This window comes from Nocardia sp. No.11, from assembly GCF_038752175.1.
Taxonomy (GTDB): domain Bacteria; phylum Actinomycetota; class Actinomycetes; order Mycobacteriales; family Mycobacteriaceae; genus Nocardia; species Nocardia canadensis.
This window is the reverse complement of record NZ_JBCGFB010000029.1, coordinates 1-55,488: the sequence shown is the minus strand read 5'-3', so window position 1 is coordinate 55,488 and position 55,488 is coordinate 1. Positions and strand designations below refer to the sequence as shown.

Sequence of the window (55,488 nt, the reverse complement as noted above, 5' to 3'; positions counted from 1 at the left end):
GCTGAGCACCAGCACTCTGCGGCCCTCGGCCAGTTCGGGCAGCACCGTGGGCAACGGCCGGGCAACCACGCTCACCACGGGGACCTCGGCCAGCGGCCAGCCCAGCCGGGCACACGCCAGCGACGCCGAGGACGGCTGCGGAAACACCCGCAGCGACCGCGCGCCGAAGCGGCGGGCCAGGGTGACACCGATGCCGTAGAACATGGGGTCGCCGCTGGCGAGCACGCCGATGCGCCGATCGGCGTTGCGCGCGAACAACTCCGGCAGGGCGGGCAGCAGCGGACTCGGCCACGGCACCGCTTCGGCGTCGCCCGGCGGGAGCAGGGCCAGCTGACGCGGCGAACCGAAGACGACCTCGCACGCGGCGATGGCGGTGCGCGCCGGCTCACCGAGCCCGGACCAGCCGTCGGCGCCGATGCCGAGGACGACGATCGGGGAACCCGCCCAGGCCGACTCGGTCACCGCGGCATCCGGCGCCACACGAACCGCGGCATCAACCGCATCACGAAGAACATCACCGCGAGCCTGCCGGGCACCGCCACGGAGGTCTTGCCCTTGCCCAGGGCACGCACGACGGCGTCGGCGACCTGACCGGGGGTGCTGGCCATCGGCGCGGGTTCCATGCCGGTGGTCATCCGGCCGATCACGAAGCCGGACCGGACCAGCAGCAGCTGGACGCCGGTGCCGTGCAGGGCGTCACCGAGCCCGCTCGCGAAGCCGTCGAGTCCCGCTTTGGCCGAGCCGTAGACGTAGTTGGCGCGGCGCACCCGCACTCCGGCGATGGAGCTGAACACCACGATCTGCCCGGCGTCCTGGGCCCGCAGCAGCGTCGCGAGCGTGGTCAGGATGCTGACCTGGGCGACGTAGTCGGTGTGCACGACCGCGACCGCGTGCGCCGGATCCTGTTCGGCGCGTGCCTGATCGCCGAGCACGCCGAAAGCCACCACGGCCGTGCCGATGCCGCCGTGCTCGGCGGCGATCTTCTCCAGCAGCGGGGCGTGCGTGGCGGTGTCGTCGGCGTCGAATTCCACGGTGTGCACGGCGGTCGCGCCGGCCGCGCGTACCTGCTCGATCTCGGCGTCCAGCGCGCCGGACCGGCGGGCGGCCAGGATCACCACCCGTCCGGGCGCCAGTCGGCGCGCCACCTCGACGCCGATCTCACTGCGCCCGCCCAGGACCAGCACGGGTCCCTCGTTCTGCTGCGTTCCCATGGGCTCAGTCTGTCATCCGCCGCCGAGGCGGGACATCGGGTGGCCGGAGCCCAAACCCGTGCGGCGCGACGCCGATCGCCCCGACTACCGTTTCCCCCATGCCGACCGCCACGACACAGCTCTCCCCCGCCGCCCTCGACTTCGTCACCGAGCGGCACCTGGCCACCCTGACGACCCTGCGCGCCGACGGCACCCCGCACGTGGTCGCGGTGGGCTTCACCTGGGATCCCGACAGCGGGATCGCGCGAGTGATCACCGACGGCGCGTCGGTGAAGGCGCGCAACGCCGCACGGGGCGGATACGCGGCGGTGAGTCAGGTCGAGGGGCCGCGCTGGCTCACCCTCGAAGGACCGGCGACCGTGCTCACCGAGGCCGACGACGTGGCCGAGGCCGTGCGCCGCTACACCGCCCGCTACCGGGTGCCACGGGAGAACCCGACCCGTGTCGTGGTGGCGATCCAGGTGCGCCAGGTGCTGTCGTCGAGCACCCTGAAGTAGCCCGCGCCGCCTACAGGACGGTCAGACCGTGCGGGCGGTTGTTCATCGACTCGGCGCCGTCGGCGGTGACGACCACGATGTCCTCGATCCGGGCGCCCCACTTCCCGCGGAAGTAGATGCCGGGTTCGATGCTGAACGCCATGCCCGGTTCGAGCACCAGGTCGTTGCCCGCCACGATATAGGGCTCCTCGTGCACCGACAGGCCGATGCCGTGGCCGGTGCGGTGCACGAAGGCGTCGCCCAGGCCCGCGTCGGCCAGCAGGGTGCGCGCGGCCGCGTCGATGGACTCCGCGGTCACCCCCGGGCGTACCGCGGCCACCGCGGCGGCCTGGGCGGCCTCGAGCAGCGCCATCTGCTCGGCGACCTGCTTGCTCGGCGACCCGAGCACGTAGGTGCGGGTGGAGTCGGAGAAGTAGCCGGGTTCGACGGGGCCGCCGATATCGATGACGACGACGTCCCCCGCCTCGATCACCCGGTCGGAGACGCCGTGGTGCGGGTCGGCGCCGTGCGGGCCGCTGCCGACGATGACGAACGCCGCCTCGGTATGGCCCTCCTCGACGATGGCGGCGGCGATGTCGGCGCCCACCTCGACCTCGGTCCGGCCGGGACGCAGGAATTCGCCCATCCTGGCGTGCACCCTGTCGATGGCGGCGCCCGCCCGGCGCAGCGCCTCGATCTCGGCCTCGTCCTTGATCATCCGTGACTGCCGCAGCACCGGCGTCGCCGAGGCGGGCAGGCCGGTGGTCGATTCCGCGAGCGGGATCAGGTGCAGCGCGGGCATGGCGTCGGCGACGGCGATGCGCGAGCCGGCGTGCAGGGTCGAGCGCACCAGCTGATACGGGTCGACGCCGTCGACCCAGTCCAGGATCTGCAGACCGAGCTCACCGGCGGCCGAGCCGTCGAGCGAGGCCAGCTCGAGTTTCGGGATCACCACCGACGGCGTCGAACCGTCGGCGGGAATCACCAGGCAGGTGAGCCGTTCGAAGGATTCGGCGGCCGATCCGATGAGGTACCGCAGATCGGGACCCGGGGTGATGAGCAGGGCGTCCAGATGCGCCGCGCGCATCAGTTCGACCGCCCGCTCCAGCCGCTGACCGTAGACATTCGCCGCGAACCTGGCATCCGTGTGCGCGCTCATAGGATCCGACGTTACCCGCCGCGGGCGCACGGGCCCAGGACGGCGTGATTCTCCCGGGCACCGGACGCGCGTGCCGCGCGGCGGGCGCCGGACGGAGCTTTCGGGGCACAATCGACCCCGTGACCGCTGACCAGACCTCCCGTGGGCCCCTGCTGATCCTCGACGGCGCCAGCCTGTGGTTCCGCGCCTACTACGCGATCCCCGACAAGCTCAGGGCCGACGATGGACGCTCGGTGAACGCGCTGCGCGGATTCACCGACATGGTGGCTTCGCTGATCACCAAGCACCGGCCGAGCAGGTTGGTGGTCGGGCTCGACCTGGACTGGCGGCCGCCGTTCCGGGTGGCGCTGGTGCCGTCGTACAAGGCGCACCGGCTCGACACCAGCTCCGGCGCGGCACCGGGCGCCGAGGAGGTGCCCGACACGCTCACCCCACAGGTCGAGATGATCCTCGAGGTGCTCGCGGCCGCCGGGATCGCCACCGGCGGGGCCGAGGGGCTCGAAGCCGACGACGTGCTCGGCACGCTGGCCAGCCGGGAACGCACCGATCCGGTGGTCGTCGTCAGCGGTGACCGCGATCTGCTGCAGCTGGTCCGCGACGAGCCCGCGCCGCCGGTGCGAGTCCTCTACGCGGGCCGCGGCCTGGCCAAGGCCGAACTGTTCGGCCCCGTCGAGGTGTCGGCGAAATACGGTGTGCCGGAACAGAACGCGGGACCCGCCTACGCCGACATGGCGACCCTGCGCGGCGACGCCTCCGACGGACTGCCCGGTGTCGCCGGCATCGGCGACAAATCCGCCGCGCAGCTGATCTCGAAGTTCGGTTCGCTCGACGCCCTGCTGGCCGCGGTCGACGATCCCGGATCCGACCTCGCCAAGGGGGTGCGGGCGAAACTGGTTGCGGCCCAGGACTACCTGAAGGTCGCCGCGCCGGTCGTGCAGGTGGTGCGCGATGCCGAGGTGATCCTGTCCGGGCCCGACACGCTGCCCGCGACCCCGGCCGACCCCGATCGGCTGCTCGCCCTGGCGAGCGCCTACAACGCCGAGAGCCCGATCACCCGGCTCGTCACCGCGCTGACGGCGGCCCACCGCTGACACGACGCCGGGCCGCCCGCGTACCCGCGGACGGCCCGGACATCGTTGGTGCGGCAGCCTAGTTCGGGCGACCGACCTCGTAGGTGCCGTCGTCCTTGGTGATCTTGACGGTGACCTTCTTCGCCTCACCGCTGACCTTCAGATCGCAGGTGAAGGTCGCGTCGACCTTCACCTCCTGACCCGAGGGGCACGACACGTCGGAAACGTCGGCGATGCCGTAGGAGTCCTTCAGCACGCGCGAGACGCCGTCCTGCACGGCGGCGGAGTCGAGTTCGTCGGAGGAGAACACGACCAGGAGCAGACCGACGACGGCGGCGAGCACCAGCACGCCCGCCGCGATCAGACCGATCACCAGGCCCTTGCCCTTGCCGCCGGACGACGGGGGCTGCTGGCCCCACTGCTGCTGACCGGGCTGCTGCGGCTGCTGTCCCCACTGCTGCTGCGGCTGCTGACCCCACTGCTGCCCGGCGTTGGCGCCCTGGGCGTTCCAGTCCTGCGGCGGCGGCTGGGTCTGCCCCCACTGCTGCTGCGGGCCGGTTGGCTGCTGCGGCTGCTGTCCCCACTGCGGCTGCTGGGCAGGCTGCTGCGGCTGCTGACCCCACTGCGGCTGCGGCTGCTGCGCGTTCGGGTCACCCCAGTGCTGGGTGGGCTGGGCCTGCTGCGGCTGCTGCCCACCACCCCAGTGCTGGGTGGGACCGGCGCCACCGGCCCCCTGCTGACCTCCCCAGTGCTGGGTGGGATCGTTGCTTCCCTCCCCTGGGCCATTCGGTCCGTACGGGCCGCTCATCCACTCGCCTCCACTCGCATCGTTGTACATACGGTAGCCCCCCGCGCCAGGCCAGCCGCTTTCGCACGACTCCGCCATCACGGTCGGTACGCCAAGAAATCAAATCACAGACATATCCACTACGCGGCGTCCACCGCAACGACACCCCGCCGAACGGCACGGACCGCCTTGGCGGCGGTGGCCGCGACCTCGGGGTCGTCGGCGGTGTTGTGGATCTGGTCGAGCAGGTCGATGACCTGCCTGCACCAGCGCACGAAATCGCCCGCCGACAGCGGCGTGCCCTGATCGCCACTGGCCAGCAACGCCTCGGCCAATGCGTCGCCGCGAGCCCACTTGTACACGCCGGTGACGAAACCGAGGTCGGGTTCGCGGGTCGGCGGCAGCTTGTGCCGCGCCTCGTCGGAGCGCAGCTGGGTCCACACCTCGATGGTCGCGCCGACCGCCCGGCGGATCGGTTCGGTCGGGCCGGACGCGGTGAGGAACCCGCCTTCCTGGCGCGACTCGTAGACCAGCGTGGAGACCACGGCCGCGAGTTCGGCCGGACCCAGCCCGCGCCACAGCCCCTGACGCAACACCTCGGCGACCACCAGATCGCTCTCGGCGTAGATCCGGGCCAGCCGCCTGCCGTCGGCGGTCACCTCGCCGTGCTCGACGAACCCCCGTTCCTCGAGCAGCCCGACGATCCGGTCGAAGGTGCGCGCCAGCGAATTCGTCGTCGCGGCAACCTTCTGGCGCATCGACTCGGTCTCGCGCGCCAGCCGGGCGTAGCGCTCGCCGGTGCGGCTGAGCTGTTCGCGGTCGGGCCGGTTGTGCGCCGGGTGCGAGCGCAGGCTGCGGCGCAGCGTGGACAGTTCACGGTCCTCGCCGCCGCGCGTGTGATCGTTGCGCCTGCGCCTGCCCGGCGCGGAGATCCCGGTGCTGCGCAGCGCCGAGGCCAGGTCGCGGCGGATGCGCGCGGTGCGGTGATCGACGCGCCGTGGCAACCGCATGTGCCCGAGCGCTTCGGCGGGCACGGGGAAGTCCGCCGCCGAGACCCGGCCCGCCCAGTGGTCCTCGGTGAGTACCAGCGGACGCGGGTCGCCGGGAGTCTGGTCGGGTTCCAGGATCACCGCGAGCCCGGCCCGCCTGCCCGACGGAATCGCCACCACGTCACCGCGGCGCAGTTCGATCAGGGCCTTGACGGCGGCACCGCGTCGATCGGCGCGACCCTGCTGCTGGATCTCGCGCTCGCGCTGCTTGATCCGCTCGCGCAGCGACATGTACTCCATGAACCCGCCGTCGACGCCACCGAGCTGGCTCTCCAGTTTGCGCATCGCGCCCTGGTTGCGTTCGATGCCGCGCACCAGCCCGACGACCGACCGGTCGGCCTGGAACTGGGCGAAGGACCGCTCGAGCAGCGCTCGCGCCTCTTGCGCGCCCATCCGGTCGATCAGATTGATCGACATGTTGTACCCGGGGCGGAAGGAACTGCGCAGCGGATAGGTGCGGGTGGAGGCCAGGCCCGCGACCGCGCTGGTGTCGACCTCGGGCTGCCACAGCACCACCGCGTGGCCTTCGACGTCGATGCCGCGCCTGCCCGCCCGACCGGTGAGCTGGGTGTACTCCCCCGGCGTCAGTTCGGCGTGCGATTCACCGTTGAACTTCACCAGGCGCTCGAGCACGACGGTCCGCGCGGGCATGTTGATGCCGAGCGCCAGCGTCTCGGTGGCGAACACGGCCCGCACCAGGCCCTTGACGAACAGCTCCTCGACGGTGTGCCGGAACGCGGGCAGCATGCCGGCGTGGTGGGCGGCCAGACCGCGGTGCAGCGCCTCGCGCCATTCCCAGTAGCCCAGCACCTCGAGGTCGCCCTTGGGCAGGTCGCCGGTGTGCTTCTCGATGATCTCGTCGATGTGGGCGGCGTCGTCGGGCCTGCTCAGGTCGAGGCGGGCGCGCAGGCACTGGGCCAGCGCGCCGTCGCAGCCCGCGCGACTGAAGATGAAGGTGATCGCCGGCAGCAGGCCTTCCTCGTCGAGGCGAGCCAGCACCTCCGGACGCGGCAGCGGGCGGAAGTTGCCGCGACCACCGCGCCCGCGCGGACCGCCGTAGCCCTGCATCCGGTCGGCGGCCTCGCGCTGGCGGATGAACCGCACCAGGTCCTCGTCGACCAGCACCTTCTGGTCGCTGGACTTGGTGTCGAACAGGTCGAACATCCGCCGGCCGACCATCACGTGCTGCCACAGCGGCACCGGCCTGGTCTCGTCGACCACCACGGCGGTGTCACCGCGCACGGTCTCCATCCACGCGCCGAACTCCTCGGCGTTGGACACCGTCGCCGACAGGCTCACCAGGCGCACGTCCGCCGACAGGTGCAGGATGACTTCCTCCCACACCGCGCCGCGGAACCGGTCGGCCAGGTAGTGCACCTCGTCCATCACGACATAGGACAGTCCCCGCAGCGAATCCGAGGACGCGTAGAGCATGTTGCGCAGCACCTCGGTGGTCATCACGACCACGGGCGCGTCGGGGTTGATCGACTGGTCCCCGGTGAGCAGGCCGACGCTGTCGCGGCCGTAGCGCGCGGTCAGGTCGGCGAACTTCTGGTTCGACAGCGCCTTGATCGGCGTGGTGTAGAAGCATTTGCCGCCCGAGGCCAGCGCGAGATGGACCGCGAACTCACCGACGATCGTCTTGCCCGCGCCGGTCGGGGCGCACACGAGCACGCTGTGCCCGTCCTCCAGCGCCGCGCAGGCGGTCCGCTGGAAAGGGTCGAGATCGAAAGAGATTTCGCTGGCGAACTGCGCCAACTCGTTGGCCCGCGCGGGAGAATCGGTCACCCGTCAGAGCGTATCGGAGTAGTCCGACACCGGGCGTGTGGTTTTCTCCGGGTCGGCGACCGGGTCCGCGGGCCGCACCGGATCCGGCGTGTCCAGCGGGGAGGCTTCCTCGTCCGACAGCGCGCCCCAGCCCTCGTTCACCGCGCGACGGGCCCGGCGGGCGTCGTTGAACCGGGCGAACTGCACCGCCAATTCGAACAGCACCGTCAGCGCGATCGCCAGCGCCAGCATCGAGAACGGGTCCTGCGGGGTGACGATCGCCGCGAAGACGAACAGGCCGAAGATGATGCCGCGCCGCCACGCCTTGAGCTTCACGTACGGCAGCACGCCGACCAGGTTCAGCCCGATGATGACCAGCGGCGTCTCGAAGCTGACGCCGAAGATGATCAGCAGCTGGATGATGAAGCCGAAGTACTGGGTACCACTGAGCGCGGTGATCTGGACGTTGTCACCGATGGTCAACAGGAACGACAACGCGTGCGAGACGACGACGTAGGCCAGCACGGCGCCGGTCACGAACAGCACGGTGCCCGACACCACGAACCCGACCGCGTAGCGGCGTTCCTTGGCGTAGAGGCCGGGGGTGATGAAGGCCCACAGTTGGTACAGCCAGAACGGCGCCGCCATCACGACACCGGCGGTGAAGCCGACCTTCAAGCGCAGCATGAACTGTTCGAAGGGCGCGGTCGCCAGCAGGCGGCAGGCGCCGTCGGGGCTCAGACTCGCCCTGGCCGACTCGGGCAGCGCACAGTACGGTCCGCGCAGGATCTCGCCCAGGCTGTCGATGCCGAAGAACGGGTGCGCGTACCAGAAGAAGCCGACGAGCGTGGTGACCGCGATCGCGGCCAGCGCCAGCAACAGCCGGGTGCGCAGTTCCTGCAGGTGCTCGACCAACGACATGGTGCCGTCGGGATTCGTCCTGCGCTTGCTGCGCCGTGGATCGAATGGAATGCGCATGGTGGGTGGTGGCCTCTAACCCTCGGTCCGGCGGATGCTCGACAACAGCACTCAGCCCCGGAGCGGTTGTCTCGCTCCGGGGGTGAACACCAAGGTCAGGCCGACTTCTGGCCCTGCTGCGGTTCGACGATCGGAGTCTGCGCCTGCGGGGCCGAGGCGGGCAGCTGCTGCTGCGGCGCCGGGGTGGCGGTCGGCGGGGTGGCCGGGGTGGCCGACTCCGACTGCATCTGCCCGACCTCGCTCTTGAAGATCCGCAGCGACCGGCCGAGACCGCGCGCCGCGTCCGGTAGCCGCTTCGCGCCGAAGAGCAGGACGAACAGCAACGCGATGATCAGCAGGTGCGTCCAGCTGAACGTGCCCATTATCAGATACCTCCAAAGACTGTGGTGATTACCGATGCTACCTGCACTCGGACCGTGGTGACCGGTCACCCGCAGCGGTGTTCGCCACGCGTTCAACCCTGGACGGCGGACGCCGCCCCGGTCAGCTCGGCGAACAACCGGCTGCCGGTGAACCGGCGGGTGTCCCCCGATTCGGCTCGGCGGATCAGCTCGGTGAGCCTGCGATTGACCGGTGTCGGCCGCCCGACCATCTCACCGAGGCGCACGATTTCGCCGCACAACCACGCGATTTCCGTCCGCCTGCCCAGGGCGAGGTCGTCGGCCATCGAGGAGCGAGCCAGCGGATCGATGGCCAGGACCCGGCCGAAGACCCGGCGGAAGACGACGTCGGGAACACGCAGCAGATGCACCATGAGTTCCGGCGGGATCGCCGTCAGCTGGGCGGGACGAATTCGCGCAGTGTTCATCACCGCGAGGGCTTCGGCCTGGGCGAGCGCGAGACAGCGCCGGTAGTCGCGCTCGGCGAGTTCCTCGCGCAGCGGCCGCCCGGACAGCGCGTTGATCGGGTTGTTGAGGTTCAGCAGCAGCTTGGCCCACTGCACCGGACGCAGGTCGCGATAGCGACGCAGCGGCAGGCCCGCGGCCCGGAACTGCTCGGCGAACCGGTCGACCACCGGGTCGTCCTGGATCGCGACGACGCCGTCGCTGCCCCGGTGGAAGCGCCCGTTGCCGCGGTGCACCACATTGAACGGGACCATGCCGGGCAGCACGACGCTGGTGCGCAGGATGTCCCGGATCAGGGTGTCGTTGCCGATGCCGTTCTGCAGGCTCACCACCGGCGTGCCGGGGCGCAGCCTGCCCGCGACGGTCCGGACGACCGAGGCGGTGGCGGCGGATTTCACGGTGACCAGGACGAGGTCGGCCAGTTCCGGCTCATCCGGTTCCAGGGCCAGCCCGAAGCGATCCGGCGACACGTCGATCGACCCGCCGTCGAGGTCGGTCAGGTGCAGTCCGTGCTCGGCGATGTCGTCGAGCACGCGCTGGCGGCCGACGAAGATCACGTCCAGCCCGGCCGCGGCCAGATGTCCGCCGATGAAGACCCCGATGCTGCCCGCGCCGAGGACCAGTACTCGCTGGTTCACTCGGTTTCGGTCTCCCCGGGCAGTCCGGCGGCCGCGTAGGCGGCCAGGGCGGCGTCGGCGCGGTCACGCACCGCCGCCACCAGGTCCGGCGGGCCGAGCACGCTGACGCCGGTGCCGAAGCCGAGCAGCAGACGGGCCATCCAGTCGGCGGAGGCGAAGCGCATGCCCGCCTCGATGCTGCCGTCGGGGCGCGACTCGATGCGGTGCATCGGGTACTGGTCGAGCACCCAGGCGTAGTCGGCGCGGATGCGCAGCCGGGCCAGCGGCACGTCGGGGTCGTCCTGGAACAGGTCGAGGGCGGCCGCGTCGGCGGCGGCGTGGCTGGGCGGACGGGCCGGTTCGTCGAGTTCGGTGGCGTCCTCGATCCGGTCGAACCGGAACAGGCGCACGCCCTCGGCCTGCCTGCACCACGCCTGCAGGTAGCTGTTGTTGTCGACGAGCACCACGCGGATCGGGTCGACGATTCGTTCGGAGACCTCGTCGCGGCTGGCCGAGTAGTACACCAGGCGCAGGGCGCGGGCGTCGGCGAGCGCGGCGCGCACGGTGGCGACGACCGGCTGCTCGACGGGCACGGCGGCCGGGGTGCCGGTGACGACGGCGTCGGTGCTGGCGATGGCCGATTCGATCTTGGCGATCGCGGCGTGCGCGGCGGTCGGGTCGACCATGCCCGGCATCTCCACGATCGAGCGCAGCGCGACCAGCAGCGCGGTCGCCTCGGTGGAGGTCAGCCGCAGCGGCCGGTCGATGCCCGCGGAGAAGGTGACCTCGATGCTCTCCTCGGAGAACGACAGGTCGATCAGGTCGCCGGGCCCGTACCCGGGCAGCCCGCACATCCACAACTGATTGAGGTCGCTCATCAGCTGTTTGGTGCTCACCCCGAGCTCGGCGGCGGCCTCGGCGGCGCTGATGCCGGGGTGCGCGAGCAGGTACGGCACCATGTTCAGCAGGCGCGAAAGGCGTAGGGACAGGCGCGAACTCACGACGCCACCTCCGTGTGGTCGAGTACCGACCGTAGCCGGTTCATCACGTCGGCGCGCAGTTCCGGCGGATCCAGCACGAGGACATCGGGACCGAGTCCGGTGATCAGCCGGGCCACCCAGTCGCGGGAGCGGACCGGCACTTCGACGACCGAACCGTCGCGGCCGCCGAGCTCACGGTCACCGAGTTCGGTACCGATGCGACGCAGCTCGCGACCGCGGCCCTTGGCGACCCAGACGGTGGCCGAGCCGGTGACCGGCGCGTCGCCGGTGACCCGGTCGACGATGGCGCGCAAGTCGGCGTCGGCGGGCTTGCGGACCGCGTTGAGCGGTCCGTACGGCGTGACCTCGCCACCGATGCGCGACAACCGGAAGGTGCGCACGGCGTCTCGCTCGCGGTCGTGCCCGACCAGATACCAGCGACCGTGCCGGGTCACCACACCCCAGGGCTCCACATCGCGGGTGACGAACGGATCGGTGATGGCGCTGTGGTGTCCGAACCGCACCGCCTGCCCGGCGTCGATCGCCGCGAGCAACTCGCGCAGCACCGGTTCCGAGCCGCGAGTGCGGGCGGGCACCGCCGGTACCGACACCCCGACGTTGTCCGTCTCGACGGTGACGCCGGCCGCGCGCAGCTTCAACAGCGCGCCCTCGGCGGCGCTCGCCAGCTCGGGCGAGGCCCACATCTGCACGGCGACGGCCACCGCGGCGGCCTCCTCGCTGGACAGGTCGATGTCGGGCAGTTCGTAGGCGTCGCGGTTGATCCGGTAGCCCTCGAGTGTCGAGAACCGCCCCACGGGGCCCACTTCCAGCGGAATGCCCAGATCGCGCAGTTCGTTCTTGTCGCGCTCGAACATCCGGCTGAACGCCTCGTCGGTCGCGGAGTCCTCGTAACCGGCCACGCTGGCGCGAATGCGCTCGGCGCTCAGGAACTGCCGGGTCGACAGCAGCGCGATGACCAGATTCATCAGCCGCTCGACCTTGGATATCGCCACCCGATAGAGGGTAATGGTCGGCCGACCGTCACGGCGCGTCGGCGCACGGTTGCCGACCCCGCGGGCGGGGAGAATGGTCCGGATACCCGGAGCGAAAGGACCATCATGCTTGTTGCGTTCTCCGTGGCGCCCAGCGGCGCCGCCCACGCCGACGGGTCGGTCGGCGAGGCCGTGGCGGCGGCCGTCCGCGTGGTGCGCGCCTCGGGGCTGCCGCACCGGACCGACGCCATGTTCACCACCATCGAGGGCGACTGGGACGAGGTGATGGCGGTGGTGAAGTCGGCCTGTGACGCGATCCTCGCCGTCGCGCCGCGATGCAGCCTGGTACTCAAGGCCGATCTGCGGCCCGGCGTCACCGACGCGCTGACCACGAAGGTCGAGACGATCGAGCGCTATCTGGCCGAGGGCGACGGCTACTAGACCGCCGCCCCGGACGATTCAGCTCAGATAGCGGGCGATGGCGTCGGCCACGCAGGCGGGCCGCTCGGCGCCCTCCAGTTCCACGGTGACGCGCCGGTGCGCCTGCACGCCGCCGGGCACCTCGGTGACCTCGGTGAGCGCCACGCGGCCGCGGATACGGCTGCCCACGGGGACCGGGGTGAGGAATCGGACCCGGTCGAGGCCGTAGTTGATCGCCGCGCTCGCGGCGCTGACCGTCATCACCTGCTGGGTGATCGGCACGATCAGCGACAGGGTGAGGAAGCCGTGCGCGATGGTCGTGCCGTACGGGCCCGTGGCGGCCCGCACCGGATCGACGTGGATCCACTGGTGGTCGCCGGTCGCCTCGGCGAACCGGTCGATCCGGTCCTGGTCGATCGTGATCCAGTCGCTGGGGCCGAGTTCGGTGCCCGCGGCCGCGCGCAGGGCGTCGAAATCGGCGAAATCCGTGGTCATGCCGCTCCTCCGAAGCGTCGGCGCAGTTCGCGCTTGAGCACCTTGTGGGTGGGCCCGAGCGGCAGCTCGGTGACGAACTCCACCCGGCGCGGGTACTTGTATCGGGCCACCTGTTGCTTACCGAACTCGATCACGTCCTCGGCGGTCAGCTCGCCGTCGGCCACCACGACGGCCACGATCTCCTCACCGTAGTGCTCGTCGGGCACCCCGATCACCGCGACCTGCGCGATCCGCGGATGCCGTACCAGCGCGGCCTCGACCTCCGTCGGATACACGTTGAATCCGCCGCGCAGGATCATCTCCTTGATCCGGTCGACGATCCGGATCCGGCCGGTCTCGTCGCGGGTGCCCAGATCGCCGGTGCGGAACCAGCCGTCGACGACGGCGGCCGCGGTGGCCTCGGGTCTGCCGGTGTAGCCGTTGAACACGTTGTGCCCGCGCACCACCACCTCACCGGTCTCGCCGACCGGCAGCAGCGCGATCCGGTCACTGATCGCGGGGTCGGCGATCTCCACATCGACGCCCCAGACCGGATGCCCGACGGTGCCCGCCTCCGCGCCGTAGATCGGCTGGTTGACCGCGGCGGTCGGCGAGGTCTCCGACAGTCCGTAGCCCTCGAGCACCGGCGCGCGGAAGATCCGTTCGAAGTCCTCCAGGATCGCGACCGGCAGCGCCGCACCGCCGCTGACGCACAGTTTCAGTGCGGGCAGTTCCGGCGCCCGCGCCGCCGCCTCGATGAGCGCGATGTACATCGTGGGCACCCCGTGGAAGAGGTTGACCTTCTCCGCCGCCATCAGCGCGATCGCCTGGGCCGCGTCGAATCTCGGCAGCAGCACCAGCGTCCCGCCGACGCGCCAGTGCGAGTTCATCGACACGGTCTGTCCGAAGACATGGAACAGCGGCAGCGCGCCGAGCGCGATGTCGTCGCGGTGGACCTCGTTGGCGTCGAAGGTGTTCACCGTCGCGCACATCACCATGTTGAGGTGATTGAGCTCGGCGCCCTTGGGCGTGCCGGTGGTCCCGCTGGTGTAGAAGACGACGGCGGTGTCGAGCGGACCGCGCGAGACGAACGCCGCAATCGCCTCGCCGACGAGCTCCGCGGGGGCGACGACGTCGATGCCCGCGCCGGCGGCCGCCGCGGCGCCGGTCTCGGCCACCATCGGATGACAGATCAGCAGCGCCGCCGCGCTGTCGCGCAGCACGTATTCCATCTCGGGCGCGGTGAGCAGCAGGTGCACCGGCACCACCGTCGCGCCCGCGGCGAGGATCGCGAAATACGCCCGCGGGAAGTCGGCGGTGTTCGGGCACAGCAGGGCCACCCGGTCACCGGGACGGATCCCGCGCGCGATCAGGGCGCCGGCCTGCTCGCGTGCCTGTCGCCAGAGATCGGCGAAGGTGATGCGATGCTCGCCTTCGATCAACGCGAGATGATCGGGGCGGCGGCGAGCCGGTTCGGCGAGGATGCTCGCCAGGGAGAGTGTGGCATTCATGAGGATTCCTGGAGTCGACAGCTTCGGCGAGGGAGCGCGCACCCACGGTGTCGCGCGGTAGACGACCGGATCGGTCGGAGTTCGGGGGCCTCGGCCCGTACCGGTTGCGCGCTCGGTGCGGCACGCAGACTTCGGCCCGGTCGGGTCGAGGCCCGGCGCTGATCGGCCGTGGCCGGTCAGCGATGGAGATGGACCGCCAGGCCCTGCCCGACACCGACGCACAGCGTGGCGACGGCGTGCCGGGCGTCGCGATCGGCCAGCTCGATCGCGGCGGTGAGCGCCAGGCGAGCACCGCTGGCACCGAGCGGATGCCCGAGGGCGATGGCGCCGCCGTTCGGGTTCACGTGCTCGGCGTCGTCGGGCAGCCCGAGTCCACGCAGCACCGCCAGCGCCTGGGCGGCGAAGGCCTCGTTGAGTTCGACGACATCGATGTCGGCGATCCCCAGACCCGTTCGCGCGAGCAGCTTCTCGACCGCGAGCACCGGGCCGATACCCATCACGCGCGGTGGCACACCCGCGGCCGTCACCGCACCGATCTCGGCCAGCGGCGTCAGCCTGTAGCGGTCCACCGCGACCTCGGAGGCGATCAGCACCGCGGCGGCACCGTCATTGATACCGGAGGAGTTGCCCGCGGTGATCGAGCCGCCGGGCACCACGGCACGCAACCCGCCGAGTGCCTCGATGCTGGTCTGCCGCGGATGTTCGTCCCGCTCGACGACAACCGGTTCGCCGTGCCGCTGCGGGACCGGCACCTGCGCGATCTCGCGGGCCAGCCTGCCCCGCGCGATCGCCGCCGCCGCCCGCTGCTGCGACCGCAGCGCGAAGGCGTCCTGATCGGCACGGGCGATGCCGTGCTCGTCGGCGACGTGCTGGGCGGTCTCGGGCATCGAATCGATGCCGTATTCCGCCCGCATCCGCGGGTTGACCAGCCGCCAGCCCAGCGTGGTGTCGGCCAGCTGCGCCGAACGGTCCCACGGCGCACCGGCTTTCGGCATCACGTACGGCGCCCGGGTCATCGACTCGACACCCCCGGCGATGACGAGATCGGCGTCACCGGCCTTGATCGCCCTGGCCGCGTAGCCGATCGCGTCCAGTCCCGACGCGCACAGCCGGTTGACCGTCACGCCGGGAACCTCCACCGGTAGTCCGGCCAGCAGCGCCGCCATCCGGGCGACATTGCGATTGTCCTCGCCCGCCTGGTTCGCGCAGCCCAGCACCACGTCGTCGACGCCGGCCCAATCGACGGCCGGGAGCCGTCGGGTGAGCGCGGCGATCGCGCAGGCGGCCAGATCGTCGGGGCGCACCTCGGCCAGCGCGCCGCCGTAGCGGCCGAACGGCGTGCGGACGCCGTCGACCAGATACGCGCGGCCGGTCACAGGCCCATGTCCTTGGCGATGATCATCTTCATCACCTCGCTGGTGCCGCCGTAGATCCGGTTCACCCGGTTGTCGGCGTACAGGCGGGCCACGGGATATTCGGTGATGTAGCCGTATCCGCCGTGCAGCTGCAGGCAACGGTCGATCACCCGGGAGGCGACCTCGGTGCAGAACAGCTTCGCGGAGGCGGCGTCGGCCGGGCTGAGTTCGCCCCGGTCGAGCGCGTCGAGCGCGCGGTCGACCACGGCTTCGGCGGCGTCCACCTCCGCCCGGCAGGCGGCCAGCTCGAACTTGGTGTTCTGGAAGTGCGCCACCGGCTGACCGAAAACGGTCCGGCCCCTGGTGTATTCGAGGGCGAACCGGATCGCCGACTTGGCTTGGGCGTAGGCGCCGACCGCGATGGACAGGCGCTCCTGCGGCAGGTTCTGGCCGAGGTAGGCGAAGCCCTGGTGCGCCTCGCCGAGCAGGTCGGCCACCGGCACCCGCACATCGGTGAAGGACAGTTCGGCGGTGTCGGACACCTTCAGCCCGAGCTTGTCGAGCTTGCGGCCGACCGCGTACCCGGGCGAGGTGGTGTCGACGACGAACAGCGAGATCCCGTGGCGGCGATCGGTCTCCGACGGCGGGGCGGTCCGCGCGCACACGATCACCCGGTCGGCGTGCACGCCACCGGTGATGAAGGTCTTCGCCCCGTTGAGCACGTAGTGGGTGCCGTCCTCGGACAGCTGCGCGGTCGTGCGCATCCCGGCCAGGTCGGACCCCGTGCCGGGCTCGGTCATCGCGATGGCGAACATGATCTCGCCCGAGACGAATCCGGGCAGCCAGCGCTGCTTCTGTTCGTCGGTCGCGAGGTTCTTCAGGTACGGCAGGCACAGGCCCACGTGCACGCCGGACCCGCCGAAAGACACACCGGCCCTGGCGGTTTCCTCCATGAGGATCGCCTGGAACTTGAACGAGTCGATCCCCGCGCCGCCGTACTCCTCGGGCACCTCGATCCCGAAAACCCCCAGCTCGGCCAGCGAGCGGTAGAACTCGCGCGGCACGATGCCCGCCTCGTACCACTGGTCGTAGACCGGCACGACCTGCGATTCGATGAACGCGCGCGCGGTCTTGCGAAACGCCTCGTGCTCATCGGTGAAAACTGTGCGCTGCATTGAAACTGGTCTCCCGCGATTCAGAGACGGCGTCCGCCGTCGACGTACAGGGTTTGGCCGGTGACGAATCCGGCCTCGTCGGAGGCGAGGAACGCGACCACGTTGGCGATGTCGTCGGGGGTCCCGACCCGGCGCAGCGGCGTGATCTCGGCGGTCTTGGCCTGCAGTTCCTCGGCGCTGACGCCGATCCGGGCCGCGGTGGCCGCGGTCATCTCGGTGGCGATGAAGCCGGGCGCGACGGCGTTGACGCGGATGCCGAACGGGCCGAGTTCCATGGCCAGCGTGCGGGTCAGCCCCTGGATGCCCGCCTTGGCCGCGGCGTAGTTGGCCTGTCCTCGATTGCCCAGCGCCGACACGCTCGAGGTGTTGACGATCGCGCCGCCGCCGCGCTCGACCATGTGCTGCTGGGCGGCCTTGCTGCACAGGAACGCCCCGCGCAGGTGTACGGCCATGACGGTGTCCCAGTCGTCCACCGACATCTTGAACAGCAGATTGTCGCGCAGCACGCCGGCGTTGTTCACCAGCACGTCGAGCGAGCCGAGCTCGGCGACCGTGCGCGCCACCGCCGCGGCCACCGAATCCTCGTCGGCGACATCGCAACCGAGCCCGATCGCGGTGCCGCCTGCGGCGTTGATCTTGCCCGCGGTCAGCACGGCCGCGGCGGCGTCGAGGTCGACGACGGCGACGGCGTGCCCGGCGGCCGACAGCCGGGCGGCCGTGGCCGCGCCGATGCCGCGGGCCGCCCCGGTGACGAAAGCGGTTCTGTGGGTCATGGTTCGTACTCCTCTGTCAGACGATGGCGTTCACGCCGGTGAGGGCGCGGCCGATGAGCAGTTTCTGGATCTGGGTGGTGCCCTCGTAGAGGGTCAGTACGCGGGCGTCGCGCAGGTACTTGGCGACCGGGTACTCGTCGATGTAGCCGTAGCCGCCGAAGACCTGGATCGCGTTGTTGGCCGCCTTGACCGCGGCCTCGGAGGCGAACAGCTTCGCCATCGAGGCGGCGGTGCCGAACGGCTCGCCCCGGTCGACGAGATCGGCGGCGCGCCAGGCCAGCAGTCGGGCGGCCTCGGTCTCCACCGCGATGTCGGCGAGCAGTTCCTGGACCAGCTGGTAGCCCGCGATCGGCTTGCCGAACTGTTCGCGCTCGCCCGCGTAGCGCACCGCGGCCTCGAGGCAGGCGCGGGCCAGGCCGACACAGCCGGCAGCCACCCCCATCCGGCCCTTGTCCAGCGCCGCCATCGCGATGCGGAAGCCCTGACCCTCCTCGCCCAGGCGCAGCGCGTCGGGCACGCGGACACCGTCGAGGACCAATTCGGCGGTGGCCTGCCCGCGCAGGCCGAGCTTGCCCTTGATCTCGGTCCGGCCGAAGCCGGGCGCGTCGGTCGGGACGAGGAAGGCGGTCACCCCCTTGGGCCCCGGTCCCCCGGTGCGCGCGAAGACCAGCGCGACATCGGCCCAGGTGCCGTTGGTGATGAAGATCTTGGTGCCGTCGATGACCCAGTCCGACCCGTCCCTGGTGGCGCGGGTGATCAGGTTCGCCGCGTCGGACCCGGTCCCCGGCTCGGTCAGCGCGAAGCATCCGAGCTGCTCGCCCGCGCACAGCGGCGGCAGGAAGCGGCGCTTCTGCTCCTCGGTGCCGTAGGTCGCGATCGACTTGCCGACCAGACCCAGCGAGACCGACACGATGCCGCGGACCGCGCTGTCGCCCCGGCCGAGCTCCTCCAGCAGCACGCAGTAGGCCAGCGCGTCACCGCCGGAGCCGCCGTACTCCTCGTCGATCCCGATGCCGAGAAAGCCCAACGCGCCGAGTTTGCCGACGATGGCCGGGTCGACCGATTCCTGCCGATCCCAGTGCGCGGCGTGCGGCACGACTTCCTTGTCCACCCATGTGCGGGCGAGCTCGCGCAGGTCGCTGTGCGCTTGCGTGAGTGCGAGATCCATCGGACCACTCCTGAACCAAACGGTGTTAGGTTTACTCGGGCACCGTATCCTAACGCCGTTCGGTTAATCAAGGGCCGAATCGGCGATCGGTGATACCGTTCGAAGCCCTGTCGGACCCGAGCAGACGAGGAGTGGCGCATGGCGAGGCCGCGCGTACCGCTGTTGAGCCGCGAACGCATTCGCGACACCGCGCTGGCCATGGTCGACCGCGACGGCCTCGCCGAGGTCTCCATGCGCAAGCTGGCCGCCGAACTCGGCGTGCAGGCCGCCTCGCTCTACGGCCACTACCCGAACAAGGACGACCTGTTCGACGACATCGCGACGGGCATCATGAGCCACGTCGACACCTCGGCCTTCGACACCATGGCCTGGGACGACGGCCTGGCCGCCTGGGCCCGCAGCTACCGCTCGGCGCTGGTCGCGCACCCGAATTTCGTGCCCTACCTCGCGGCGGGCCCCGGCCGCCGGGCGGAGAACCTGCGCGCGGCCGACGCCGTGCACGGTGGGCTGGTCGGCGCGGGCTGGCCACCGCGCTACGCGACCATGATCGGCGCGGCCACCCGCTACCTGGTGATGGGCTCGACGGTCGGTTCGTTCGCGGGCGGATTCGCCGACGACGTACAGGTCTACCGGGACCGCTACCCGCACCTGAACCAGGCGCACCTGCTGCGCGCGATCGCCGACGAGATCGATGACGACAGCTTCGAACTGGCCCTGACCTCGTTCATCGCCGGCCTGCGCGGCACCTACGCGAGCGTCGTCGGCCCCGATTGAGCCCGGACGCGACGACGGGACCGGTGGCGTCTACGCAATCGCTCCCTTGCGCCACCGGTCCCGTCGCCGAGCCCCCCGTCTCGGGGGTTCGCCTACATCGAGGCGATCAGCCGATCGACGCGCTCGTCGACCGACCGGAACGGATCCTTGCACAACACGGTGCGCTGCGCTTGATCGTTCAACTTCAAATGCACCCAGTCGACCGTGAAATCGCGCCCGGCTTCCTGCGCGGCGGTGATGAAGTCACCGCGCAGCTTGGCGCGCGTGGTCTGCGGCGGGGTCTCCACCGCGGCGTCGACGGCCTCGTCCTCGGTGATCCGCTTGGCCAGCCCCTTGCGCTGCAGCAGATCGAAGACGCCGCGACCCCGCTTGATGTCGTGGTAGGCCAGGTCGAGCTGGGCGATCTTCGGATCCGACAGCTCCATGCTGTAGCGGTCCTGGTAGCGCTGGAACAGCTTGCGCTTGATCACCCAGTCGATCTCGGTGTCGACCTTGGCGAAGTCCTGCGCCTCGACGGCGTCGAGAGTGCGGCCCCACAGATCCACCACCGCGTCGACCTGCGGGTCGCGGTCGCGGTTGCGCAGGTGCTCGACGGCGCGGGCGTAGTACTCGCGCTGGATCTCGAGCGCGCTGGCCTGCCTGCCACCGGCCAGCCGCACCGGACGGCGGCCGGTCAGATCGTGGCTGACCTCGCGGATCGCCCGGATCGGGTTGTCGAGGGCGAAGTCGCGGAACGAGACGCCCGCCTCGATCATCTCCAGCACCAGCGACGCGGTGCCCACCTTGAGCATCGTCGTCGGCTCGGCCATGTTGGAGTCGCCCACGATCACGTGCAGACGCCGGTACTTCTCGGCGTCGGCGTGCGGCTCGTCGCGGGTGTTGATGATCGGGCGCGAGCGGGTGGTCGCCGAGGAGACGCCCTCCCAGATGTGCTCGGCGCGCTGGGACAGGCAGAACGTGGCCGCCTTGGGCGTCTGCAGGACCTTGCCCGCACCGCAGATGAGCTGGCGGGTGACCAGGAACGGCAGCAACACGTCCGAGATCCGGGAGAACTCACCCGCGCGGACCACGAGAAAGTTCTCGTGGCAGCCGTAGGAGTTGCCCGCGGAGTCGGTGTTGTTCTTGAACAGGTAGATGTCGCCGCCGATGCCTTCCTCGGCGAGGCGCTGTTCGGCGTCTATCAGCAGGTCCTCCAGCACCCGCTCACCGGCCCGGTCGTGGGTGACCAACTGCACCAGGCTGTCGCATTCTGCGGTGGCGTACTCGGGATGCGATCCGACGTCGAGGTACAACCTGGCACCGTTTCGAAGGAAGACATTAGAGCTACGGCCCCAGGACACCACCCGGCGGAACAGGTACCGGGCCACCTCGTCGGGGGACAGCCGACGGTGACCGTGGAAGGTGCATGTCACACCGAACTCGGTCTCGATCCCCATGATTCGTCGCTGCACACTATCGACACTACAGCCATGACCAGGGCCCGCGCGGCGCTCCGGACATCCCATTCGCATACGTGTTCACAACGATTCGGACAGCGAACGACCCAGCGAGCACGACGAGAACGGGCCCGTGGACCGGAGCGGTCCGCGGGCCCGTTCATGATCGTGACGGCGGGGTCTACTCCCCCGCGCCGTCCTCGGGCTCGGGCAGCTTCGCCTCGGTCACGGCTGTCGCCTTCGGCGTACCGAGCGCCTTCTGCAGGGCGGGACCCTGCAGCCGGCGGAACGCCCGGCGCGGCCGGGACTGCTCGAGGGTGGCCACCTCGAGCGAGGACTCACCGAGGGCGCGCTTGTCCTTGTCGGCCTCGGGCTGACCCGCCTGCAGCGCCCCGATGGCCACCTTCAGCGCGTCGTCCAGGGACAGACCGGGCTTGTAGGCGGCCTTGAGCGCGGTCAGGATGGGCTCGGTGGTGCCGCCCATGACGACGTACTCGCGTTCGTCGACGATCGACCCGTCGAAGGTGATCCGGTACAGCACCGAGGTCGGCGACTGCTCCGGATACCCGACCTCGGCGACGCACAGCTCCACCTCGTAGGGCTTGAGCTGATCGGTGAAGATCGAGCCCAGGCTCTGCGCGTAGAGGTTGGCCAGGCCACGGCCGGTGACATCGCGCCGGTCGTACTGATAGCCCTTGAGGTCGGCCTGCAGGATGCCACCGCGGCGCAGGGCCTCGAACTCGTTGTACTTGCCGACCGCGGCGAAGCCGATGCGGTCGTAGAGTTCGCTGACCTTGTGCAACGTCGCCGAGGGGTTCTCGGCGACGAACAGCACGCCCTTGTCGTACACGAGCACCACCACGCTGCGGCCACGACCGATGCCCTTGCGGGCGAGCTCGGTCTTGTCGCGCATGATCTGCTCGGCCGAGGCGTAATACGGCAGCGTCATAGGACGGCGCCCCCTTCTTCCGCGGCTTCCCGGTCGGCGATCACACCGCGGGCGATCTCGGCCAAGCGGTCCTCGGCCACCTCGGCCGCGCCCTCGGCGTCGATCACCACCGCTGTCGGGTAGATCCCGCGCAGCATGTCCGGACCACCGGTGGCGGTGTCGTCGTCGGCGGCGTCGAACAGCGATTCCACCGCGACCCGCAGCGCCCGGTCCTGATCGATGCCACGCTGGTAGAGCTTCTTCAGCGAGGACTTCGCGAACATCGAACCGGAGCCGACAGCGGTGTAGCCGAACCGCTCCTCGCTGCGTCCGCCGACCACGTCGTAGGACACGATGCGACCCGAACGGTCCTGGTCGGTGATCTGGTCGTCGAACCCGACCAGGATCGGCACGACAGCCAGCCCCTGCATGGCGGCGGGCAGGTTGTCGCGGACCATCTTCGACAGCTTGTTGGCTTTACCGTCGAAGGTCAGCGGCACGCCTTCGATCTTCTCGTAGTACTCGAGCTCCACCGCGAACAGCCGGATCATCTCGATCGCGATGCCCGCGGTGCCCGCGATACCGGCCGCCGAGAAGGTGTCGGTGATATAGACCTTCTCGGTGTCGCGGCTGGCCAGCAGGTTGCCCATGGTGGCCCTGCGGTCGCCCGCGATGAGCACGCCACCCCGGTAGGTGACCGCGACAATGGTGGTGCCGTGCGGCGCCAGATCCTTGGCCGCGGTCAGATCCGAGGCACCGAACCTGTTGCCGGGCAACAGGTCCGGTGCGTGCATGCGGAGATGTTCGGTGAACGAGGAGAGAGCCTGCCCCGCGTGGAGGCGCAACGGGTCACCTGAGGTCACTGGCCGCCCTTCTGCACATACGCCCGCACGAAGTCCTCGGCGTTCTCCTCGAGCACGTCATCGATCTCGTCGAGCAGGTCGTCGGTTTCCTCCGCGAGCTTCTCGCGGCGCTCCTGACCCGCCGCGTCTACACCCTCGGGACCCTCGTCCTCGTCGCCACCCCCGGCGCGCTTGGTCTGCTCTTGTGCCATGGCAGCCGACCTCCTCTTTCCTCATCATGACCGCGACCTTTCGGATGAGCACGGCCGGCGATCATGAGCGATGTTCGTGCTCGTCCCACAACCCTACCGAGCCGATCGGACAAGGTGGTCTATTAGCGATCGGATTGTCGCTCTGTCGTGCCGGAAAACGCCTCAGTGGGTGAGCTGGTCGACCAGCTCCGCGGCCGTCTGGGCGGCGTCGAGCAGCTTCCCGACGTGCGCTTTCGTGCCGCGCCGCGGCTCCAGGGTCGGGATCCGCACCAGTGAATCACCACCCAGGTCGAAGATCACCGAATCCCAACTGGCGGCGGCGATATCGGCGCCGAATCGGCGTAGGCACTCGCCGCGGAAGTACGCGCGGGTGTCGGTCGGCGGCTTGGTCATCGCGTCGAGCACCTGCTGCTCGCTGACGAGGCGCTTCATCGAGCCGCGCGCCACCAACCGGTTGTAGAGACCCTTGTCCAGGCGCACATCGGAGTACTGCAGGTCCATCAGGTGCAGCTTGGGGGCGGCCCAGCCGAGGCCCTCCCGGCTGCGCATGCCCTCGAGCAGGCGCAGCTTGGCGGGCCAGTCGAGCAGGTTGGCGCATTCCATCGGGTCGCGCTCCAGCAGGTCGAGCACCATCGCCCAGTTGTCGATGATGTCGAGCACCCGGGGGTCGTCGTTGCCCTCGCGGTGCACGAACTTGGCGACGCGCTCGTGGTAGAGCCGTTGCAGCGCAAGGCCGGTCAGCTCGCGGCCGTCGGCCAGCGCCACGGTGGCGCGCAGCGTCGGGTCGTGGCTGATCTGGTGCACGGCGGTCACCGGCCGGGCCAGCTGGAACTCCGAGAGGTCCTCGCCCGCCTCGATCAGATCGAGCACCAGCGCGGTGGTGCCGACCTTGAGGTAGGTCGACATCTCGGCCAGGTTGGCGTCGCCGATGATCACGTGCAGGCGCCGGTACTTGTCGGCGTCGGCGTGCGGCTCGTCGCGGGTGTTGATGATGCCGCGCTTGAGCGTGGTCTCCAGCCCGACCTCGACCTCGATGTAGTCCGCGCGCTGGGACAGCTGGAAGCCCGCGTGGTCGCCGGACTGGCCGATGCCGACCCGGCCGGACCCGCAGATCACCTGGCGGGAGACGAAGAACGGCGTCAGCCCCGCGATGATGTGGCTGAATGGGGTGTCGCGGTTCATCAGGTAGTTCTCGTGGGTGCCGTAGGAGGCGCCCTTGCCGTCGACGTTGTTCTTGTACAGCTGCAGGCGCGGGGCACCGGGGACGCTGGAGGCGTGCCGGGCGGCGGCCTCCATCACCCGCTCGCCCGCCTTGTCCCAGATCACCGCGTCGAGCGGGTCGACCACCTCGGGTGCGGAGTACTCCGGGTGCGCGTGGTCGACGTAGAGCCGGGCGCCGTTGGTGAGGATCATGTTGGCCGCGCCGACCTCGTCGGCGTCGATCACGGGAGCGGGGCCGCTCATCCGGCTCAGGTCGAAACCACGCGCGTCACGCAGCGGGGATTCCACCTCGTAGTCCCAGCGCGTGCGCTTGGCCCGCGGTACGCCCTCGGCGGCGGCGTAGGCGAGAACGGCCTGGGTGGAGGTGAGGATCGGGTTGGCCGTCGGCTCCGTGGGGGTCGAGATGCCGTACTCGACCTCGATTCCGATGATGCGCTGCATGCTGTCGAGCCTAGGCGACGCGTCCGACCCGCACCGGCATCTCGGCCCAGCGGCCCGCGGCGCCCCAGCTCACCCGGGTGCGCGCAGGCCGGTCAGCGGCCGGGCGAGGGCACCCGCGGCCTGACCCGGGCGCGGTGCACGATGTTCCACCTGCGGCCGGTACCCGACGAGCCCGAACGGCTGGTCGGTCGCCCGATACGGGTCGATGTCCGCGGCCGGCTCACCCCGGTCGATCCCGTGCGCGAGGATCACCACGACCACCGCCCGGCGGGTGCCGACCCGGTGCCGACGCGCCTCGCGACATCCGGATCGAGCTGCGCCTCGGCCGTCGTGCCGCGCAAAGCCGCTGCGCGACCAGGGAATTCGGTGACGCGACTGAGCTCGGTGACGAACGCGACGAGGTCGTCTTCGACCGCGCCGGGTGTCGGGTTCGGGCATCCGGCGGGCGACGGCCTCGGCGTGGGCCTCCCTCATCGGCTCGGCCAGGGAGCGCCACCCTCGGGCGATGGCGCTCTCGGCGACGCCCGCGCAGGTGGCCATGCCTCGATCGTCGACCGGCCGTAGCCGCACTCCTCCAGGATCTCGGCGTCGGCCCGCAGACCCTCGCCGCGCACCCGGCCCCCGGTCCGCGAACCCCCGGTGTTACCCATGTCACCTCCGCGACGACTTCGTCCTCGCGGCCCACACCGTGGCGCGCCACCTTCGCGGCGGTGACCGCGTCCGACACCGTGCTTATCGGCCACAGCATCGGCAGTGTCGAGGTGGCGCGCATGCGCATGCGGTACGAGAGCAGGCTGTTCGCGGCGGCGTTCAGCTCGGCGCGCGCCCCGACGGCCACATCGAACTGCCGAAGGCCGTCACCGCGGTGGAAGAGGCGCTGGCACAGCGCGACCGAGGCACCTCCGCCGGGTCCCCCGCTCGGCGGACCCGAAGTGGTCCTCGCGGGCGATCCGGCGGCCGGATCGCGCCGAGATACTCGATGCCATGAGCGAATCCGTGCACCAGCTCACCCCCGAGGTGACCGACCGGCCGACCAGGTTGCTCGCGCTCGATGTCCTGCGGGGCATCGCGATCCTGGGCACCCTCGGCACCAATATCTGGATCTTCACCGACCCGGCCGGGCTGATCGGCTACATCGGCAGTCTGGGCGACACGGCCACGGACGGCTGGATGTGGACCGAGCGGGTGCTCCAGCAGCTGGCCCAGGGCAAGTTCCTCGGGCTGCTGACGGTGATGTTCGGGATCGGGCTGGCGATCCAGCAGGACTCGGCCCGGCGGGGCGGGCGCCGCTGGCCGGGCCGCTATCCCGTGCGGGCGGGGCTGCTGTTCCTGGACGGCCTGGTGAACTTCCTGTTCGTCGCCGAGTTCGACGTGCTGATGGGCTACGCGGTCACCGGCCTCGTCGTCGCGTATCTCCTGGCGACCAGCGAACGGGCCCGACGCCGCTGGCTCATCGTCGCGGCCTCGGTCCACGTGACGATGCTGACCGCGATCGCGGCCGCCCTGGCCTTCGCGCCCGCCACGGAACCGTCGGCCCCCGAGCCGCTGGAGCCGAATCCCTACGCGGACGGCTCTTTCTGGGATCTGGTGCTGTTCCGGCTCGACCATGCCGGGACCTTCCGGGTGGAGGCGATTTTCGTCTTCCCGATGTCGGTGGCGCTGTTCCTGCTCGGCGCCCGGCTGTATCGCGCCGGGGTCTTCCAGCCCGCCGGGGCGCGGATCCGCCGATGGCTGCTGGTGCTCGGCTTCGGCGTCGCGGCGCCGCTGGACTTCACGGTCGGCGTCTTCGGCGGCGGCGACCTGGTGCTGCTCACCCGCTACGGCACCGCGCCGTTCGTGGCACTGGGCATCCTCGCCGCGGTCGCGGAGTTCTACCTGCGCCGCTCGCGGGTCGGTTATGTGGGCGCCCGGCTCGGCGAGGTCGGCCGCACCGCGCTCAGCTGCTACATCCTGCAGAACCTGATCGCCGGAATACTCTGCTACGGCTGGGGTTTCGGGCTCGCGGCGCGAGTCTCGGCGTCGGCGCGGGTGCCGTTCACGATCGGGATCTACCTGCTGGTGGTCGTCCTGATCACGGCCTTCGCCCACCTCTGGTTGCGCCGGTTCGAGCGCGGCCCGGTCGAATGGCTGTGGCACCGCACCTATCGGCTGCTCACGCCGGCGGAGTGAGTCAGCGCAGCCGCTCCGCCGGTGGCGGGGCGGCATCGGGGGCGACCAGCAGGTCGGCCACCAGCGAATCCCGTTGCAGCGGAACGCCGAGACTGCGGGCGTTGCCCTCGAACAGCGACAGCACCGATTCGGTCAGGATGCCCTGCACCTGTTCGGTCGAGAGCACCGGTTCCGGATCGGCGCGCCAGCTGGCCACCACGCCGTCGACGAGGCCGACCATGCCGAAGGCCATCGGCCGAGCGCGGGCCGGGTCGATCCCGAAGCGGGCCAGGGTGGCGGCGAACATGTCGGCCAGCTGCCCGCCCACCTCGCGCCCGGCACCGGCCAGGGTGGCGGCGCCGGCGCCGTCGGGCGCGGCGTCACCGAGGAAGCGGTGCAGGTTGGGGTGGCGTTCGATCCAGCCGAGGTAGGTGCCGATGGCGCCGCGCACCGCGTCCTTGAGCGTCCCGTCCGGCTCCAGCGCGGGCAGCAGCTCCGCGAGCAGCAGCTCCAGGATGCGCTGGCGGGCGAGCGCGTCGAGTTCGGCGCGGCCGCCGACGTGGCGGTACACCACCGGGCGGGGCAGGCCCAGATGCTCGGCGATCAGCTGCACCGAGATCTCGAGCCCGTGCTCGTCGATCACCTCGATGGCGGCATCGATCATCTCCGCGCGGCGGCGGGCCTTGTGGCCGTGCCAACGAGTGGCGCGCCCGTCACCGACGGGCTGCGCGTCCTGAGCGGAGGGTGCAGTCACAGTGCCAACGATACCCGGACCAGCGATGACCGTGACACAGCGTTCCACCAACCACGGGTAGCCGATCGGTATGCTCGGCGGCATGTGGTCCCGGGCAGTGCTGTTGGCGTACGCGGTGCTCGCGTGCGTGCTGCCCGCCTTCGTGCTCCTGACGACACCGGGCGGCGACGCCGCCCGCATGCTCGCCGTCGGCGCGGTCGCCGCGGCCATGGTGTGCGCGCTGGTCGCGATCACCACCCACCGGCAGCTGCCGATCCGGGTCGCGGCCGCCGGGCCGCCGCGCTCGGCCCAGCGCCGCCTGCGCGGTTCCTTTCTGCGACAGAGCAATCCGGACGCCGCGGGTCGTCCACGCCCGCGAGCACCGGGGATCGATCACCACTGACCGGTAGCGCCGTACGCGCCTCCGGTCGGCCGCCGTGATCCCACTCCCCCTTTCGTGCGCTCACGCGCACGCTGTCCGGACAGGTCGTTCCGTCATGCTCGATGTCGTGTACTTTCCGGTGTCCGCCGCGCTCTGGTGCTGGCACCGCCTCCTCGCCCTCCCCCTCGGACCCGCCGACGGCCTCGCCTGGCTACTGGCCGTGGTCGCCCTCGTCGTCACCGTTCGCGCCCTGCTGATCGTCCCGGCGCTGCGGCAGGCCCGGTCCCAGGCCACGCTGCGGGCCCTGCAACCGCAGCTCGACAAGATTCGCGCCCAGCACCCCGACGACCAGCGCGCCCAGGCCGAGAAGATCCGGGCGCTGCACCGCGAGCACGGTGTCCGCCTGTTCGGCGGGTTCGTTCCGATGATCGCCCAGGCCCTGGTGTTCCTCGGCCTGTTCCATGTCCTGCGCTCGTTCGACCGGACCGGCGCCGCCGCGGTCGGCCCGTTCGCCTCGACCGACTCCCCGCTCTCGCCCGCGGTCAATCGCGCGACCCCGAACTACCTGTTCGGCGTCCCCGACGTCCACGCCTTCCTGGACGCGAGGCTGTTCGGCGCGCCTCTGTCGGCGACGCTGACCGGGGCGGGCGAACTGATCGGCGCGGTCGCCGCGCTCGCGATTCCGCTGGTGCTGATCACCGCGCTCGCCACCCACCTGACGGCTCGGCTGACGCCGCCCGCCCAGGACGGGACGGCCGCGATCCTGCGCCGGCTGTCGCTGTGGGTGTTCCCGGCGGGCGCGCTGGTGAGCGGGGCGATCCTGCCCGTCGCCGTGCTCACCTACTTCGCCACGAACGCGGCGTGGACCTGCGGGCAGCAGTATCTTTTCCGCCGCNTGAGCGGGGCGATCCTGCCCGTCGCCGTGCTCACCTACTTCGCCACGAACGCGGCGTGGACCTGCGGGCAGCAGTATCTTTTCCGCCGCACGCTCGACGCCGAGGCCGCCGCCGTGGCGGCTCGGTCGGCCGCGCGGGCCCGGGCGGCGGCGCCGCGACCGGGGGTGAAGCCGAGGCGGCAGCGCCGCTGAGACGGGTTACTCTCGGGCCGTGGCTGTGAACCCGGAGTCGGAACTGCTCGCCGTGTACGACGCCGCCGGTGCGGTGATCGGCGCGGCCGAGCGGGGCACCGTCTATCGCGAGGGCCTCTGGCACGCCAGCGCGGGCGTGCTGGTGCGCTCCGGCGACGGCCGCCGGATCTACGTCCATCGGCGCACCGACAGCAAACTCGTCTTCGCCGGCCTGCACGACTGTCTGGCCGGTGGCGTGGTCGACGCGGGCGAGGATCCGGCCGACACCGCACGACGCGAACTCCACGAGGAACTCGGCATCGCCACCGGCACCGCACTCCCTGTGCGCGCCACCGCGTCCTGGGACGGCAGCTGGGCGGGCAGACCGCTGCGCTGCCATCTGTTCGGCTACGAGGTCCGCTACGACGGTCCGGTCCGCCACCAGCCGTCCGAGATCGCGGACGGCTGGTGGTGGACCGACGCCGAACACCGTGCGCACCTGGACGATCCGGCGTGGCCCTTCGTCCCCGACACCAGGCTGCTGCTCGGCGACCTGCTGACTCAGTAGACGACCACCTGCCAAGTCTGCATGCTGAACGGCAGGTCACAAGCAGTTTCGGAGTGGAAGCCGCCGAAGGCGGGCTGCCCGTACCGTTCGTAGCTGCTGAACCAGTTCCACCACGCCCAGCAGGTGACCCGCACCTGGTGCCAGACCGGGTCGCCGCACTGGGAGAAGGCGCCGGTGCCGGCGATGGGGTTCACCGAACAGTGCCCCGGCGGTTGCGCCTGGACGGGTCCGGCGAGCAGGGTCGAGGCACCGATCAGACCGGCGGCCGTGGCTCCTACAGCGATCTTGCGAAGCGATTTCATGACAACCTCCCACCGCGTGGAGTTCCCGCTGTCGAACCCGCCGGCGATCCACGTTCGGTTCGATATCCGCCTCGGGACACCGTGTCCCGATGATGTGAGCTACATCAGGCAAATCGCGTTCACCGTTACGGCCGTGCCCGAATAGTTATCCGTTGGCTATCGCCGGATCAGTCGAGGGAGCGCAGCGATTCCTCGTCGCGGGCCACCACCGCGCCGCCGTCGGCGGTGAGCACGATGGGTCGCTGGATCAGCTTGGGGTGCTCGGCGAGTGCGGTCAGCCACCGGTCGACATCGGCGTCGGTGCGTCCCCAGTCCGCCATGCCGAGGTCCTTGGCGATCTGCTCGCCGGTGCGCGTGATGTCCCACGGCTGCGCGCCGAGCCGGGCCAGCACCGCGCGCAGTTCGGCGACCGTCGGCGGATCCTCGAGGTAGCGCCGCACCGTGTACTCGACTCCGGCGGCGTCCAGGTGCGCGGTGGCGTTGCGACTCTTCGTGCAGCGGGGGTTGTGCCAGATCTCGGTCATCCCCGCAGCGTAGTAGGCGGGTGCGGACGCGGACTGCGGGTGCGGGCGCACCGGCCGATACTGGAGCCATGACCGATACCGCGCCCTCCGAAAACCCCTACGGCACACCGACAACCACCGGTCCCGAACCGATCCGCCCCTCCCAGGGCCGGGTCAACACGATCGTCCGCGCCCTGCTGAAGGTGCCAGTGCTGTCCGGCATCGTGGGCAAGCGGCTGGCCACCTTGCAGGTCACCGGCCGCAAGTCCGGCAAGGTCTACGAGGTCCCGGTCGCCTACACCGTCCACGACGGCACCCTGCTGATCGGCACCGCGCTGCGCCCGTGGGTGAAGAACCTGCTCGGCGGCGCCGAGGTGCGCCTGTCCCGTGGCCGGGCTCCCGAATCCTTCACCGCCACGGTGCATTCCGACGAGCAGGGCGTGCTGGAGCTGTACACGATCATCGCCCGCGACAACAAGCAGAACGCCAAGTTCAACGGCATCGGCTTCACCGCCGACGGCGAGCCGTCCCAGGCCGACATCTACCAGACCTGGCAGCAGGGCGGCGTGGTCGTCGAACTCACTCCGCGCTGACCGCGCGCACGGCGACGGCCCGGCGCAACCGCTCCGCCGGGCCGTCGGCGCGTCCGGCTACTTGCCGCCCTCGGTCGGCGTCACCTGCGCGGGCTGGAATCCCGTCCCGGTGACGTCGATCCCGGCGGCCCGCAGTTGATCGAGAGCCCTGGTGACGTACTCGGTGGTGTAGGCGTCGGCGCCGGGGTCCTTCGTCAGCACCGTCGCGCCCTCGGCGTTCTTGGTCTCCTTGGCGATGGTCACCGTGCGATCCCAGGCCGCCTTGTCGACGGTGCCGATCCCGGCGGGCGAGGGCCAGATCAGCTTGTTCACCTCGTTGATCTGCCACTGCTGATGCCCGGCGCCCAGCGTCGCGCCCGCCGCGACGGTGATGTCACGGCACTTGTCGAGATTGTCCCGGCAGAATGCCCAGCCCTTCAGGGAAGCGACCAGGAACTTCACGGTCTGCTCCTGGTACTTCGCATCCTTCAGCTTCTCGGTGTTGGCCCACAGCGCGTCCTGCAGCATCGCCACGCCTTCGGCGTTCCAGTCGATGGCGTTGAAGTCGTCGGCGGTGTAGAGCTTTCCGGTGGCGGGGTTCTTCGTCTCGAGCAACTGGGCGTACTCGTTGTAGGACATGGCCTGGGCGGCCGCGATGTCCTTGGCGAGGAAGGCGTTCATGTCGAACTGCTGCTGGACCAGTTTCACGTCCTCGGCCGGGTCGATGCCGGCTTTGGTCATCCCCGCGAAGAGCTCGAACTCGTTGCCGTAGCCCCAGTTTCCGACGGTCTTGCCGCGCAGCGCGGCGGGTCCGGTGATGTTGTCGGCCTTGAACGAGACCTGCTTGGTGCCCGAGCGCTGGAACACCTGCGCGATCTCGGTGATGCCCGCACCCGCCTCCCGCGAAGCCAGCGCCTTGGGCACCCAGGCCACGGCGTAGTCGGCCTGTCCCTGGGCGAGCACGGTCTGCGGGACGATGTCGGTGCCGCCGTCGAGGATCTCCACCGACAGCCCCTGCTCCCGGTAGAACCCCTGGTCGACGGCGGCCAGATAGCCGGCGAACTGGCCCTGCTTGAACCACTGCAACTGCAGTTTCACCTTGGTGAGACCGTCGGCGGTGGTCTCCGAAGCGGTGTCGGTGGTGCTGCAGCCGGTCAGCGCGGCGGCGGCGAGCGCGGCCAGCGCCAGACAACGGCGCAGCCGGAGTGCGGTCGTGCTCATGGATGGATCTCCCTCATCGGATGGTGGACAGCAGGGGTGTTCTGGGCCGGCGGGTGAGCTGTTCGAGCAGCAGAACGGCGAGCAGGAACACCAGCCCGACCGCCATCGCGCCCACGACGTACGCCCAGGCCCTGGGGTAGGCGGTATTGGCGGCGGCGGAGGTGATCCGGCTCCCCAGCCCGTTCTGCAGGCCGCCGAAGTACTCGGCGACGACGGCCGCGATGACCGCGCCGGGCGCGGCGATCCGCAGGCCGGTGAACAGGTGCGGCAGCGCGGCGGGCAGCCGCACGGCGCGGGTGAGCTGCCAGCCGGTCGCGGCGTAGGAGCTCATCAGGTCGGCCTGCACCTTCGGCACCTCGCGCAGCCCGCGCGCGGTGCTGACGAATACCGGAAAGAACACGACGATGGTGACGACGAGGCGACGCGGTGTCTCCGTCGTGGTCGAGTACATCGTGTTCAGCAGCGGCGCGAGCGCCACGATGGGCACGGCGGCCGCGGCGGCGGCCAGCGGGGTGAGCAGACCGTCGACGATCCGGAACCGCACCGCGAGGACGGCGGCGGCGATGCCGAGCACGGTCCCGAGCACGAACCCGACCAGCGCGTTGGCCCCGGTCGCCAGCGCGGCGTCCAGGATCCGGCCCGCGTTGGCGACGAACTGTTCGGCGATCGCGCTCGGTGCGGGCAGCAGGAACGACGGCACCCCCGCCACCACGGTGAGCACCTGCCACAGCACCAGCACGACGACACCCACCACGATCGGCGGCAGCCAGGTCCTCATGGCAGGTCCCGTCCGGCCACGGCATGCTCCGCGGGCTCCCCGCGCAGCGCCGCGCGCACGGCGGCCACGGCGGCGAAGAACTCCGCCGAGGACCGCACATCGGCACCGGTGTCGCGCCCCCACCCGCCGGTGGGCACGATGTCGCTGATCCGGCCGGGTCGCGCCGACAGCACCACCACCCGATCCGACAGGTACACCGCTTCGGGAATCGAGTGCGTCACGAACACCACCGCGGCCCCGGTCTCGCCCGCGATCCGCAGCAGTTCGCCCTGCATACGTTCCCTGGTCATCTCGTCGAGCGCGCCGAAGGGCTCGTCCATCAGCAGCAGCGCCGGGGTGCGCGCCAGCGCCCGCGCGATCGCGACCCGCTGCTGCATGCCCCCGGACAGTTCGGCCGGATAGCGATCGGCGAACTCGGTGAGCCCCGCCATCGCCAGCAGTTCGGCACTGCGGGCCCGGCGCTGCGCCTTGGGCACCCGGTGCAGTTCCAGCGGCAGTTCGACGTTGGCGGCGACGGTGCGCCAGTCGAGCAGCCCCGCCTGCTGGAAGGCGATGCCGTAGTCCTGGTCGATCCTGGCCTGCCGGGCGGACTTGCCGTGCACGGTGACGGTGCCGCCGCTCGGTGTCTCCAGATCGGCGATGATCCGCAACAAGGTGGACTTGCCGCAGCCGGAAGGGCCGATGAGCGAGACGAATTCGCCCGGAGCGACGGTGAGCGAGACATCGGTGAGCGCGGTCACGGCACCGGCGGCGAAGGTCTTGCCGAGGTGGGTGAGCTCGACCGCCGGTGGCGCCGGGGCGCCGGCTGAGGTGGTCATGGGTACTTCTTCCTGGAAAGCGAGGTCTACGAGGAGGTGTCGCCGGTGCCCGGCGGATGGTTGTAGCGGCGCACGGCCAGCTCGACGAGTCCGACCAGCCCGGTCAGCACCACCCCGAGCAGGGCCGCGGCGATCACCGCCGCGTAGAGCCGGGCGGCGTCGCCGGTGGCCTGCTGGGAGAACACGATGATCTGGCGGCCGATCCCACCTGTGGTGCCGGTGGAGATCTCGGCGACCACCGCGCCGATCACGGACGCGGCGGCGGCCAATCGCAAGGCCGGCATCAGCGACGGCACCGCGGCGGGAAAACGCAAGCGCGTCAGGGTCGCCCACCACCCGGCCGAGCAACTGCGCAGCAGTTCCACCGAAGCCGCCGACGGCGCGTGCAGGCCGCGCAGCATGCCGATCGCGACGGGGAAGAACGCCAGATAGGCGGCGATCACCACGATGCTCATCCACGGCCGCCACGGTTGGCCGCCGATGGCGAGCCTGCCGCCCCACGCGGCCACCAACGGGGCCAGCGCGATCAGCGGAACGGTCTGCGAGAGCACGACATAGGGCAGGATGCCGCGTTCGAGCCAGCCGAACCGCTGCATCGCCACCGCGAGCCCGATCCCGACCACCGTGCCCAGCAGCAGCGCGAGCAGGGCCAGTATCAGGGTGAAGCCGGCGGTGCGCACCAGCGTCGTGCCGACGGTGCCGGTGCCGTCCGTCTCGCCGAGCACGGTCACCACCGCCCACACATGCGGCAGGGCGCCGTCACCGGTGCGCGGCAGCACCCGAACACCACCGATGCCGACGCCGTCGGCGGGCACGAGCAGCTTCACCAGCTCCCAGATCACGACGACCGAAGCGAACGCGGCGACCGCGTAGGCGACGCGCGCCACCCGCGCGCGCCGCACCGCGGTGGCCCGGCCTGCCGCGGGCAGCACCGCCGTGGCATCGATCATGTTCGCGCTCATCGTCATTCGCGGTGCTCCCGCACCCGCACCGGCACCCGCTTGCGCGCGTACCGCTGCGCCGTCAGCGCCGAGGACAGCGCCACCGCTACGATCCCGGCCGAAGACGCGCCCCGGATCAGGGCGATGCCGACCGCGTTCATCCGACGTCCTTGGTCGCCGTGACGGGCCGGTGCAGGCGAGGCAGCACCTGCTCGCCGTAGGCCTCGAGAGTGGCCGTCTTCGCATCGTGTTGCAGGTACACGGCGAACTGGTCGACGCCGAGCTTGCCCAGTTCCCAGAGGCGGGCGAGCTGTTCGTCCGGCGGGCCGAGCAGACAGAACCGGTCGACGACCTCGTCGGGGACGAAGTCGGCGTGCGGATTGCCCGCTCGCCCGTGCTCGTTGTAGTCGTAGCCGTGCCTGCCCGCGACATAGTCGGTGAGCGAGGCCGGGATGTCGCCGTCCGCACCGTATTTCGCGACGAGGGCGGCCACATGATTGCCGACCATTCCACCGAACCAGCGGCACTGCTCCCTGGCGTGCGCCAGCGCGGCGGCGGACCCGTCGGTGACGTAGGCGGGCGCGGCGACGCAGATCTGCACCGAACGCGGGTCACGGCCGGCGGCCTCGGCGGCACGACGCACCTTGGCGACGGTCCACGCGACGATGTCGGGGTCGGCCAGTTGCAGAATGAACCCGTCGGCGACCTGGCCGGTGAGCTCGAGCGCCTTGGGCCCGTACCCGGCCACCCACACGTCGAGCCGGGATTCGGCCGCCCACGGGAACCGCACCTCGGTGTCGCCGATCCGGGCGCTGCGCCCGTTGCCGAGCTCCCGGATCACCTCCACCGATTCGCGCAGCGCCGCCAGGGAGGTCGGCCTGCCGCCGATCGCGCGCACCGCCGAGTCGCCGCGGCCGATGCCGCAGATGGTGCGGTTGCCGAACATCTCGTTGAGCGTGGCGAAGGTCGACGCGGTCACCGTCTGGTCCCGGGTGGCCGGATTGGTGACCATCGGACCCACCATCACCTTGCGGGTGGCCGCGAGAATCTGGCTGTAGATCACGTACGGCTCCTGCCACAGCAGGTGCGAGTCGAACGTCCACACATGCGAGAACCCGTGTGTCTCGGCCAGTCTGGCCAACTCGACCACCCGCGACGCGGGTGGGGTGCACTGCAGGACGACACCGATGTCCATGGCACTCTCCGTTTCCGATAGGGGTTCTTACAGGAGGTTCTGCGACAGCCCGCGCCGCACGAAACGTCCGTGCCCGGCGCGGCCGTGATAGGCGCCGTCGTCGACGATCACCCGGCCACGCGACAGGACGGTGTCGACGTGCCCGTCGATCTCGAAGCCCTCCCAGGCGGAGTGGTCCATGTTCATGTGGTGGGTCTTGCCGAGGCCGATGCTGGTGTGCCCGTTCGGGTCGTAGATCACCACGTCGGCGTCGGCGCCCGGGCTGATGACACCCTTGCGCGGATACATCCCGAACATCCGGGCCGGCGCGGTGCAGCAGACCTCCACCCAGCGCTCCAGCGACAGGCGCCCGTCCTTGACACCCTGGAACAGCAGATCCATCCGATGCTCGACGCCGCCGATGCCGTTGGGGATCTTGCTGAAATCGCCGAGCCCGAGCTCCTTCTGGTCCTTCATGCAGAACGGACAGTGATCGGTGCTGACCGCGGTGACGTCGCCGGTGCGCAGATAGCGCCACAACTCGTCCTGATGCCCTTCCGCCCGCGACCGCAGCGGGGTCGAGCACACCCATTTCGCGCCCTCGAAACCCGGTGCCCCCAGCTGTTCTTCGAGCGAGAGGTACAGGTACTGCGGACACGTTTCGGCGAAGACGTTGTGCCCCGCGTCGCGTGCGGTGACGATCTGTTCCATCGCTTGCTTGGCCGAGACGTGCACCACGTACAGCGGCGCGCCGGTCAGCTGCGCCAGCATGATCGCGCGGTGGGTCGCCTCCTCCTCCATCTGCCACGGCCTGCTGGTGCCGTGGAAGTAGGGGGCGGTGTCGCCGCGGGCCAGCGCCTGCTCCACCAGCACGTCGATGGCGATGCCGTTCTCGGCGTGCATCATCAGCAGCGCGCCGAGGTCGCCCGCGGTCTGCATGGCCCGCAGGATCTGCCCGTCGGTGGAGTAGAAGACACCCGGATAGGCCATGAACAACTTGAAGCTGGTGACTCCTTCGGCGACGAGTTCGCTCATCCCCTCGAGGGATTCGTCGTTGACATCACCGACGATCTGATGGAACCCGTAGTCGATCGCGCAGTTGCCCGCCGCCTTCTCGTGCCACTCGGCCAGGGTGTCCTGCACCCGCTGCCCCGGCTTCTGCACCGCGAAATCGACGATCGTGGTGGTGCCGCCCCAGGCCGCGGCCCTGGTCCCGGTCTCGAAGGTGTCGCTGGCCTCGGTGCCGCCGAACGGCAGCTGCATATGGGTGTGGCCGTCGACGCCGCCGGGGATCACGTACTTGCCGGTCGCGTCGATGACGGTCTCGGCCGACGCGGCCAGGTCGGCCCCGAACACGGTCGAACCCGGGTGCAGGACAGCGACGATCGTCTCGTCCTCGATCAGCACGTCGAGGGGCTGGGACCCGGTAGCGCTCACCACCGTTCCGCCGTGGATGAAGGTGCGCATCACGGCTCCACCAGCGCGCCGTAGGCGTCGGGTCGGCGGTCTCGATAGAAGGCCCACCGATCGCGCACCACCTTGATCAAGTCCATGTCCAGGTCACGGACGACCAATTCCGGTGCGGTATCGGAGGCGACCTCGCCGACGAATTTCCCCTCGGGGTCGACGAAATAGCTCGTGCCGTAGAAATCGTCGTCGCCGTATTCGGCTTCGATACCGACCCGGTTGATCGCGCCGATGTAATACTCGTTGGCCACCGCGGAAGCCGGCTGTTCGAGCTTCCACAGATAACTCGACAGTCCGCGCGAGGTCGCCGACGGGTTGAACACGATTTCCGCGCCCGCCAGTCCGAGGGCACGCCACCCCTCCGGGAAATGGCGGTCGTAACAGATGTAGACCCCCACCTTGCCGACCGCGGTGTCGAATACCGGCCAGCCCAGATTGCCCGGCCGGAAGTAGAACTTCTCCCAGAAGCCGTGCACCTGCGGTATGTGGTGTTTGCGGTATTTGCCCAGGTAGCTACCGTCGGCGTCGATCACCGCCGCGGTGTTGTAGAGCACGCCCGGTTGCTCCTGCTCGTACACCGGCAGCACCATCACCATGTTCAGTTCGGCGGCCAGCGCGGCGAACCGCTCGGTCGTGGGGCCCGGCACCGATTCGGCGTAGTCGTAGAACTTCGGGTCCTGCTGCTGGCAGAAATACGGTCCGTAGAACAACTCCTGGAAGCAGATCACCTGCGCGCCCTGCGCCGCCGCCTCCCGGGCGTAGTCCTCGTGGGCTTTGATCATGGATTCTTTGTCGCCGGTCCAGGTGGTCTGGACCAGGGCCGCTCTGACGATTCCCATGCTTTGTTATATTGCCCCCTCCGACGATCGCATTGTGTTACAACTGCGCGGAAACAGTTTCGTTGTCGTAAAACATGGCGGTGTACCGGGGATAGGGTCTGTTACGGCCGCAGAATGGGGCCATGACCGACGCCTCGCCGACCGTGCTGCCCGCGGACTTCGCCGGGGACCTCGACGAGCGCAGCGCCGCCGGGATCGCGGCCGCCGTCGGCCGCCGGATCCGTTCCGGCGCACTCGCTCCCGGCACCCGGCTGCCGACTGTGCGCGAGGTCGCGCGCGAACTGCGAGTCTCCCCCGCCACCGTCAATCAGGCGTGGCGGGCGCTGGCGGCCACCGGCGCGATCGTCGCCCGGGGCCGGGCGGGCACCTTCGTCGGGGAGCTGCCCGCCCCGCCCGCCGGGCGCTATCAGCGGCTGCATTCGCCCTCCGACAACGCTTTTCGTGTCGACCTGTCCCGGGGCACCCCCGATCCGGCACTGCTGCCCGATCTGGCCGCCGCCCTGCACGCCCTGTCCCGCGACACCGCGCCGGGCGATCTGTCCGCGCATTATCTCGGCGAAGCGGTCCTGCCCGCGCTTGCGGCGACGCTGCGGGCCGACTGGCCGTGGCCGTGCGAGCGGCTGGCCGTGCTCGACGGCGCACTCGACGCCGTCGACCGGCTGCTCGCCGCGCATGTCCGATTCGGCGATCCGGTCATCGTCGAGGACCCCTGTTTCCCGCCGTTCCTGGACCTGCTGGCCCGGCTGGGTGCCCGGCCGATCCCCGTGCGCCTCGACGAATCCGGGTTCCGCCCCGAGGAATTCGCGCGCGCCTTGACCGGCCCCGCACCCCGCGCGGTGATCCTGCAGCCCCGCGCGCACAACCCCACCGGCGCCTCCCTCGACACTGCTCGGATCCGCGCGCTCGCCGCGCTGCTGGCGCCACACCCGGCCCTGATCATCGAGGACGACCATTCCGCGGGCATCGCGACCAGCCCACTGCGCTCACTCGCCGCCCGTTTCCCCGACCGCGGCGTCTACATCCGCTCGTACTCCAAATCCCACGGCGCCGACCTGCGTCTGGCCGTCGCCGGCGGCCCCGCGGCCCTGCTCGACCCGGTGGTCGAGCGCCGCATGCTCGGCCCCGGCTGGTCCAGCCGGCTGCTCCAGCGCGTTCTGCTCACGATGCTGTGCGACGCGGACGCCCGCGCCACCGTCGCCCGCGCCCGCCTGGAGTACCGCCGCCGCGCCACCGCCCTGCGCCGCGCCTTGGCCGCCCACGGCGTCACCGTGTCCCCGGGCGACGGCATCAATCTCTGGCTCCCCGTCCACGACGAGAACGCCGCCATGATCAGCCTCGCCGCGGCCGGCATCAAGGCCGCCCCGGGTGGCCCCTTCGAGGTGGGCCCCCACCCGCCCGCCGACCACCTCCGCCTCACACTGGGCGCTCTGACCCCCGACACCGACCTCCCCTGGCTGGCCGCCGAGCTCGCCACCGCCACCACCGCGACACCCACTTACCGCCGCATCCGCCGCCCCTGAGCGGTCGCGAGCGCACCCACCGACGGCGGTGACCACCCTGTCCGGGCACGACCCGGCCGGGCACGCGCGGTGCCGATACGGCAGAATGGAGCTTTCCTCCCCCTCGAAAGGCAGCAGTGGTGACGCTCGGCATGGTCCTCGGCGACGCAGACCCGCGCATTTCGGCGCGGTAGCGATCGAGGCTGTCCGTTTCACCCGCTCGCACCCCGGCGTCGAAGTGCTCGTCGTGTCACCAGCACCATCGACCACCGGGAGACTCCCGTGTCCACCATCGTTTGGACCGAAGACCGCATCCAGCACACCGCGCCGTGGCATTCCGAGAACGGCGCACCCGCGCCGACCGCCGTGGCGACCGCCGGCGATCGCCTGCCCGCCGATCAGGCGTTCCGGCGGATCCAAGCCGGCGAATCTCTGCTCTGGCAGGGCGATTACCACAACGGCCGTCAGCTCCTGCAGGCGCTGGCCCGTCGCGCCGACCGTGCGCGCACCGTGGCGCCGACCGGTGACCTGACCTCACGCTACGACCACGAGCGGGCCAGGAAGCGCCGCCGCGCGGGCATTCTCGGCGCCGTCCTGGTCCAGCTCGACGACACCAACGACCTCGACCTGCGCCGCGCCCCCGATGTGCGGGCGGCCTGCACCGCCGCTTACGGGCCCGCCACCGCGGGCCGGGTCGTCACCTTTTCGGAACTGCTCGGGGTGCTCAGCTCCTATCGCTGGCACCAGCAGGGGGTCGAGGTGCCCGCGCTCGGCGCGCGCATCCATCCCGGCTACGGGGTCTTCTCCCCCACCCGGGGCGAATACGTCGACCTGGTCGCGGACGCGCCGCTGAATCCCGAGGTGCGCACCGCCTTCGATCTGGGCACCGGCACCGGCGTGCTCGCCGCGCTGCTCGCCCAGCGCGGCGTCTCCCGGATCGTCGCCACCGACATCAACCCGCGCGCGGTGCGCTGCGCGACCGACAATCTCACCCGGCTCGGCTACGCCGACCGGATCACCGTCACCGGTCCCACGCTGTATCCGCAGGGCCGCGCCGATCTCGTCGTCTGCAATCCGCCCTGGTTACCCGGCACCCCGACCTCCGATCTGGAACGGGGTGTCTACGACCAGGATCAGTCGATGCTCACCGACTTCGCGTACGGTCTGCGCGCGCATCTGACGCCGCGCGGTGAAGGCTGGCTGGTGCTGTCCGACCTGGCCGAGCTGCTCGGTCTGCGCTCGGCCCGCCACCTCCCCCGCCTGCTCGACGACGCCGGACTACAGGTGCTGGCCCGCTCGACCACCCGGCCGCGGCATCCGCGGGCGAGCGATCGCGACGATCCGCTGGCCGCGGCCCGCACCGCGGAGACCACCTCGCTGTGGCGATTGCGAGCACGCTAGCCCGGCCACCGAGTTCGGCCGGTCCCTCCCCGTCCGGCGGCCGCGGCTGGCAGGATGCGCGGTACATCGTCCGGCAGCACCCATTCCGAGGAGACACCGTCCAGGTGAGCAGTCATTCGCAGGACCGTTCCATCGTCGGCACCACCCGGCGGGCCGCGCTCGGCCTCGCCGCCGCCGCCACGGCGCTGGTGGCGATCGCCCCCGCCGCCCAGTCCGTCCCCGCCCACCAGGCGGTCGTCCCGGGCTGCGCCCCGGCCGTCGCCGGGGTGCCGAACGGCAAGCAGTGGGCCGCCGAGCCCGCCCTCACCATCGACCCCGCCGCGTCCTACACCGCGACGCTCGACACCACCTGCGGCGTCGTGTCGATCGAACTCGACGCCGCCGCCGCGCCGCGCACGGTGAACTCCTTCGCGTTCCTGGCGAACGAGGGCTACTTCGACCACACCCGCTGTCACCGGCTCACCACCCAGGGCATCTACGTCCTGCAGTGCGGCGATCCCACCGCGACCGGCATGGGCGGCCCGGGCTACAAGTTCGGCGATGAGAACCTGGCCGGCGCGGTCTACCCCGCGGGCACCGTGGCGATGGCCAACGCGGGCCCCGGCACCAACGGCAGCCAGTTCTTCCTGGTCTACCGCGACACCCAGCTGCCGCCGAACTACACCCCGTTCGGCCGGGTCACCGCGGGCATGGACGCGCTCACCACCATCGCGAACGCCGGTGTCGCCGGTGGCGGGGCCGACGGCACGCCGGTGGCCGATGTGGTGTTCAACGCGGTGACCACCGCACAGGCCTGATCAACGACCGAGGGCCGCGTCTCCGGGAGTGGGAGACGCGGCCCTCGTCGGACGGCTGGTGATCAGCCGGCGCTGATCGAGCTGAACAGGTTCTGAATGGTCTGCAGGATGATCTCGGTCAGCAGATCAGCGGCGGAACCGGCCATGACAACACTCCTCGTTTACGGGTCCTCATCAGGTGCGACGAACATGTGAAGCGTGCCCTATCCACTCTGTGTCGCGTGGCGTTTTCGGGAAAAAAATCACACATTCCCGGTACGCGAGAAGGCCGCGTCCCCGGGGGAACGCGGCCTTCCGTCGTAGGGCTTACAGGTACTGACCCGTATTGGACTCGGTGTCGATCGCCCGGCTCGCCGAGGCGTTCTTGCCGGTGACCAGCGTGCGGATGTAGACGATCCGCTCGCCCTTCTTGCCCGAGATCCGAGCCCAGTCGTCCGGGTTGGTCGTGTTGGGCAGGTCCTCGTTCTCGGCGAACTCGTCGACGATCGAGTCGAAGAGGTGCTGTATCCGCAGACCCGGATTCCCGGTGTCGAGCACGGACTTGATCGCGTACTTCTTCGCCCGGTCGACGATGTTCTGGATCATCGCGCCGGAGTTGAAGTCCTTGAAGTACAGGACCTCCTTGTCACCGTTGGCGTAGGTGACCTCCAGGAACCGGTTGTCGTCGCTCTCGGCGTACATCCGCTCGACGACCTTCTCGATCATCGCGTCCACGCACGCGGCCTTGTCGCCGTCGAACTCGCGAAGATCGCTCTCGTGCAGCGGCAGCGTCTCGGTGAGGTACTTGGAGAAGATGTCCTGCGCCGATTCCGCGTCCGGCCGCTCGATCTTGATCTTGACGTCCAGGCGGCCGGGCCGCAGGATCGCGGGGTCGATCATGTCCTCGCGGTTGGACGCGCCGATCACGATGACGTTCTCGAGACCCTCGACACCGTCGATCTCCGAGAGCAGCTGCGGCACCACGGTGGTCTCCACATCGGAGGAGACACCCGAACCACGGGTCCGGAAGATCGAGTCCATCTCGTCGAAGAACACGATCACCGGGGTGCCCTCGGAGGCCTTCTCGCGGGCCCGCTGGAAGATGATCCGGATGTGGCGCTCGGTCTCACCGACGAACTTGTTGAGCAGCTCGGGGCCCTTGATGTTGAGGAAGAAGGACTTGGCCTCCTTGGCGTCCTCACCACGGGCTTCGGCGATCTTCTTGGCCAGCGAGTTGGCGACGGCCTTGGCGATCAGCGTCTTACCGCAGCCGGGCGGACCGTAGAGCAGCACGCCCTTGGGCGGACGCAGCGCGTACTCCCGGAACAGATCCTTGTGCAGGAACGGCAGTTCCACCGCGTCCCGGATCTGCTCGATCTGCCTGCCGAGGCCGCCGATGTCGGTGTAGTCGACGTCGGGAACCTCTTCCAGCACAAGGTCTTCGACCTCGGCCTTGGGCACCCGCTCGAAGGCGAAGCCCGCCTTGGTGTCGACCAGCAGCGAATCACCGGGCCGCAGTTTGCGAATCGGGGAGTCGGGGTCGTCGATGTCGTCGTACTCGGCGATCTTGGACAGCGGCCCGGACAGCCAGACCACGCGCTCCTCGTCGGCGTGACCGACCACCAGGGCCCGCCTGCCGTCGTCGAGAATCTCGCGCAGCGTGCCGATTTCGCCGATGGCGTCGAAGTTCCCGGCCTCCACGACCGTGAGCGCTTCGTTGAGGCGCACGGTCTGGCCGTACTCGAGCGTCGCGACGTCGATGTTGGGCGAGCAGGTGAGGCGCATCTTGCGACCGGAGGTGAAGACGTCGACCGTCTGATCCTCGTAGGTGTGGATGACGATGCCGTAGCCGCTGGGCGGCTGACCCAGGCGATCGACTTCCTCACGCAGGGCGATCAGCTGCTGGCGCGCTTCCTTGAGCGTGTCCATCAACTTGCCGTTGCGGATGGTCAGCGAATCGATCCGTGCTTCCAATTCGCGTGCGCGATCCGGCGAGTCGGCGAGTTGTCTGCGAAGAGCAGCCGCCTCGGCGCGTACCGCCTCGAGCTCTCGCCAGGCCGCCGAATCCGAATTCTCGTTGGGGCTCATGATGCTGCTCCTCCCAGTCCCGGTCTTTCAACGCTACCGGGCGCGGTCCGTTCTCGCTTTCCGACATGGTTTCGTCGTGATCACATCTTGTACGGCAGGTACGACATCGGCCGCCGAATTACGCGTGTTAGGCTCCCCTAACACCCCGATCCGGGGCAGCAGGCGAGAGCACTCGCCCATCGAGCCGAAAGGTTGCCGAGCATGCTCCTTCCTACCCGCACGATCCGTGTCACCGTCGCTACCGCCGCTGCGGCGCTCGCCGTTACCGTCGGACTGACCGGTTGCGGCGGCTCCGACGATTCCTCGACGAAGGCCACCAGCAGCAGTACCAGTATCGCGGCCGCTCCGTCCAGCATTTCGGCAACTCCGTCCGGTGACAACGCCGCCGCCCCCACCGCCGATTCCCTGAAGGCGACACTGATCGCGTTCGCGGACCCGGCGCTGTCCACCGACGACAAGGCCGAGCTCATCGTCAACGGCGACGCGCGCAAGTCCAACATCGACCAGATGAACGGCATGCTCGCCGGCTACACCCTCACCTTCGCCGTCGACAACGTCGTGACCAGCGGGAACACCGCTACCGCCGATGTCACCATCACCTCGCCGCACGGCACGGCGCCCGCCTTCCCGGTCACCTGGGAGCAGGTCGCCGGCACCTGGAAGCTCTCCGACGCCAGCGGCTGCCTCCTGCTGGGCTTCGCGCAGGCCCCCTGCACGCCCGCCTGACGCCCGCTACAGCCTCGGCTACCCGTCGGGGTCCAGCCGGGGCCGTTCGCCCGCTGTGCACCGCACAGGGAAGCCGCGGCGGCCGGTTCCTACGGTCGGTCCGGCAGCCGCCGGACGTAGAGTTGCTGGGCCGCGCGGGCGACGAGGGCGCCGCTCGCGTCGACGATCTCGGCGCGGTGTTCGGTGATCGACTTCGCGCCCGTCGCAGTCGCCGCGCGGATGCCGGCGACCTGGTCGAGCGACAGGCCCATGGTGGCGGTGACGGTGCCCCGCCCCGGCCGGAGGAATTCGATGGAACCGGTGATGTTCCAGATCCGGTAGCCGCGCCCGAGCTGTCCGTAGGCCATGATCGCGAAGAACGGGTCGGTCATCGAGTACAGGGTGCCGCCGAACGCGGCCCGGTTCGGGCTGTTGCGGTTCCACGGACGCACCCGGTAGGCGACGCTGACCGAGGTCCAATCGGCGGCGATGTGTTTCACCCGAACCCCGCCGAACAGGTATGGCGGGAAGACGTTGAACACCGCGCGATACAGGCGCGGGGAGTCGCCGGGATACAGCATCCCGGCGGACGGATCCTTCGTCGCGGACGATTCGGTTTCCGGCATGCTGCCCCCTCCGAGCGCGACCCGCCGGGTCGCGATCCACGCCGCTCGACCGCGAGCGGCTCCCGCATCGCACCTTAGTGGCGCGCCGCGCGAGCCGCCACGGGTCCGGGTATCAGCCCTTCGACGGCCGACGCTGCGGCTTGGGGGTGACCGTGCCCTCGGCGAGGCGACGCGCGCTCACCAGGAAGGCGGTGTGGCCCTGCATGCGATGTTCGGGCCGCACGGCCAGGCCGACGACGTGCCAGCCGCGCACCATCGACTCCCACGAGCGGGGTTCGGTCCAGCATTCCTGCTCGCGCAGCGCTTCGACGACCTTCGACAGCTGGGTCACCGTCGCCACGTAGACGATCAGCACACCGCCGGGGACCAGCGCCTTGGACACCGCGGGCAGCGCGTCCCAGGGGGCGAGCATGTCCAGGACGACCCGGTCGACCTGCTCGCCCTCGTACTGGGCGACATCGGCGACGGTCAGCGACCAGTTGGCCGGGCGCTCGCCGAAGAACGTCTCGACATTGCGGATGGCGTGCTCGGCGTGGTCGTCGCGGATCTCGTAGGAGATCACCTCGCCCTCGGGGCCGACCGCGCGCAGCAGCGAACAGGTCAGCGCGCCGGAACCGGCGCCCGCCTCGAGCACCCGGGCACCGGGGAACACATCGCCCTCGTGGACGATCTGCGCCGCGTCCTTCGGGTAGATGACGGCCGCGCCCCGCGGCATCGACAGCACGTAGTCGACGAGCAGGGGGCGCAACGCCAGGTAGGGGGTGCCGTTGGTGGACTTCACGACGGTGCCCTCGTCGGTGCCGATGAGGTCGTCGTGCTTGATGCCGCCGCGGTGGGTGTGGAATTCCTTCCCTTCCTCCAGCACCACCGTGTAGAGGCGCCCCTTGGCATCGGTCAGCTGCACCCGGTCCCCGATGGCGAATGGACCGGTCCGTCTGGCCGTCATGTATCTCCGTTCTTCGAGTGGACCTCTCAGCCTGCCAGGTCGGGGTGCCGTCGCCGGAACGGGGTGAGGCGGAGGTGAGGTGCGGCACGCGTGTCGGTGGGTGCCGATACTCTGCGAACCATGTCAGTGCCCGTGTCCGCGTCCCTTGCCGACGACACCGCCGACGGTCCGGCCCCGCGGTCGCGACCGGCGCTGTCACCTTCGCGGGCAAGCGATTTCAAGCAGTGTCCGCTCAAGTACCGGTTGCGGGCGATCGATCGGGTGCCGGAGCCGCCGACGCGAGCCGCGGTGCGGGGCACGGTGGTCCACGCCGTGCTCGAGGATCTGTTCGGGCTGCCCGCCGCCGAGCGACACCCGGCCAGGGCGGCGGAGTTGGTGCCCGGGGCGTGGGATCGGGTGCGCGCCGATCGGGCCGGGATCGACGAGCTGGTCGCCGAGGGCGGTCCCGAGGCACTGTTCGACGAGGTGCGCGGGCTCGTCGAGAGCTACTACGAGCTCGAGGATCCGACCCGGTTCGAGGCACACGCGCGCGAGGAGCGGGTGGAGGTCGAGCTGGCCGGCGACATCCCGTTGCGCGGGTTCGTCGACCGCATCGATGTCGCCGCGAACGGCCTGCTGCGGGTGGTCGACTACAAGACCGGCCGCGCCCCCGGCCCGACGCACGAGGCGCGTGCGCTGTTCCAGCTCAAGTTCTACGCGCTGATGATCCTGCGCACCCGCGATATCGTGCCCGCCCAGCTGCGGCTGATCTACCTGGCCGACAAGGTGCTGCTCACCTACTCCCCCGACCGCGACGAGCTGGAACGCTTCGAACGGATCCTGACGGCGCTGTGGCAGGCGATCCTGGAGGCGGGCCGCACGGGTGATTTCCCGCCCAACCGCAACACGATGTGCCGGTTCTGCGATTTCCAGCACCTGTGCCCGGAGTTCGGTGGCGCCCCGCCGCCGTATCCGGGCTGGCCACAACAGGCGCCGGTGGAGCTGGGGCTGCCGGAAGCACGGCCCGCCGAAGACGTCTGAGCCCCCGGTGCGCGGCCGCCGCCCTGCGGCGACGGCCGCGCACCCTCACACGGTGAAGTCGCGGAACAGCAGCACCGAAAGCCCGAGGCCGACAGCCAGATTCACCACGACCGCTGACCCGAAGACCGCGATCGGCCGCCAGCCCGCCTCCCGCAGCCCGCGCAACGAGAACTCCAGGCCGATCGAGACGAAGGCCAGGATCAGGAACCAGGTGCGCAGGTCGTTGATGATCGCGATGTGCGCCGCCCCGGTCTTCTTGTCGACCGACTGCAGGTACAGGGTGCCGATGATCGAGGCGGCGAGGAAGCCGAGCACGAACTTCGGGAATCGGGACCAGAATTCGCCGAGGCTGGGTCTGGCCGCGCCCGGCGTGCGGTCCACCCGGAAGGCGAACCAGGCGGTCAGCGCGATGGCCACGAGCCCGATCAGCGCGTTCTGCGTGGTCTTGACGATCGTCGCGATCTTCAGCGCGTCCTCACCGGCCAGCGCGCCCGCCGCGGCCACCGCGGCGGTGGTGTCGATGTTGCCGCCGATCCAGGCGCCCGCCACCGCGTCCGACAGGCCGAACGCGTCGGCGAGCCAGGGCAGCAGGAAGATCGAGGGCAGCGCGAAGATGATCACCAGCGAGGCCGCGTAGGCGATCTGCTCGCGCCGCGCCTGCACGGCACCGGCCGCCGCGATCGCCGCGCTCACCCCGCAGATCGACACCGCCGAGGACAGCAGCGCCCGCAGCTTGTCGTCGAGCCCGAGCTTGCCGCCGAACCACCAGGTGAAACCGAAGACGATGGTGATCAGCGCCAGCGCCTGGATGATCGACGGCCCGGCCGCCGTCACCAGGATCTTCAGATTGATCGACGCGCCGAGCAGCACCACACCGGTCTTGATGAAGAACTCGGTCCGAAATCCGGCCGAAAGCCGTTCCCGCAGGCCGAGTTTGCTCAGGATCACGTTGCCGATCAGGCCGATCGCGATCGCGTACACCGGGTACTCGACCGACTTGGCGATCCGCTGGAACGGTGTGTCGGCCGCCCACTGCGGCACCTGGGTGTCGAAGAATCGGGTCAGCGCGCCCAGGGCCAGCACGAGCAGGATCCCGGCGACGATGTCGGTGACCGTCGGCCGCGGATTCGCCTGTAGCGCCGCTGTTTCCGTGGTGGCCTTCGCCTCGCTCATCACGGCACCAGCCAATCCGGGATCGCCCCGGCCAGCACCAGACCGATCAGCGCGAGCCCGACGATCGTCGCCAGCCAGTCCTCATTCCAGGTGAATACGCTGCCCGGCCGCGGCTCGGGCTGTGTCTGCGACACGGTGACTCCTCGGGTTCCTCATCGAGAGTCCGCAAGGTAGCAACGCCGTCGCCTCCCGCACACCGATTGCGCTCACCCTGAACCGATCTCGCGCACCCCGTCGACCACCGCCTACCGACGACAAAGCCCGCCGGGTTCACCGAACCCGGCGGGCTGCTCATCACCCGCTACCGCAGGCGACGTTCCTCTTCTTCCTCCAGCCGACGCCGCTCTTCCTCGCGCTCGACCTGTTCCTTCTCGATCTTCTCTTCGTGCTCGTTCTTGTTCGACATGGTCGCCCCGATCATCGATCGCCCGGACAAATCCGCCGTCCATCCTACCCGCGAGCGCGGACGGTGAGTCGCGTCCGCGCTCGGGGGCGGGCGCTCAGAACGCGCGGCAGGAGCGGATGTCGGTGGCGAGGATGGCCTTGGCGCCGAGGTCGGCGAGGCGGTCCATCAGGTCGTTGCCCTGCTTGCGCGGGACCAGGGCGCGCACCGCGACCCAGTCGGGGTCGGTGAGCGGGGAGACCGTCGGCGACTCCAGGCCCGGCGTGATGGCGACGGCCTCGTCGAGCAGCGACTTGGGGCAGTCGTAGTCCAGCATCAGGTACTGCTGGGCGAACACGACACCCTGGATGCGCGCGATGAGCTGGTTACGCGCCCGGTCGCCCTGGTCGGAGCCGGTGCGCTCGATCAGCACGCCTTCGGAATCGCACAGCGAGTCGCCGAAGGCGACCAGGTTGTGCTGACGCAGGGTCCGGCCGGAGCCGACGACATCGGCGATCGCGTCGGCCACGCCGAGCTGGATCGAGATCTCGACCGCGCCGTCGAGGCGGATGACCTCGGCCTCGATGCCGAAGCGCGCGAGGTCGGCACGGACCAGGTTCGGGTAGGAGGTGGCGATGCGCTTGCCCGCCAGATCCTCGACCTTCCAGTCCTCGCCGGCCGGGGCGGCATAGCGGAAGGAGGAGCGGCCGAACCCGAGCGAGAGCCGCTCGCTGACCGGTGAACCGGAATCCAGGGCCAGATCGCGGCCGGTGATGCCGAGGTCGAGCTCACCGGAGCCGACGTAGATGGCGATGTCCTTGGGCCGCAGGAAGAAGAATTCGACCTGGTTGGCGGGATCGAGGACGGTCAGCTCGCGGGAATCGGTGCGTTTGCGGTAACCGGCCTCGCTCAGGATCGAGACGGCGGATTCCGACAGCGAGCCCTTGTTGGGAACTGCGACGCGCAACATGGGGGGACCTTTCGGGAGAAGACGAACGGAGGTGTCGACCGGGACGGATCAGCCGTCACAGATGTCGGTACACGTCCTCGAGCTTCAGCCCGCGACCCACCATCATCACCTGGACCCAGTACAGCAGCTGGGAGATCTCCTCGGCGAGGGCTTCGTCGCTCTCGTGCTCGGCGGCCAGCCAGATCTCACCGGCTTCCTCGAGCACCTTCTTACCCTGGAAATGAACGCCCGCGTCCAGCGCGGCCACGGTGCCCGACCCCTCGGGACGGGTCTGGGCACGCTCGGTCAGCTCGGCGAACAGGGATTCGAAGTTCTTCACGAGGAAAGATTGTTTCACACGCCCGCCACCACATTTCCCACACTGCACCCACGCGCGTGGGAAGCGCCCGTGCCCGCATCCCCAGCCCCGTACCCGCGACCCCGAGGAGCAGCGGCCACGCAGTGGCCGGTTCGCGGCCGTCCCGCCGGTCAGGCGCCGTTGCGTAGGCGACGAAGGAGCAAGCAACGGTGCCTGACCGGCGGGACACAAGGGGCCGCGAACTCGAGCGCGCCAGCGCTCCAACGAACACCGCGAACCCGCGGCGCCCGCGCTGTCGACTACCCAGCCAGCAGCACGCGCAGGTCGGCGACCGCGGTGCGCAGGTGGTCGGCGAAGGCGTACATCTGGTCGGCCACCGACTTGGGGGTGGCCAGGTAGATGTTCCAGCGATCCGGCAACAGCACGTAGGCGATACCGATGCAGGTGGGGCTGGTGGAGCCGAAACCGAAGTAGCGGATGTGCACCGACGGCGCCGAGCTGGTGCTCAGGTAATCGTCGCGCATGATCGTCCAGCCGGGGCTGTCGAACAGCGCGATCTGCTCGTCGGCGACGCCCAGTTCCGCGCCGCGGCGGCGCTGGATCCACTGCAGTTCCCACAGGTGCTGCTCGGGCGCCTGACCCGCCTGGCACTCCTTGGCCCGGCCGACGTGCGCGGCGGCCGCCGTGCGGGCCGCGGCCAGCTTGTCCTCGCGCGCGACGGTGTCGTCGACCATCGCGTCGACGAAGGCCACCATCTCCGGGGTCACCACGCGCATGGCCTCGGTGCGACCGTTGCGGAACTGCCTGGTCGCGATGGACTCGTAGGTGGCGCCGGTCAGGCCCTTGCTGCGCCGGTGGGCGAGCTGGTAGGCCAGCTGGGCGAACGCGTCGGGCGAGATGCCGAGCTTCTTCGCCGCGCCGGTGCCGAAGTCGTCGAAGGAGACCAGGGCGGTCGCGGTGTCGGCGGCGAAGCGGGCGAAGTCCGCGCCCGCCGCGGCGATGTCGGCGCGGGCGGCCGAGTCGAGGACGAATTCGACCGGCTCGACCTGCGGCAGCCCCTGGGCCCTGGCACCGCTGGTGGCGGCGTGGTCCTGGGCGGTCCGCTCGAGCAGCGCGTCCACGAACGAGAGCACGGTGGTGCCGTCGAGGCCGCAGTGCTCGATGTTGATGCCGGCTTGGCCGTCGGCGAAGACGATGAACGACACCGACTTGTCGAAGTACCGGTTGGCGCTGTCACCGTGCAGCAGCTGATCGCAGGCGTGCAGTTCGTCGCGCGGGGCGAAGTCCTCCAGGCAGACCGCGAACAGCGCCGTCTCGATCTCGTCGAAGGCCGCGACGTTGGCCGCCTCGGCGCGCAGGGTGGCCCGGCTGCGCGCCCACTCCGCCCGCGCCTTGGTGGTCAGGTGTCCGACCGAGGTATCGGTGGCCGCGGGCTTGGTGCCGCCCTTGATGACCGCGCGCAGCCCGTCGACGACATCGGAGAACGCGTACGGCACGCCGTCGGGGCCGATCACGTCCATCCGGAAGATGTTGCCGCGGTAGAAGACCACGATGTGGCGCGCGTCCGAGGGACCCGGCCATTCCGGGCTGTAGGGCTTGCGCACGGTGTCCTGCACCTCGCCCGGGATGCGGGTCTCGGAGAACAGGTACTTGTTCTGCCACATCGACAGCTGCTGCCCGCGCTGGGTGACCGGCGGGATCCGCTCGGCGTCCAGCGCCAGCTTGTAGTCCACGGCGGCGCCGATGATCGCGGCGGCCCGCTCGGCCTGGCCCGCCACGGTGGAGGCGGCCAGCGGGGTGTCGTCGCGGAACAGGAAGACGAAGTTGGCGTTCAACGCGATCCGGTCGCGGCGGCCCAGGTACCGCGAGGGCCAGAACTCGTCGAGCCAGCTGCCGACCCCCGGAGTGGCGTCGTACTCGGCGAGCGCGGCGTGCAGGGTCCGGCCTGCCCCACCGGGCCGCAGCAGCTCGGCTACTGCGGCCTCGGTGGCGGCGAGTTCCTCGGCGCCGAGCAACGGCTGACACCACTGCAGGAACCGTGCGCAGCTGTCGTCCAGTGTCGGCAGCGGAACCCGGGGCAGGCTGTCTTCGGCGGCGAACGTCGGTTGGTTCAATCCAGATCCTCAGGTCTCGATGGGATGCGGGCGGGACACGAACAGGTTGGCGTAGAGCCAGCCTTCGGCTTCGTGGTCGGTGGTGTCGATTCCCTTGGCCGCCAACGCTTCCAGCACCTGTGCACGTTCCTGGGCCGAAGCGAAGCGCCGCTGCTGGAACATACCGGGACGCTGCTCGCTGCGATAGCCGAGCGCGGCGAGTTCGGCGGCGATCGGGCCGAAATCGAACATCCGCAACACGAAATGCGCCATCCACGGTCGCTTGCGGGGATCCGCCTGGGCGACCCTGGAGAGGGTTTTCTCGGTGATGTAGCCGACGCACCCGGTGGAGATCACCAGATCGGCGGAGGCGAGCACACGACGCTGGGCCTCGGTCGGCTCGGTGGCCTCGAGGTCGGCGTGCACGTAGTCGTGCAGGAATCCGGCGGCATGGGCGTAGGTCAGCGCCGGGCGTGCGGCGTCCATCCCGACGAAGCGTACGTCGGGCATCAGGTCGGCGCGTAACCGCTCCCGATCCGCCGCGATCAGCCCGACCTTGTCGGTCTCGGCGTGGTCGCGATAGTGCCCGGCCAGTTCCTCGACCGTGGTACCGGTCCGCAGCAGCGCCGCGTTCACCCCGTAGGAGCAGCCCAGGTCGAGCACCGTGGGGATCCGGTCCGGACGTGCCGCCCGCAACTGGCGCAACTGCTCCTGGAAGTGCGGCTTGGCCAGCTCCGGGATCCGGTAGTCCAGCTCGTTCATCCGCGCGAAGTAGGCACGCGGATCGGGACTTTCGTAGATGTCGTCGAAGGATGCTTTGCCGGTGGTGTGCAACGGAACGGACATGGGCGGTTCCTCTCAGTCGAGCAGTCGGTCACCTCGGACGGCGTCGGCCGCGGCGGCCACATGGTCGGGCAGGACACGGCCGAACAGCTGCCTGGTGCGTTCGACAGTGCCGATCACCCCGGGCCGGTCCGTGTAGGCGAAGATCGCCGAATGTCGTTGTCCCGCACCGGCCACCTCGGTGACCCGGTGCAGCGAGAAGCGGCCCTTGAACAGCTGCAGGTCGCCGGGACGCAGTTCCAGGGCGCGGATGAACCGCTCACCCTCGCCGGTGAGCACGGCACGCACGTCGTCGAGGTGCTCGGCGTGCGGGTCGCGGATGTTGGGGCAGTATTCGAAGACACCGCCGGCGTCGGGGCGCCGCGTCAGCATGCTGACGGTGAACTCGTTGGTGTCGAAATGCCACGGGTGCGACATGCCCGGCTCGACCACGTTCAGGCACAGACCGGCCAGCGGGTCGGCGAATTCGTGCAGTTCGTCGAGTTCGAAACAGTCGGCCACGAACCGCTGGAAGACGGGGTCGGTGTAGAGGCGCTGGATCAGCGCGTCGACGGGGATGCGGTCGCGGGCGACGAAGGCGTTGCCGCGATCGAGCACGATCCGGGCCGGGTGGTTGGCGGGCAGATCGGCGTCGAGCGGGATGTTGTAGGCGTTGACCCGCTCCACCTGGTAATGGGCGTGCGGGGCGATCTGCTCCCCCTCGACCCGCAGCGTCTCCCACAGCTCCGGGCGGATGAATTCGCGCAGAACCGTGCAGCCGTCCTCGGCCAGTTCCGCGCGGGCGGCCTCGACCGCGGCGCGCCGGCCCGGGCCACCGAGATCGGTGAGCGGATACCGTGCGATGTCGACGATTTCGTCAAGCCCCCGCGTCCCTGTCATGAGTTCAGTTTGCGGGAACTTTCGCCGACACGCCCAGGGTTTCGGCAAATCCGGCCTATCCCGGGCAGATCACAGCGTCATGAAATCAACTGTGCGGCAACAGTTTTCGTACATTCCCTGTCGATAGCGGAATTATCACGGTAGGCTATTCGCCCTATCTCGCTGCGCTGCCGAAATGTTCGTCGCGCACCACGAGCGCGGCCCCCAGATCGTTGGCCGACAAACCCACCAGTGACTCCCGGAATACCCGCCCCGGCGCCTCGGGAACCGCGATTTCGCACGGAATCACGATCAGGCCGCAGCCGGCGCCCTGTGCCGCGAGTGCGCCGGTGGGCGAATCCTCGATCGCCACACAGTCGGCCGGGTGGAGTTCGAGCAGGTCGGCGGCCTTGCGGTAGATGGCCGGATCGGGTTTGCCGTGCGGCACTTCGTCACCGCAGACCGAGATGTCGAAGAAGTCGCGGCCCAGCGTGTCGAGCCCGTATTCGGTGAGCGAGCGCTTGGTGTTGGTGACCAGCGCGCAGCGCAGACCCGCCGCGCGCACCATGGCGAGCGCGTCCTTGGCCCCGGGTCGCCACGGGATCGGACCCAGCATCAGCTCGGTGACCCGGCGTTCGAGGAAATCCCCCGCCTCGGTGATCACCCGCGGCGTCGCCTCGACCCCGATCCCCTCGAACAGCATGCGCAGCGCGTTCGGCCCGGAGGCGCCGATCAGCGCGTGGCGAATCTCGTCGGTGAGCTCACTGCCGTGTTCGCGGGCCAGTTCGCGTACCGCGATGTCCCACAGCTTCTCCGAGTCGAGCAGCGTGCCGTCCATGTCCCACAGCACCGCGGCCGGTCGCGCCCTCACCTGTTACTCGCCTCGTTCTCTCCCCCGCCGGGTCGGCCCGGCGGACGCCGGGCCGCGTTCAGGGTAGCCGGTAGGTGTCAGACCCCGGACCCGGCGATCTGCAGGTTCGCGCCGGTCCCGCTGACCTGGATCCAGCGGTTCTCCGAGGTCACCGTGCCGTTGGTGAGCTGGTAGGTGAGCGAGACGACCGCCCGGTTCTCCCCGCTCGGGGTGATCGAGCCGACAGTCACCGACCGCACCGTCGACCAGAACGAGGAGTACTGCCCGTAGCCACCGGTCTGGGCCTGATAGCCGGGCGCCAGCTGCGCCCAGGCACCGCCGATATTGCCGGGCAGCATGCCGTAGTACCCGGCGATGAACTGGCTGATGCGGTCCGGGCTGGGCGGGCCGAACGGGGTGGTGGTGATCGTGGTGCTGGTCGGGCTGGGGGTGGCGGTCGGCTTGCCCGAGGTGCTCGTCGCGGGCGCCGACGAGCTCGCGCCCGGGGTCGTCGGCCCGGTCGGCGTGGAGCTCGGCGGCGCGGAGACGGTGACCGTCTCCTGCTCCGGCACGATCACCACGGTGCTGACCTTGCCATCGACCACCGTGGTGACGGTGACCGGATCCAGCGCCTGCTGCGTGGGGTCCGTGCCCCGCTCGCGCGTGACGACCAGCACGATCAGCATCACCGTGAACGCGGCCACGGCGGCCGCGAGCAGCAGGATGGCCCGGCTGTTGTTCGACCCACCGGTGCGGGCGGGCGGCCGCGGGCCGGCCGGCGGCGGGC

General features: G+C 70.1%; 58 protein-coding genes and 1 pseudogene (1 of these 59 only partly in view). 14 read left to right on the top strand and 45 right to left on the bottom strand.

Annotation, left to right across the window (positions count from 1 at the left end; translation table 11 throughout):
* Positions 1 to 480: the start of a precorrin-6y C5,15-methyltransferase (decarboxylating) subunit CbiE gene (gene cbiE, locus V8688_RS12115; protein WP_342800815.1), read on the bottom strand. 774 nt of this gene lie to the left of the window's left edge; the window shows 480 of its 1,254 coding nt (coding positions 1-480); the start codon lies at positions 478 to 480; its stop codon lies off the left edge, out of view.
* Positions 459 to 1,211: an SDR family NAD(P)-dependent oxidoreductase gene (locus V8688_RS12110; RefSeq protein WP_218718297.1), complete on the bottom strand. Its 753-nt coding sequence runs from the start codon at positions 1,209 to 1,211 to the stop codon at positions 459 to 461. Before V8688_RS12110 ends, cbiE begins: the two co-directional genes overlap by 22 nt.
* A gap of 98 nt (positions 1,212 to 1,309) precedes the next feature.
* Here V8688_RS12110 and V8688_RS12105 point away from each other — a divergent pair, with 98 nt between their 5' ends.
* On the top strand, positions 1,310 to 1,708 hold the full coding sequence (locus tag V8688_RS12105) for a TIGR03618 family F420-dependent PPOX class oxidoreductase (RefSeq protein WP_342800814.1): 399 nt from the start codon (positions 1,310 to 1,312) through the stop codon (positions 1,706 to 1,708).
* Positions 1,709 to 1,718: 10 nt separating this feature from the next.
* On the opposite strand, the gene V8688_RS12100 is transcribed toward V8688_RS12105, so the two are convergent.
* A complete protein-coding gene (locus V8688_RS12100) occupies positions 1,719 to 2,846 on the bottom strand; it encodes a Xaa-Pro peptidase family protein (RefSeq protein ID WP_218718299.1) in 1,128 nt (375 codons plus the stop codon).
* A gap of 119 nt (positions 2,847 to 2,965) precedes the next feature.
* Between V8688_RS12100 and V8688_RS12095 the strand changes: the two genes are divergently transcribed.
* Positions 2,966 to 3,937, top strand: coding sequence for a 5'-3' exonuclease (locus tag V8688_RS12095; protein WP_316575160.1), 972 nt, complete (start codon positions 2,966 to 2,968; stop codon positions 3,935 to 3,937).
* Positions 3,938 to 3,995: 58 nt separating this feature from the next.
* On the opposite strand, the gene V8688_RS12090 is transcribed toward V8688_RS12095, so the two are convergent.
* The 7 genes from V8688_RS12090 to V8688_RS12060 form a co-directional block, all read right to left on the bottom strand.
* Positions 3,996 to 4,724: a DUF4333 domain-containing protein gene (locus V8688_RS12090; RefSeq protein WP_218718301.1), complete on the bottom strand. Its 729-nt coding sequence runs from the start codon at positions 4,722 to 4,724 to the stop codon at positions 3,996 to 3,998.
* Between the two features lie 119 nt (positions 4,725 to 4,843).
* Positions 4,844 to 7,540 (bottom strand): RNA helicase, encoded by a 2,697-nt coding sequence (locus tag V8688_RS12085; protein WP_218718302.1) that lies wholly within the window; start codon positions 7,538 to 7,540, stop codon positions 4,844 to 4,846.
* A gap of 3 nt (positions 7,541 to 7,543) precedes the next feature.
* Positions 7,544 to 8,497, bottom strand: a complete 954-nt coding sequence (gene tatC / locus V8688_RS12080; protein WP_218718303.1) for a twin-arginine translocase subunit TatC — start codon at positions 8,495 to 8,497, stop codon at positions 7,544 to 7,546.
* 95 nt (positions 8,498 to 8,592) lie between these two features.
* A complete protein-coding gene (tatA, locus tag V8688_RS12075; RefSeq protein ID WP_218718304.1) occupies positions 8,593 to 8,859 on the bottom strand; it encodes a Sec-independent protein translocase subunit TatA in 267 nt (88 codons plus the stop codon).
* Between the two features lie 92 nt (positions 8,860 to 8,951).
* Entirely contained in the window at positions 8,952 to 9,980 is a 1,029-nt protein-coding gene (locus tag V8688_RS12070; RefSeq protein WP_342800813.1) for a 2-dehydropantoate 2-reductase, read from the bottom strand.
* Entirely contained in the window at positions 9,977 to 10,960 is a 984-nt protein-coding gene (locus V8688_RS12065) for a YafY family protein (protein ID WP_342800812.1), read from the bottom strand. The genes V8688_RS12070 and V8688_RS12065 overlap by 4 nt, the downstream gene beginning before the upstream one ends.
* Positions 10,957 to 11,952, bottom strand: coding sequence for a YafY family protein (locus V8688_RS12060; protein WP_218718307.1), 996 nt, complete (start codon positions 11,950 to 11,952; stop codon positions 10,957 to 10,959). The genes V8688_RS12065 and V8688_RS12060 overlap by 4 nt, the downstream gene beginning before the upstream one ends.
* 105 nt (positions 11,953 to 12,057) lie before the next feature.
* Here V8688_RS12060 and V8688_RS12055 point away from each other — a divergent pair, with 105 nt between their 5' ends.
* On the top strand, positions 12,058 to 12,372 hold the full coding sequence (locus tag V8688_RS12055; RefSeq protein ID WP_342800811.1) for a thiamine-binding protein: 315 nt from the start codon (positions 12,058 to 12,060) through the stop codon (positions 12,370 to 12,372).
* An 18-nt stretch (positions 12,373 to 12,390) separates the two neighbouring features.
* On the opposite strand, the gene V8688_RS12050 is transcribed toward V8688_RS12055, so the two are convergent.
* From V8688_RS12050 to V8688_RS12025, 6 genes are all read right to left on the bottom strand, one after another.
* On the bottom strand, positions 12,391 to 12,846 hold the full coding sequence (locus V8688_RS12050; RefSeq protein ID WP_342800810.1) for a MaoC family dehydratase: 456 nt from the start codon (positions 12,844 to 12,846) through the stop codon (positions 12,391 to 12,393).
* Positions 12,843 to 14,336: a long-chain fatty acid--CoA ligase gene (locus V8688_RS12045; RefSeq protein WP_218718310.1), complete on the bottom strand. Its 1,494-nt coding sequence runs from the start codon at positions 14,334 to 14,336 to the stop codon at positions 12,843 to 12,845. The genes V8688_RS12050 and V8688_RS12045 overlap by 4 nt, the downstream gene beginning before the upstream one ends.
* 176 nt (positions 14,337 to 14,512) lie before the next feature.
* The gene (gene pcaF / locus V8688_RS12040; RefSeq protein ID WP_342800809.1) at positions 14,513 to 15,712 is read right to left on the bottom strand and encodes a 3-oxoadipyl-CoA thiolase; all 1,200 of its coding nucleotides are present in this window, start codon (positions 15,710 to 15,712) and stop codon (positions 14,513 to 14,515) included.
* Complete coding sequence (locus V8688_RS12035; RefSeq protein ID WP_218718312.1) at positions 15,709 to 16,866, bottom strand: acyl-CoA dehydrogenase family protein; 1,158 nt, start codon at positions 16,864 to 16,866, stop codon at positions 15,709 to 15,711. Before V8688_RS12035 ends, pcaF begins: the two co-directional genes overlap by 4 nt.
* A gap of 20 nt (positions 16,867 to 16,886) precedes the next feature.
* Entirely contained in the window at positions 16,887 to 17,639 is a 753-nt protein-coding gene (gene fabG / locus V8688_RS12030) for a 3-oxoacyl-ACP reductase FabG (RefSeq protein WP_218718313.1), read from the bottom strand.
* A gap of 16 nt (positions 17,640 to 17,655) precedes the next feature.
* Complete coding sequence (locus V8688_RS12025) at positions 17,656 to 18,807, bottom strand: acyl-CoA dehydrogenase family protein (RefSeq protein ID WP_218718314.1); 1,152 nt, start codon at positions 18,805 to 18,807, stop codon at positions 17,656 to 17,658.
* Positions 18,808 to 18,945: 138 nt separating this feature from the next.
* Between V8688_RS12025 and V8688_RS12020 the strand changes: the two genes are divergently transcribed.
* A complete protein-coding gene (locus V8688_RS12020; RefSeq protein ID WP_218718315.1) occupies positions 18,946 to 19,581 on the top strand; it encodes a TetR family transcriptional regulator in 636 nt (211 codons plus the stop codon).
* 92 nt (positions 19,582 to 19,673) lie between these two features.
* Here V8688_RS12020 and pafA read toward each other — a convergent pair whose 3' ends face one another.
* From pafA to V8688_RS11990, 6 genes are all read right to left on the bottom strand, one after another.
* On the bottom strand, positions 19,674 to 21,032 hold the full coding sequence (gene pafA / locus V8688_RS12015; protein WP_186817494.1) for a Pup--protein ligase: 1,359 nt from the start codon (positions 21,030 to 21,032) through the stop codon (positions 19,674 to 19,676).
* Positions 21,033 to 21,198: 166 nt separating this feature from the next.
* A complete protein-coding gene (gene prcA, locus V8688_RS12010; protein WP_218718316.1) occupies positions 21,199 to 21,966 on the bottom strand; it encodes a proteasome subunit alpha in 768 nt (255 codons plus the stop codon).
* Positions 21,963 to 22,739: a proteasome subunit beta gene (gene prcB / locus V8688_RS12005; RefSeq protein ID WP_255587681.1), complete on the bottom strand. Its 777-nt coding sequence runs from the start codon at positions 22,737 to 22,739 to the stop codon at positions 21,963 to 21,965. The genes prcA and prcB overlap by 4 nt, the downstream gene beginning before the upstream one ends.
* Before the next feature lie 65 nt (positions 22,740 to 22,804).
* Complete coding sequence (locus V8688_RS12000) at positions 22,805 to 22,999, bottom strand: ubiquitin-like protein Pup (RefSeq protein WP_019047503.1); 195 nt, start codon at positions 22,997 to 22,999, stop codon at positions 22,805 to 22,807.
* Between the two features lie 162 nt (positions 23,000 to 23,161).
* Positions 23,162 to 24,661, bottom strand: a complete 1,500-nt coding sequence (gene dop / locus V8688_RS11995) for a depupylase/deamidase Dop (RefSeq protein ID WP_218718318.1) — start codon at positions 24,659 to 24,661, stop codon at positions 23,162 to 23,164.
* 69 nt (positions 24,662 to 24,730) lie between these two features.
* Positions 24,731 to 25,099 (bottom strand): hypothetical protein, encoded by a 369-nt coding sequence (locus V8688_RS11990; protein ID WP_342800818.1) that lies wholly within the window; start codon positions 25,097 to 25,099, stop codon positions 24,731 to 24,733.
* A gap of 546 nt (positions 25,100 to 25,645) precedes the next feature.
* Between V8688_RS11990 and V8688_RS11985 the strand changes: the two genes are divergently transcribed.
* Positions 25,646 to 26,830: a DUF418 domain-containing protein gene (locus V8688_RS11985; RefSeq protein WP_342800808.1), complete on the top strand. Its 1,185-nt coding sequence runs from the start codon at positions 25,646 to 25,648 to the stop codon at positions 26,828 to 26,830.
* Position 26,831: 1 nt separating this feature from the next.
* Here the strand turns inward: V8688_RS11985 and V8688_RS11980 are convergent, their stop codons facing one another.
* Positions 26,832 to 27,563 carry a TetR/AcrR family transcriptional regulator gene (locus V8688_RS11980; RefSeq protein ID WP_308248468.1) on the bottom strand — a complete coding sequence of 244 codons (732 nt, stop codon included), beginning with the start codon at positions 27,561 to 27,563 and terminating at the stop codon, positions 26,832 to 26,834.
* Between the two features lie 82 nt (positions 27,564 to 27,645).
* Here V8688_RS11980 and V8688_RS11975 point away from each other — a divergent pair, with 82 nt between their 5' ends.
* The 3 genes from V8688_RS11975 (at position 27,646) to V8688_RS11965 (ending at position 29,558) form a co-directional block, all read left to right on the top strand.
* A complete protein-coding gene (locus V8688_RS11975) occupies positions 27,646 to 27,945 on the top strand; it encodes a DUF6412 domain-containing protein (RefSeq protein WP_316575167.1) in 300 nt (99 codons plus the stop codon).
* Positions 27,946 to 28,039: 94 nt separating this feature from the next.
* A complete protein-coding gene (gene yidC / locus V8688_RS11970) occupies positions 28,040 to 29,011 on the top strand; it encodes a membrane protein insertase YidC (RefSeq protein ID WP_342800807.1) in 972 nt (323 codons plus the stop codon).
* A gap of 19 nt (positions 29,012 to 29,030) precedes the next feature.
* Complete coding sequence (locus tag V8688_RS11965; protein WP_342800806.1) at positions 29,031 to 29,558, top strand: NUDIX domain-containing protein; 528 nt, start codon at positions 29,031 to 29,033, stop codon at positions 29,556 to 29,558.
* Here the strand turns inward: V8688_RS11965 and V8688_RS11960 are convergent.
* Positions 29,552 to 29,860, bottom strand: a complete 309-nt coding sequence (locus tag V8688_RS11960; RefSeq protein ID WP_218718324.1) for a hypothetical protein — start codon at positions 29,858 to 29,860, stop codon at positions 29,552 to 29,554. The genes V8688_RS11965 and V8688_RS11960 overlap by 7 nt on opposite strands.
* A 167-nt stretch (positions 29,861 to 30,027) precedes the next feature.
* A complete protein-coding gene (locus V8688_RS11955; protein ID WP_218718325.1) occupies positions 30,028 to 30,384 on the bottom strand; it encodes an arsenate reductase family protein in 357 nt (118 codons plus the stop codon).
* A gap of 68 nt (positions 30,385 to 30,452) precedes the next feature.
* On the opposite strand from V8688_RS11955, the gene V8688_RS11950 reads away from it, so the two are divergent.
* Positions 30,453 to 30,956, top strand: coding sequence for a nitroreductase/quinone reductase family protein (locus tag V8688_RS11950; RefSeq protein ID WP_342800805.1), 504 nt, complete (start codon positions 30,453 to 30,455; stop codon positions 30,954 to 30,956).
* Between the two features lie 57 nt (positions 30,957 to 31,013).
* On the opposite strand, the gene V8688_RS11945 is transcribed toward V8688_RS11950, so the two are convergent.
* Genes V8688_RS11945 through V8688_RS11910 form a run of 8 tightly spaced genes read right to left on the bottom strand, consistent with a single transcriptional unit; the run spans position 31,014 to position 38,173 of the window.
* Complete coding sequence (locus V8688_RS11945) at positions 31,014 to 32,156, bottom strand: ABC transporter substrate-binding protein (protein ID WP_342800804.1); 1,143 nt, start codon at positions 32,154 to 32,156, stop codon at positions 31,014 to 31,016.
* 13 nt (positions 32,157 to 32,169) lie between these two features.
* Positions 32,170 to 32,934, bottom strand: a complete 765-nt coding sequence (locus V8688_RS11940; RefSeq protein ID WP_218718328.1) for an ABC transporter permease subunit — start codon at positions 32,932 to 32,934, stop codon at positions 32,170 to 32,172.
* Positions 32,931 to 33,752, bottom strand: coding sequence for an ABC transporter ATP-binding protein (locus V8688_RS11935; RefSeq protein WP_316575172.1), 822 nt, complete (start codon positions 33,750 to 33,752; stop codon positions 32,931 to 32,933). The genes V8688_RS11940 and V8688_RS11935 overlap by 4 nt, the downstream gene beginning before the upstream one ends.
* Positions 33,753 to 33,778: 26 nt before the next feature.
* Complete coding sequence (locus V8688_RS11930) at positions 33,779 to 34,702, bottom strand: ABC transporter permease subunit (RefSeq protein WP_342800803.1); 924 nt, start codon at positions 34,700 to 34,702, stop codon at positions 33,779 to 33,781.
* Between the two features lie 14 nt (positions 34,703 to 34,716).
* Entirely contained in the window at positions 34,717 to 34,854 is a 138-nt protein-coding gene (locus V8688_RS11925) for a hypothetical protein (protein WP_218718330.1), read from the bottom strand.
* The gene (locus tag V8688_RS11920) at positions 34,851 to 35,888 is read right to left on the bottom strand and encodes a TIGR03842 family LLM class F420-dependent oxidoreductase (protein WP_218718331.1); all 1,038 of its coding nucleotides are present in this window, start codon (positions 35,886 to 35,888) and stop codon (positions 34,851 to 34,853) included. The genes V8688_RS11925 and V8688_RS11920 overlap by 4 nt, the downstream gene beginning before the upstream one ends.
* Positions 35,889 to 35,915: 27 nt before the next feature.
* Positions 35,916 to 37,337: a dihydropyrimidinase gene (gene hydA / locus V8688_RS11915; RefSeq protein ID WP_218718332.1), complete on the bottom strand. Its 1,422-nt coding sequence runs from the start codon at positions 37,335 to 37,337 to the stop codon at positions 35,916 to 35,918.
* Positions 37,334 to 38,173, bottom strand: coding sequence for a nitrilase-related carbon-nitrogen hydrolase (locus V8688_RS11910; RefSeq protein WP_342800802.1), 840 nt, complete (start codon positions 38,171 to 38,173; stop codon positions 37,334 to 37,336). The genes hydA and V8688_RS11910 overlap by 4 nt, the downstream gene beginning before the upstream one ends.
* Positions 38,174 to 38,295: 122 nt before the next feature.
* On the opposite strand from V8688_RS11910, the gene V8688_RS11905 reads away from it, so the two are divergent.
* The 3 genes from V8688_RS11905 to V8688_RS11895 all read left to right on the top strand — a co-directional run bounded on the left by V8688_RS11905 (position 38,296) and on the right by V8688_RS11895 (position 41,870).
* Entirely contained in the window at positions 38,296 to 39,693 is a 1,398-nt protein-coding gene (locus V8688_RS11905; protein WP_218718334.1) for an aminotransferase class I/II-fold pyridoxal phosphate-dependent enzyme, read from the top strand.
* Positions 39,694 to 39,954: 261 nt separating this feature from the next.
* Positions 39,955 to 41,073, top strand: a complete 1,119-nt coding sequence (locus tag V8688_RS11900; protein WP_342800801.1) for a class I SAM-dependent methyltransferase — start codon at positions 39,955 to 39,957, stop codon at positions 41,071 to 41,073.
* A 104-nt stretch (positions 41,074 to 41,177) separates the two neighbouring features.
* Positions 41,178 to 41,870, top strand: coding sequence for a peptidylprolyl isomerase (locus V8688_RS11895; RefSeq protein WP_342800800.1), 693 nt, complete (start codon positions 41,178 to 41,180; stop codon positions 41,868 to 41,870).
* A gap of 306 nt (positions 41,871 to 42,176) precedes the next feature.
* Here the strand turns inward: V8688_RS11895 and arc are convergent, their stop codons facing one another.
* On the bottom strand, positions 42,177 to 43,937 hold the full coding sequence (arc, locus tag V8688_RS11890) for a proteasome ATPase (protein WP_218718337.1): 1,761 nt from the start codon (positions 43,935 to 43,937) through the stop codon (positions 42,177 to 42,179).
* A gap of 201 nt (positions 43,938 to 44,138) precedes the next feature.
* Between arc and V8688_RS11885 the strand changes: the two genes are divergently transcribed.
* Positions 44,139 to 44,663 (top strand): hypothetical protein, encoded by a 525-nt coding sequence (locus V8688_RS11885; RefSeq protein WP_342800799.1) that lies wholly within the window; start codon positions 44,139 to 44,141, stop codon positions 44,661 to 44,663.
* An 89-nt stretch (positions 44,664 to 44,752) separates the two neighbouring features.
* On the opposite strand, the gene V8688_RS11880 is transcribed toward V8688_RS11885, so the two are convergent.
* Complete coding sequence (locus V8688_RS11880) at positions 44,753 to 45,268, bottom strand: DUF4442 domain-containing protein (protein WP_342800798.1); 516 nt, start codon at positions 45,266 to 45,268, stop codon at positions 44,753 to 44,755.
* 112 nt (positions 45,269 to 45,380) lie between these two features.
* Positions 45,381 to 46,214, bottom strand: coding sequence for a tRNA (adenine-N1)-methyltransferase (locus V8688_RS11875; protein WP_218718340.1), 834 nt, complete (start codon positions 46,212 to 46,214; stop codon positions 45,381 to 45,383).
* 120 nt (positions 46,215 to 46,334) lie between these two features.
* Between V8688_RS11875 and V8688_RS11870 the strand changes: the two genes are divergently transcribed.
* Positions 46,335 to 47,234, top strand: coding sequence for a RecB family exonuclease (locus V8688_RS11870; RefSeq protein ID WP_342800797.1), 900 nt, complete (start codon positions 46,335 to 46,337; stop codon positions 47,232 to 47,234).
* Between the two features lie 45 nt (positions 47,235 to 47,279).
* Here V8688_RS11870 and V8688_RS11865 read toward each other — a convergent pair whose 3' ends face one another.
* From V8688_RS11865 to V8688_RS11825, 9 genes and pseudogenes are all read right to left on the bottom strand, one after another.
* Positions 47,280 to 48,407, bottom strand: coding sequence for a putative sulfate exporter family transporter (locus V8688_RS11865; RefSeq protein WP_342800796.1), 1,128 nt, complete (start codon positions 48,405 to 48,407; stop codon positions 47,280 to 47,282).
* Positions 48,407 to 48,541, bottom strand: a complete 135-nt coding sequence (locus tag V8688_RS11860; protein ID WP_342800795.1) for a hypothetical protein — start codon at positions 48,539 to 48,541, stop codon at positions 48,407 to 48,409. The genes V8688_RS11865 and V8688_RS11860 overlap by 1 nt, the downstream gene beginning before the upstream one ends.
* Positions 48,542 to 48,907: 366 nt before the next feature.
* Entirely contained in the window at positions 48,908 to 49,759 is an 852-nt protein-coding gene (hisG, locus tag V8688_RS11855) for an ATP phosphoribosyltransferase (RefSeq protein ID WP_218718343.1), read from the bottom strand.
* 55 nt (positions 49,760 to 49,814) lie between these two features.
* Entirely contained in the window at positions 49,815 to 50,078 is a 264-nt protein-coding gene (locus tag V8688_RS11850) for a phosphoribosyl-ATP diphosphatase (protein WP_110041330.1), read from the bottom strand.
* A gap of 278 nt (positions 50,079 to 50,356) precedes the next feature.
* Positions 50,357 to 52,171 carry a choline/carnitine O-acyltransferase gene (locus V8688_RS11845; protein ID WP_342800794.1) on the bottom strand — a complete coding sequence of 605 codons (1,815 nt, stop codon included), beginning with the start codon at positions 52,169 to 52,171 and terminating at the stop codon, positions 50,357 to 50,359.
* Positions 52,172 to 52,180: 9 nt separating this feature from the next.
* On the bottom strand, positions 52,181 to 52,996 hold the full coding sequence (locus V8688_RS11840) for a class I SAM-dependent methyltransferase (protein WP_218718345.1): 816 nt from the start codon (positions 52,994 to 52,996) through the stop codon (positions 52,181 to 52,183).
* Positions 52,997 to 53,008: 12 nt separating this feature from the next.
* Positions 53,009 to 53,872 carry an arpA protein gene (locus V8688_RS11835; protein WP_342800793.1) on the bottom strand — a complete coding sequence of 288 codons (864 nt, stop codon included), beginning with the start codon at positions 53,870 to 53,872 and terminating at the stop codon, positions 53,009 to 53,011.
* A 154-nt stretch (positions 53,873 to 54,026) separates the two neighbouring features.
* Entirely contained in the window at positions 54,027 to 54,722 is a 696-nt protein-coding gene (locus V8688_RS11830; RefSeq protein WP_308248469.1) for an HAD family phosphatase, read from the bottom strand.
* Positions 54,723 to 54,799: 77 nt separating this feature from the next.
* A pseudogene (locus V8688_RS11825) lies at positions 54,800 to 55,488 on the bottom strand (serine/threonine protein kinase); the annotation flags it as partial.

Bases quoted from the DNA above. Each gene is read 5' to 3' on its own strand.
- V8688_RS11945 (WP_342800804.1), bottom strand. From the start codon at position 32,156: ATGAGCACGACCGCACTCCGGCTGCGCCGTTGTCTGGCGCTGGCCGCG.
- V8688_RS11925 (WP_218718330.1), bottom strand. From the start codon at position 34,854: ATGAACGCGGTCGGCATCGCCCTGATCCGGGGCGCGTCTTCGGCCGGG.
- V8688_RS11920 (WP_218718331.1), bottom strand. From the start codon at position 35,888: ATGGACATCGGTGTCGTCCTGCAGTGCACCCCACCCGCGTCGCGGGTG.
- fabG (WP_218718313.1), bottom strand. From the start codon at position 17,639: ATGACCCACAGAACCGCTTTCGTCACCGGGGCGGCCCGCGGCATCGGC.
- V8688_RS11975 (WP_316575167.1), top strand. From the start codon at position 27,646: ATGTGGTCCCGGGCAGTGCTGTTGGCGTACGCGGTGCTCGCGTGCGTG.
- hisG (WP_218718343.1), bottom strand. From the start codon at position 49,759: ATGTTGCGCGTCGCAGTTCCCAACAAGGGCTCGCTGTCGGAATCCGCC.
- V8688_RS11880 (WP_342800798.1), bottom strand. From the start codon at position 45,268: ATGCCGGAAACCGAATCGTCCGCGACGAAGGATCCGTCCGCCGGGATG.
- tatC (WP_218718303.1), bottom strand. From the start codon at position 8,497: ATGCGCATTCCATTCGATCCACGGCGCAGCAAGCGCAGGACGAATCCC.
- V8688_RS12090 (WP_218718301.1), bottom strand. From the start codon at position 4,724: ATGAGCGGCCCGTACGGACCGAATGGCCCAGGGGAGGGAAGCAACGAT.
- prcB (WP_255587681.1), bottom strand. From the start codon at position 22,739: ATGCACGCACCGGACCTGTTGCCCGGCAACAGGTTCGGTGCCTCGGAT.
- V8688_RS11940 (WP_218718328.1), bottom strand. From the start codon at position 32,934: ATGAGGACCTGGCTGCCGCCGATCGTGGTGGGTGTCGTCGTGCTGGTG.
- V8688_RS11835 (WP_342800793.1), bottom strand. From the start codon at position 53,872: ATGACAGGGACGCGGGGGCTTGACGAAATCGTCGACATCGCACGGTAT.
- V8688_RS11930 (WP_342800803.1), bottom strand. From the start codon at position 34,702: ATGATCGATGCCACGGCGGTGCTGCCCGCGGCAGGCCGGGCCACCGCG.
- V8688_RS12020 (WP_218718315.1), top strand. From the start codon at position 18,946: ATGGCGAGGCCGCGCGTACCGCTGTTGAGCCGCGAACGCATTCGCGAC.
- arc (WP_218718337.1), bottom strand. From the start codon at position 43,937: ATGAGCCCCAACGAGAATTCGGATTCGGCGGCCTGGCGAGAGCTCGAG.
- V8688_RS12050 (WP_342800810.1), bottom strand. From the start codon at position 12,846: ATGACCACGGATTTCGCCGATTTCGACGCCCTGCGCGCGGCCGCGGGC.
- V8688_RS11865 (WP_342800796.1), bottom strand. From the start codon at position 48,407: ATGAGCGAGGCGAAGGCCACCACGGAAACAGCGGCGCTACAGGCGAAT.
- dop (WP_218718318.1), bottom strand. From the start codon at position 24,661: ATGCAGCGCATCATCGGAATCGAGGTCGAGTACGGCATCTCGACCCCC.
- V8688_RS12000 (WP_019047503.1), bottom strand. From the start codon at position 22,999: ATGGCACAAGAGCAGACCAAGCGCGCCGGGGGTGGCGACGAGGACGAG.
- V8688_RS11935 (WP_316575172.1), bottom strand. From the start codon at position 33,752: ATGACCACCTCAGCCGGCGCCCCGGCGCCACCGGCGGTCGAGCTCACC.
- prcA (WP_218718316.1), bottom strand. From the start codon at position 21,966: ATGACGCTGCCGTATTACGCCTCGGCCGAGCAGATCATGCGCGACAAG.
- V8688_RS12105 (WP_342800814.1), top strand. From the start codon at position 1,310: ATGCCGACCGCCACGACACAGCTCTCCCCCGCCGCCCTCGACTTCGTC.
- V8688_RS11870 (WP_342800797.1), top strand. From the start codon at position 46,335: ATGTCAGTGCCCGTGTCCGCGTCCCTTGCCGACGACACCGCCGACGGT.
- V8688_RS11960 (WP_218718324.1), bottom strand. From the start codon at position 29,860: ATGAAATCGCTTCGCAAGATCGCTGTAGGAGCCACGGCCGCCGGTCTG.
- V8688_RS12045 (WP_218718310.1), bottom strand. From the start codon at position 14,336: ATGAATGCCACACTCTCCCTGGCGAGCATCCTCGCCGAACCGGCTCGC.
- V8688_RS11985 (WP_342800808.1), top strand. From the start codon at position 25,646: ATGAGCGAATCCGTGCACCAGCTCACCCCCGAGGTGACCGACCGGCCG.
- V8688_RS11905 (WP_218718334.1), top strand. From the start codon at position 38,296: ATGACCGACGCCTCGCCGACCGTGCTGCCCGCGGACTTCGCCGGGGAC.
- V8688_RS11955 (WP_218718325.1), bottom strand. From the start codon at position 30,384: ATGACCGAGATCTGGCACAACCCCCGCTGCACGAAGAGTCGCAACGCC.
- V8688_RS11950 (WP_342800805.1), top strand. From the start codon at position 30,453: ATGACCGATACCGCGCCCTCCGAAAACCCCTACGGCACACCGACAACC.
- V8688_RS12025 (WP_218718314.1), bottom strand. From the start codon at position 18,807: ATGGATCTCGCACTCACGCAAGCGCACAGCGACCTGCGCGAGCTCGCC.
- V8688_RS12035 (WP_218718312.1), bottom strand. From the start codon at position 16,866: ATGCAGCGCACAGTTTTCACCGATGAGCACGAGGCGTTTCGCAAGACC.
- V8688_RS12110 (WP_218718297.1), bottom strand. From the start codon at position 1,211: ATGGGAACGCAGCAGAACGAGGGACCCGTGCTGGTCCTGGGCGGGCGC.
- V8688_RS12055 (WP_342800811.1), top strand. From the start codon at position 12,058: ATGCTTGTTGCGTTCTCCGTGGCGCCCAGCGGCGCCGCCCACGCCGAC.
- V8688_RS11840 (WP_218718345.1), bottom strand. From the start codon at position 52,996: ATGTCCGTTCCGTTGCACACCACCGGCAAAGCATCCTTCGACGACATC.
- V8688_RS11990 (WP_342800818.1), bottom strand. From the start codon at position 25,099: ATGCCCGAACCCGACACCCGGCGCGGTCGAAGACGACCTCGTCGCGTT.
- V8688_RS12100 (WP_218718299.1), bottom strand. From the start codon at position 2,846: ATGAGCGCGCACACGGATGCCAGGTTCGCGGCGAATGTCTACGGTCAG.
- V8688_RS11875 (WP_218718340.1), bottom strand. From the start codon at position 46,214: ATGACGGCCAGACGGACCGGTCCATTCGCCATCGGGGACCGGGTGCAG.
- tatA (WP_218718304.1), bottom strand. From the start codon at position 8,859: ATGGGCACGTTCAGCTGGACGCACCTGCTGATCATCGCGTTGCTGTTC.
- V8688_RS11910 (WP_342800802.1), bottom strand. From the start codon at position 38,173: ATGGGAATCGTCAGAGCGGCCCTGGTCCAGACCACCTGGACCGGCGAC.
- V8688_RS11885 (WP_342800799.1), top strand. From the start codon at position 44,139: ATGCTCCTTCCTACCCGCACGATCCGTGTCACCGTCGCTACCGCCGCT.